We start from the raw sequence: 57,215 nt of genomic DNA on the forward strand, positions 1-57,215 counted from the left end.
CTGGGCGGCGAGCCTCTCCTATCAATATCGCAAGCGTGACGGCTATGTGAACGACATCACCCGCCCGTCAGACCGCGATCCCGGCGCGTCTGAGGCGCATGCCGCGCGCGTGGCGCTGCATGGCGAGGTGAGCGCCTTCACGCTCGATTACCGCTTCGATCTGGTCCGCCGGCGCGACATCGGCCCGCACAACCAGTTCGCCATCACGAGCGCCGCTTATGGCGCGTTCGTCGGCCAGTCGGCAGGTTTCGGCGGCGATCCGCTGCGCGTGTCGACGCGGCGGCTGGGCAGGGTCAACGCGCCCGACGTGCCGCGCGCCAAGAACAACAGCGACAATCATTCGCTGACGCTCGCTTATGACGTGAGCGACGGCATCGTGCTGAAATCGATCACCGGCCACCGCAGCTGGCGCAGCCAGGAGATCCAGCCGTTCGGATCGTCGGCGGGCGTGCGCGTGCCGCTCATCACCAACTTCCTCACCTTCCCGTTCGGCACGGCACTGACGACCATCGATCCCTATATTGGCGGCGGATCGAAGCGGCTGAAGCAGTTCACGCAGGAAGTGCAAGTGATTGGATCGAGCGAACGGTTCGACTATACGATCGGTGGTTATTACTTCAACGCGCGCTATGCCGAAGACAATCCGCAGACCTATCTGTTCGTCGGCGATTTCACGGGTGACGGGATCGTCGACGGGGCGGTCGCCGCCGCCGGGCGGCTGGCCTATCGCGGCCGCACCAAATCCTATGCGGCGTTCGGCCAGGCAAGCTATACGCCGCCGATCCTCGACGACAATCTCGAGATCACCGGTGGGCTTCGCTACACGCGCGATCGCAAGTCGGTGGCGACCGAGGTCTACAATAACGGCCTGCCGCCACCCGTCGTCAGCGATCAGGCCAAGTCGTTCAAGAACACATCCTTCAACGTCACGCTCAATTACAAGCTAGCGCGGGACATCTCCGCTTATGCGCGCGTCGGCACCGGCTACCGCGCCGGCGGATTCTCGCCGCGCGGGTTCGACGGGCCGGCTTATGATCCGGAAACCGCGACCGTGTACGAGATTGGCTTCAAGTCCGAGTTTCTCGACCGGCGGCTGCGACTGAACCTCGCCGCCTTCCAGACCGATTATGACGATCTCCAGATCACGCAGCCGGGCTTCAGCACCACCGCCGGCTTCGTCAGCAACACGATGAACGCGGGCAAGGCGACCTACAAGGGCTTCGAGGCCGAACTGACCGCCGCGCCGGTGCGCGGGCTGACCTTGATGGCGGATGCGAGCTATGTCGATCCCAAGTACAGGCAGTTCCTCTATCTCGGACAGGATCTGAAGGACAGCGCCAAGTTCGGCTATGTCGCCAAATGGTCCTTCCACACCGGCCTGCAATATGAGGCACCCGAAACCGGCTTCGGCCGCCCGACCTTCAACATGGACTATAGCTATAAGAGCGGGCGCGTGTTCGAGTCCGTCTCGTCCGATCCGGTCGGCCTCCCAAATGCGCGGGACGATCTTGCCAGCGACAAGCGCAACGACCTTTCCGCGCGGGCGGCGCTGAGCGACATCCCGCTCGGCAACAGCAGGCTGACACTCGCCGTGTTTGGCGACAATCTGCTCAACAGCCGCTACCGCGTCAGCACGATCGATTTCGGCGCGCTCGGCTTCGGCACCGCCATCTACGTGCGGCCGCGCGTGATTGGGGTCGAGGGGCGGGTCGAGTTCTAGGTGGCGGCGGTGCCGGACACCGAGCGTGACGCGGACGGCATCGTCCTCGTCACCGGCGGCGCGGGCTTCCTCGGCAGCCATGTCGTCCGCCGCCTCGTCGCGGATGGCCGCCGGGTCCGCGTCTTCGTACGGCCCACGACCAACGTCGAGGGGCTGGCCGGCCTGCCGGTCGAATGGGCCTATGGCGACGTGACGGACCGCGAGGCGGTGGCGGCCGCCGTCGCCGGCTGCACCAGCATCATCCACTGCGTCGTCAACACGCAGGCATGGCTGCGCGACCCGGCGCCGATGCGGCGGGTGAATGTGGATGGCCTCGCCACCGTGATGGACGCGGCGCTCACAGAGGGCGTGCGCCGCTTCGTCCTCACCAGCACCATCGCCACGATCGGCCGCAATTCGAGCGGCGTCTCGACCGAGCGGGACCGGTTCAACTTTCCCGAGAAGGCCGGCCCCTACATCCGCATCCGCGTAGAGGCGGAGCAGCTGTTCGATCGCTACGTTGCCGAGCGGGGCCTGCCCGGCATCGCGATGAACGTCGCCAACACCTATGGCCCGGGCGACTACGCGGCGACGCCGCACGGCCGCCTGCTGTGGGCGGCGGCATCGGGCAAGCTGCCCTTCGCGGTCGCGGCGGGCCTCGCCTGCGTCGGCGTCGAGGATGCGGCGGACGCAATGATCCTAGCCGAGCGCAAGGGCCGCATCGGTGAGCGCTACATCGTGTCCGATAGCTGGCTGACGCAGCACGATCTCTACCGCATCGCCGCGGATCAGGCGGGATCGACGCGCCGCATCCGGACGATGCCGCTCGCCCTGCTCTACGCGCTCGGCTTCGTCGCGGATTGCGTGTCGACGTTGCGGCGCCGCGGCAGCCAGCTCTCCGTCCAGTCCGCCCGACTGACGCACATCATCAACGACATGGACGCGACCAAGGCGCGAACCGAACTCGGCTGGTCGCCCCAGCCGGTCGAACGCTCGATCCGTGCGGCTGTGGATTTCTACCGCGAGCGTTACGCGCCCACCTAGGCCTCAGTGCGCGACGATCCCGGCGCGTCCGTGCAGCCGGGCATAGGCCTGCGGCGACACGCCCGCACGGCGCCGGAAGGCGACCGCGAAGTTGGACGCGCAGGAAAAGCCCAGCCGCCACGCGACTTCCTTGATCAGCAGATCCTCCCCCGCCAGCAGCGCGCAGGCGCGCTGGAAGCGAACATCCTCGATATAGCTGTGCAGCGTCTGGCCGGTGCTGCGCCGAAAGCTGCGATTGACGTGGCGCGAGCTGTAGCCGAGCAGCGCGCCGACATCCGCAAGCGACGGCGCGCGCGACGCCGCGTGGATATAGTCGGTCAGCATCGCCATCTGCGCGGGCGACAGCCCCGCTCCGACGCGCGCCGGCCGAACGGCGCCTTGGAGATGGCGGGCCAGCTCGACGATCAGCGCGTGACCGATCGCCTCGGCATAGGCAGCGGCGGCGAAGCCCGGCGCGGCCAGCTCGCGGCCGAGCGACTCCAGCAGCAGCCGGGCGGCGCGCCCTCGCACATCGGTGCAGGCGTCGAGCTCGCCGCGGGTCGCGAAATGGTCCCGCCCGCTGATCTGGCTGAGCAGAGCGGGCGTGAACTGGCAGCGCACCGCATCCACCCGGCCGCCGTCCCCGCGCACCTCCATCGGCACACCCGCCGGCATCGTGACGATGCGGCCGATCTGTCGGAAGGCGGAGCCCGCCCCCCGACTGCGGAAGCGCGCCATGGTCGGCGCGCGATCCCGCACATGGCGGAAATTGTAGAGCGCCAGCGTGTGCAGCGTCTCGGTGAAGACCTGCTCCACATAGGGTGGATGATCGAGGCTCTGGAGCTCGGCGACGAGGTCGACCGTCTCGATCCGCCTCCCGCTGGACGGAGTGGTGCTGCCCGGTGCCATGCTGCCCTCCCTCGATGGATTCCGATGCTTCGCCGAATTCCTGGACACCAATCTATGCCTTTGCCGCACCGCGTCCAGCCCGCGGCGAAGATGGCCGGATATCGAAATCGTGCCGCCGCAGCGGCCATGCTTCGCCTTTCGCTGCGGCGAGCACCATGGGAGCAACGCGCCTTACGGGCGGCGGAGGAGGGATGGTGCATGCGCACCGGCTATGTCGGTCTCGGCAATATCGGCGCACCCATGGCGCACCGGCTGGCCGATGCGACCGACTGCCTGGTGCATGACGTGTCGCCCGCCGCCGCTGCAGCCTTCTCCAGCAAGGCGCAGTGGTCAGCGAGCCCGGCCGAGATGGGCAAGGCCGCCACCTTCGTCGCCGTCTGCGTGCGGGACGACGGCGATGTGCGGCGCGTGGTCGACGGCGCGGACGGCCTGCTGCGGACGATGCGCTCGGGCCTGATCGTCATCCACAGCACCGTCGCGCCCGCCACGGTCGTCGATCTTGCCGGCCAAGCCGCGGCGTGCGGCGTCACCCTGCTCGACGCGGCCGTCACCGGCGGCCCGGACGGCGCAGCGCGGGGCGAGCTGCTGGTGATGGTCGGCGGCAGCGACGAGGCGGTGGCCGCCGCCACGCCGCCGCTCCGCATCTATTGCAGCCACATCGTCCATGCCGGCGCGCCGGGTGCGGGCATGGCGCTGAAGATCTGCAACAATCTGGTGACCTATATCGAGCTGGCGGCCGCGCTTGAGGCCTATCGGCTCGCCGACGCACTCGGCCTCGACCCTGAGAAGCTGACCGAGACGATGAGCGCCAACGGCAATCTCACGCCATCCATGGCCAAGTTCATCGACCATCGCCGGAGCGGCCCCGATCGGATCGGACGGGAGGCGTTCACCGCCTCGCAGCACGCGCTCGTCATGCTCGGCCACAAGGATCTCGCGCTCGCCGCGCAGGTCGCGGCGGACGGCGGCCCGGCGCTGACGACGACGGGCCATGTCGCGGCCGAGTTCGAACGCATCATCATGGAAGGCATCGGTCGATGAGCCTTTATCCCCCCTCGCTCCTCTATATCGGCGGCGCGCTGCGGGCCGCGGAGGGCGACCGGCGCTACGACAATGTCGCGCCGGCCACGCGCACCGTGGTCGGCCAGGCGGCGGATGCGAGCGCCGAGGACCTAGATGCCGCCATCGCCGCCGCACGCACCGCGTTCGACGATACGTCCTGGTCGACCGACGTGGCGCTCCGCGTCGCCTGGCTGGAGCAGCTCCAGGCCAAGCTGGCGGAGCTGGCCGACACGCATCGCGCGCGCATCGCGGCGGAAACGGGCGCGACGATCGGCGTCACGCGGGCGGTGGGGCTCGATACGCCGATCGCGATGATGCGCTGGACGATCGATCTCGCCCGCCGCTACGCCTATGAGCGCGACATCGGCGTCGATGCGACCATGGGCGTGCCCAGCCGGCGGCTGGTGGTGAAGGAAGCAGCCGGCGTCGTCGCCGCGATCACGCCTTGGAACATGCCGGTGCAGATCAACCTCGCCAAGCTGACCGCGGCGCTGGCGGCCGGCTGTACCGTCGTGCTGAAGCCGGCGCCCGAGACGCCCTGGTCCGCCATGCTGATCGGCGAGGCGGCGGCGGCGATCGGCCTCCCCGCCGGCGTGCTCAACGTCGTGACGAGTGGCGACAAGGCGGCGCTCGGCGAGCAGCTCGTCACCGATCCGCGCATCGACGTGATCTCGTTCACCGGCTCGACCGCGACGGGCAAGCGGATCATGGCCGCCGCCGCGACGACGCTGAAGCGCGTCTTCCTCGAACTGGGCGGCAAGTCGGCCAACATCGTGCTCGACGACGCGCCCTTCCCCGATGCGCTCTACAGTGCGCTCGCCGTCTGCTACCATGCCGGCCAGGGCTGCTCGCTGCCGACGCGCATCCTGCTGCCGCGCAGCCGTTACGACGAGGCGGTGGAAACGCTGCGCATGCTGTTCGAAACCATGGGCTATGGCGATCCCGATAGCGAGGAGCAGATCCTCGGCCCCGTCGCGTCCGAGGCGCACTATGAGCGCGTGCTCGGCTATATCCGCCTCGGGCAGGAGGAAGGCGCGCGGCTGGTCACGGGGGGCGCGGCGGAGAGCTTGGCCGGCTTCTACATCAAGCCGACGCTGTTCGCCGACGTGCGCAACGACATGCGGATCGCGCAGGAGGAGATATTCGGCCCCGTGCTGGTCGCCATACCGCATGACGGTGACGACGATGCGGTGCGCATCGCCAACGATTCGCTCTACGGCCTCGGCGGCGCGGTGCAGTCGGCCGATCCGGCGCGCGCGCTGGCGGTGGCGCGGCGCATCCGCACCGGCTCGCTCAACGTCAACGCCGCCAACATGTTCGGCGCGGACGCGCCCTTCGGCGGATACAAGCAGAGCGGCATCGGCCGCGAAATGGGCGTCGAGGGCTTCGAGGAATATCTTCAGACCAAGACCATCGCCATTCCGGCGGAGGCGGCATGAGCGCGGCGGGCAAGGTCATCGTCGTCACTGGCGCGGCACGCAACATGGGCTATCACACCGCCGCGGCGCTGGTGCGGCGGGGTGCGCGCGTCGCGATCATCGCGCGCGATGCCGATGCGGTGGCGGCGGCGTGCGCCTCGTTCGGCGAGGCGGCGGACGTGCTCGGCATCGCCGCCGAAGTCTCCACCCCGTCCGAGATTGAGCGCGTGCTGGCCGAGACTGCGGCGCATTTCGGCGGCATCGACGGCATCGTCAACAATGCCGGCGTCGCCTACCCCAACAGCATCGACAAGCTGGACGACGCACAGGTGCTGGAACAGGTGGGCATCAACTTCCTTGCCCCCATCTATGCCGCCCGCGCGGTGATCCCCTATCTGCGGGCGCGCGGTGGCGGGCGGATCGTCAACGTGTCTTCCGCCACCACGCGGGCACCGGGATCGTTCAGCCACCTGTCCATCTATGGCGCGACGAAGGCCGGCCTCGAATATTTCACCGAGGAGCTGCGCCACGAGGTGCAGCAGGACGATATCGCCGTCACCTGCTTCATCCCGGGCGACACCAGCACGGGCTTCGGCAAATCTTGGGCGCCGGAGGCGATTGCCGCGGCCTATGCCGACTGGCTGGATCGCGGGCCCTATTGGAACGGGATGATGCCGGTCGAGGTGGTGGGCGAGGAGATCGCGCACATGTTCGACCTGCCCGACAATGTCACGATTGAGGTGACGATGATCCGTCCGGTCGGCCGCAGCCCCAAGGCGCTGGAATAGCCCCGCGTAGCCACAGCCTTGCGGTGCGTCGCATTTTGGGGGCATGCTCCGCCGAACAGCCCGTCGCTGCGGCGTCCGGGCGTGGGATGACGGGCACAGCCCGCAATGCCGCAGGCAGGAGAGAGACGCTGTCGGACCTACAGTCGCGCACGCAGGCGGCCGCGACCGCGCATCCGCCCAAGGCCGGGCTCTGGCTGATCGCGCTGCTGCTCACCGGCGCTGTCTATTCGGGGCTGATCTTCGTCGTCGTCGGGCCGATCCTGCCGTCGCTGGCGCAGCATTTCGGCCAGGCGCGCGGCGGCGACGTGCTGGCGCAATGGGTCATGACCGCGCCCGCCATCGGCCTCGTCGTCGGGGGCCTGAGCGGCGGCTGGCTCCTCGCCCGTTTCGGTGCAGCGCGGCTGCTGCCGGCTCTGCTGCTCGTCTATGGCATTGCGGGCAGCGCGGGGGCGTTCCTCGAGAATGCGAGCGTGCTGCTCGCCAGCCGCTTCGTCATCGGTCTGTGCGCGGTGGTGCTGTCGCTCGGCACGACGGTGCTGATCGCGGAGCAGTTCGGCGATGCGGCGCGTGCGCGGATGCTCGGCTACAAGAATGCGATCGCTGCTGGCACGAGCATCGTCGGCATGCTGTTCGCCGGGCAGATCGCAGATGCTTATGGCTGGCGCGCCGCCTTCCTGCTCTACGGCGTGGCGCTGCTGTTCGTCGTGCCCGCTCTGCTGACGCTGCCGCGCCGGGTCGAGCCCGCCACGGATCAGCCGGGCGCCCGCCTGTTCGCGCCGCTGCCTGCAGGCCGGCTGATCTATCCCGGCACGATCCTGTTTGGCATCCTCGTCATGGCGCCGCTCACCCAATTGCCCTTCCTGCTGCGCGAGATCGGCGTTGAGGGCGCGGGCACGCTGTCGCGCATCCTGATGTTCACCTCGGTCGGCAGCACGGTGGGCGCGTTCGTTTACGGGCGGTTGTTCGCACTGGCGGGGCCCGTCGGCACCCTGGTCGCCAACATGGGCCTGTGGGCGATCGGCATGCTGACGCTGGGGACGACCGGCTCCGTTGCGCAGACCATCGTCGGGTGCCTGATCTGCGGGATCGCCGGGGGCATGTTCGTCGTCCACATGGCCAATCTGCTGGTCGGCCGCGTCGCGGCGGGGGACCGCGCCAATGCAATCGGGCTGCTCTATGTCGCGCTGTTCGCGGGCGATTTCCTGACGCCGCTGGTGCTGGTGCCGCTCGCCTCCGCGTTCGGGCGGCACACCACCTTCCTGCTGCTGGCGATCCCCTGCGTGCTGACCGCCGCGGCGGCGCTGACCCTGCTGCGCCGCGCCCGCTCGGCCTAGACGTTCGCCTTGGCGACATGGCGGGCGGCGCGGCGGCCGGAGAAGACGCAATCGGCATAGGATAGGCCGCTGACATAGGTCTGCGACGCGATGCCGACGGCGCACCGCCCCGCCGCGTAAAGGCCCTGGATCGGCTTGCCTTTTGGATCGAGCACCAGCCCCGTCTCCTCCTCGACCCGAAGCCCGCCGAAGCTGATGACGGGCAGCGGCAGGAAGCGGCTGTTGACCGATATGTCCATCGCGTAGAATGGCCCCTCGGCGATCGGCTGCATGTCCGCCGGCTCCTTGCCGAACGCGTCGGCCGCCTCGCCCCGCGCCGCGCGGTTATAGTCGTCCACCGTCTTCGCCAGCACCTTGGGGTCGAAGCCCATCTTCGCCGCCAGCGCGTCCAGCGTCGGCGCCTTCTTGTAGTTGAACATGAGGTTCAAGAGCGTCACGTCACGCTGAAACGGCACCAGGATCGGATCGCGCGACTGTTTGAACGCGGCCTTCCGCGCCGCCGCATCATAGACGATCCACGCGCGCCCGCCTTGCCGGTCGCCGATATGCTCGCCCAGCGTCGCGCCATAGACCGTCTCGTCGACGAAGCGCTCCCCCTTGGCGTTGACCACGATCGCATCCGCCCAGGCCTTGGGCGGGTTGATGAAGCGCCATGCGCTGATCTTGCTCATCAGCGCAGTCGATCCGCCCGCGGACAGGCCGAGATAGATGCCCGATCCCTGATCGCCGAGCGTGCCGTTCGGCATCCCCTCGCGGTAATCGGGCGCGTGCTCGGCCACCATCTTCGGGTTCATGATATAGCCGCCCGCGCTCAGCAGCACGCCTTCGCGCGCGCGGATCCAGCGTTCGGTGCGGCCATGCGCCTCGATCGCCATGGCCTTCCTGAGATAATGGTTGCCGATGCCGATGGTGACGGCAGCGAACGGCAGGGCCGGCGGCAGCATCGCCAGATAGGTATTGGCGCGGTTGATGTAGGTGCTGAACCTCCGGGCATCGTCCGACCCCGGCGGGATGGAGAGCACGCGCACCCCGATCACCCGCCCGCTCGCATCCATCGCCAGCTGCCGCGCCTCGGTATGGCGGTGGAAGCGCATGCCGAGCTTCAGCGCCGCATCGCGCAGCGGCTCATAAATGGCGAAGCCCAGGCCCCAGGCCTTCTTGCCGTTACGCACGAACGCGCGGTGGCCGCGCGCGGCGGGCTTGGCGCGGCGGGCATAGTCGCCGACCAAAGTATTGTCCGGATGGTAGAGGAAGTAATCGAGCGGCGGATAGGACGCCTTCTTGCGCCACGTCTTGGAATTGAACGGGCCGCCGTGCGACAGGATCCAGTCCACCGTCGGCACGCTTTCGGCGACGAAGCGGCGCAATGTCGCATCCGACACGACCTCGCCCGCCTCGATCTTGAGATATTTGTACATCTCCTCGGGCGTATCCTCCTCGCCCGCTTCCTTCTGCACCGCGGTGCCGCCGCCGGCGTAGAAGATGCCGCCATTGGCCGCGGTCGATCCGCCGCCCTCGTAGCGATCCACCGCGATCACGCTGACGCCGCGCTCAGCTGCCTCCAGCGCCGCGGAGACGCCCGCACCACCCAGCCCGATGACGACCAGGTCGGCTTCCTCGTCCCAGCCATGCGCGTCGGGATCGTCGAGGATCAGCGGATCGTCGATCTCCAGCCCGAGCGTTCGGGCCTTGGCCGCGACGCCCGCGCTCATACGCCGAACCCGCCCGAGACGGACAGTTGCTGCCCGGTGATGTAATTGGCGGCATTTGACGCAAGAAACACCGCGGCCGCGCCGATATCCTCGGGCTTGCCCCAGCGCGGCAGGCACAATTTGCCGTGCACGTCCCGCGTCCACGCTTCGTCGAACACGCCCTGCTTCTGCAATTCGAGGAACATGCCGGCCTCGATCACGCCGACCAGCACCGAATTGGCGCGGATGTTGTGCTTGCCCTCCTCCTTGGCGAGCCCACGGATCAGCGCCTCGTTCGCCGCCTTGGGCGCGACCGACAGGCCATCCATCGCCGGCCACCACCTGTCACCGGCGGAGCCGAGATGCACGAACGATCCGCCGCCCTGTTCGCGGAAATGGGGAATGGCCACCTTGGTGGCGGTGAACAGGCCGAACACCTCGATCTCCAGCGCGCGGCGCCACTGGGCCTGCGTCATCTCCGCGATCAGCACCTGATCGACCAGCGGGCCTGCCCCCCAGACGATCGTGTGGACGCGGCCATGCGCCGCCACCACCGCATCGAAGGCGGCACGCATGCTGTCCTCGTCGCGTGCGTCCAGCTGGTGCGCGGTGGCGCGCCCGCCCGCCGCCTCGATCTCGCGGCAGCGCGCCTCGGCAACGTCGCGCTTGCTGTGGTAGGCGATCGCCACGGCGCTGCCCGCACGCGCAAAGGCATCGCACACGCCCTGCCCGATCCCGCCGCTGCCGCCGAAGATCAGGGCCGCGCCTTGCGGAAACTGGTCTGCCATCATCTTCTCCGATTGTTTGCTATGCTTGGGCGGCCGGACGCTGGCCGCCGCAGAGGATGTCCGTCACCAGTTCGGTGTCCATGAATTCCTTCATCTCGGTGATCCGGCCATCGCGCAGGTGGAACAGGAAGTGGTAATGGTTGGCATAATGCGCGCCGGAGACGTGCGCGCCCGAGGATGTCGCCTCCACCGCCACGCGGTCCTTCTCCGCCACCAGCCCGAGGATCTCGAAGCTGATGCCCTCCGGAAACACGTCGTAGATGCGGTTCGCCGCGGCGGCGATGTCCGCCTTGGTGAAGCTGCCAGAGATGAGCGTGCCGCCCATCGTCGTCAGCACCATGTCGTCGGCGTAGAAGCCGAGCATCGTGTCCACGTCGCCCGCGCTCATCACCTCGAAGAAGCGCCGGACGATCGCCTTGTTGGTTGCGGCATCCGCCATCATCACCCGTCTCCCGCTCAGTCGAAATTGGCCATGCCGCCATCGAGCGGCAGCGTCGCGCCGCTGACGTAGCGGCTGTCGGCCGAGACGAGGAACAGCACCGCGCGCGCGATATCCTCCACCGGATCGCCGAAGCGGCGGAGCGGAATCTGGCGGATCAGGTCCTCCGCCTGCTCGGGCTGCGCAGCGCTCCACTCGTCGAAGGCGGGGCTGGTGGCGAGCGGGGCGATGGTGTTGACGCGGATATTATCGGCACCCCATTCGTCCGCCGCCGCGCGCGTCAGTGAACGGATCGCCTGCTTGACGCCCGCATAGGGGCCATAGCCCTGCATGTCCCAGCGCTTCGCCGCGGCGGTCGCGAAGTTGACGATGGCGCCGCCGCCGCGCGCCTTCAGATGCGGCTGCGCCGCCTTCATGTAGCGGAAGGTGGCGAGCGGCCCCGTGTCGAACATCTCGACGAACTGCGCGTCGCTCATCTCCAGCATGGGGATGTTGGTGTAGACGGACTGGGCATTGTTGATGAGGATATCGAGCCCGCCGAGTCGCTCGACGCACATCGCGACATTCGCCGCCACCTGCGCCGGATCGGCCACGTCCGTGCGCATCGCCTCCACCCGCGCGCCCGTCGTCCGCAGCGCATCGGCCACTGCGATCACCTTCGGCTCGGTGCGGCCCGACAGCATCAGCGCGGCGCCCTCGCTGGCGAACACCTCGGCGATCGCCCGTCCCAAGCCCTGCCCCGCGCCGGTGATCAGCGCGATCTTGCCGTCCAGCAATCCCATGCCGTCCCCCTTGCTCCCGCCGACGCTATCGGCTGCTGGCACCCCGCTCCACCCGCTTCCGCAGCCGCCTTGTGCAATCCGGCCATCGATGCTCGCCCGGCGCTCAGCCCATCGTCGCCTTCACCAACGTGCCGCGGCCGCTGATGTCGATGATCCGCCCGGTCGTGAAGGCGCCCGCGGCGAACAGATAGGCCTCCGCGCAATCCTCTGGCGTGGCCAGCCGGCCGAGCGGGGTCGCGCGCGCGAACGCCTCGATCGCCTCCGGCGTGAAGGCGTCGCGCGGGGTGGATTCGGTCAGCACCAAGCTCATCTCGATCGCGTTGATGCGCAGACGCTTGGCCATATATTCGACCGCCGCCACCTTGATCGCATGGTTGATCGCCGCCTTCGTCGAGGCATAGACGCCGAGCCCTGCGCTGTTGTTGGTGACGCTCGATGATGAGGTCATGATGATCGCGCCGTCGGGCTCCATCGCATTGCCCATATGCTTGATGAAATAAAGCCCGCCGACGAAGTTGGTCATCACCGCGGGCAGCGTCGACGCTGGATCGATCTGCGACAACGGTCCATAGGACCCTGCCGCCACGCAGTTGACCGCGACGTTCAGCCGGCCGAACCGCTCCACTGCCGCCGCCGCCAGCGCGCCGACCGTATCATGGTCGGTCGTGTCGCAGACGAAGGCCTCGCCGCTTATGTCCGCCGCCAGCGCCTCCAGCCCCGGCCGCCGGCGCGCCGCGACCATCACCCGCGCGCCCTCCGCCGCGAAGCGCCGCGCCACCGCCGCACCGATCCCGATCGGTGACGATGCGCCGAGCACCACCACGCTTTTGCCGGCAAACCCCGCCATCCGTGCATCCTCATCCTTGTCCGCGTCGGCTGTTAGCCGCCGATGCGCATGCCGCCTGCCCCAAGGCTTTCGCAATCGGACCGGCTTGCGCAAATCTAGCCACAAGCATGACGTCTGACGGTCAGGCGGCTGCCCATGCGATTTACCGGAAAGAGGCGGGCAAGTATCCGATTGGACAGGTAAAAGAAAACCGGGAGGATCTTCAGCCATGCACGCCTCGTTCGCCCGCGCGGGCAGCGCCATCCTCCTGCTCGCCCTGAGCAGCGTCTCCGCGCCCGCGCTGGCGCAGGCCGTGCAGCCCACAGCCGCGACGGAGGGCGCACCGGCAGACGGCTTGGCCGACATCGTCGTCACCGCGCGGCGGCGGGCCGAACAGGCGCAGGACGTGCCCGTCTCGGTCACGGCCCTCTCGGGAGACGCGCTCGAGCAGCGTAATGTTCGGACGATCGAGAGCCTGTCGGCGCTCGCCCCCAACCTCAACATCAATCAGTCGTCGGGCGCGATCTCGGGATCGGTGATCGCCATCCGAGGCATCAGCGACAATAATCCCACCGTCCTGACGAACGATCCGCCCGTCGGCCTTTATCTCGACGGCGTCTACCTCGGCCGCACAGCGGGCGGCATCTTCGACATCGTCGATCTCGAACGCGTCGAGGTGCTGCGCGGACCACAGGGTGCGCTGTTCGGCCGCAACACGACCGGCGGCGCGGTCAGCCTCGTCACCAGCCGGCCCAAGGACACGTTCGGCATCCAGCAGAAGGTCAGCTACGGCTCGTTCGACGAATGGACGTCGCGCACGCGCATAGATCTGGGGGAGCTGGGCGACAGCGGCATCGCGCTCCGCCTCGCTTACGCGCATCGCCAGCGCGACGGCTTCTTCGACAACCCCCTGGTGGAGGATCGCTACGATCCGGGCGCGCTGAACACGGATACGGTGTTCGCCTCGCTGCATGGCGACTGGTCGAATTTCCGGTGGGACGTGCGCGGCGACTATCAGAACCGCAAAGGCGTCGCCTCGCTGATGCAGGCTGTCGCCGCCGATGCGCTGCGCACGCGCTACTTCGGCGCCTCGCCCAATTTCGGCGGGCGCCCCTTCGTGCTCTCGACCGACCGGCTGAAGACGCTCGCGGTCGATTTCCGCGGGCGCGCCTCGGCGGAGATCTGGGGCGTCTCCAACACGTTCGAATATGATCTGAGCGACACGCTGACGCTCAAGTCCATCTCCGCCTACCGTGCGCTGCGCGTCCATGAATTTGGCGACCTGTCCGGCCAGACGGGCCTGCGCGGGCTGGTGCTCAATTCGGCGACGGGCGCGGTGTCGGTGCAGCCGGTCACGCCCTTCCAGTCACAGAATTTCAGCCGCCAGCGCCAGGTGTCGCAGGAATTGCAGCTGCTCGGCGATACGGATCGGCTGACCTATGTCGCGGGCCTCTATTACTTCCGTGAGCGGGTGGCGCAGCAGAATCCGCAGAACTTCACCTTCGTCATCCAGACCGCGACAGGGCTGGCGCTCGGCATCCCGCAGCAGCGGACCGTCGCTTATCGCGGCGTCGCCAAATCCTATGCCGCCTTCGCGCAGGCGAGCTACACGCCCGCCATCCTGGGCGACAAGCTCGAGCTCACGCTAGGCGGCCGTTACACCGAGGATCGCCGCTCGCTCGACCAGCAGGATACCGCCTTCGGCCTGCCCGTGCCCCCCAGCCGCCAGCTGGCGCGCAAGTGGACCAACTTCTCGGCGAACGGCTCCGTCCTCTACAAGTTCACCGAGGCGGTGAACGCCTATGCGCGCGTGTCGAGCGGCTACAAGTCCGGCGGCTTCAATCCGGCAGACCTGATCGGCAACGGCTATGATCCGGAAAAGGTCGTCGCCTATGAGGCGGGGCTGAAATCGGAATGGTTCGATCGCCGCCTGCGCGTCAACATCGCCGGCTTCTACAACGATTACAAGGATCGGCAGATCTCCGTCCTGACGACCTCGCCGACCGGCGGCGCCAGCAATTCGACGCAGAATGCCGGCCGCGCCAAGTTCAAGGGGATCGAGCTCGAAGTCACCGCCGCGCCGGTGCGCGGGCTCATCCTCGAAGGGTCGCTCGGCTATACCGATCCCAAGTACAAGGTCTATCAGTTCGTTCCCGCCGCGGGTGCCGCGCCGATCAACGTCGCGGATGAGGCACGCTTCCAATATCAGACCAAGATCACCACCCACGCCGCCATCCAGTATAGCTTCGTGGACAGCGGCTTCGGCGTGCCCAGCGTCCGCGTCGAATATAATCATACCGGTCAGCGTTACTTCCTGCCGCTCGATCGACTCGCGCCGTTCAACCGCATCATGCGCGATCCCGGCTTCGACGACGTGCAGGCGCAGATCAGCCTGTCGCGCATTCCGCTCGGCCGCACCACGGCGGAGCTGACCGTCTATGGGCGCAACCTGCTCGACGACGACAAGCACCGCACCGCCGCGATCGATTTTGGCGCGCTGGGCTTTGCCGAGGCGCAATATGTCATGCCGCGCTCCTGGGGAGTCAGCCTGATGATCGACTTCTAGGGCGGTCAGCTCATCGCCGCGGCGGTCAGGTCGGCGATGCGGTAGGCGCCGCCTTTCTTCAGCGCGCGGGCGTAGGCGGGCCGTGCCACCATATACGCGCGGTAGCGGGCGAGCGCGGGATAGTCGCCGAGCAGCCCGCGCTCCGCCGCCGCGTCGAGCAGGAAGGTCGCCTGGATGTCCGCGCCCGTCAGCGCATCGCCGACGACGAAGTCGCGGCCCGTCAGTTCCTGCTCCATGAAGCCGAAATGTAGCGCGATCTCGCTCTCGGCGCGCGGCTTCACCGGCGCGCCGCCATCGCCCAGCATGTCGATATAGATGCCCAATATGTAGGGCAGCATCACCGATCCCTCGATCAGATGCATCCACTGCAGGTAGCGCACCCAATCATCGCTGCCGACGGCTGGACGCAGCCGCCCGTCGCCATGCACCTCGATGACATATTCGATGATCGCCCCCGATTCCGCCACCACGCGGGTTCCGTCGGTGATCACCGGCGCCTTGCCCAGGCCATGCAGCCGGCGATAGTCGGGCGGGGCGAACAGCTGCTCGTGTCGGTCGTAATGGACGATCTCGTAGGGCAGCCCGAGCTCCTCCAGCAGCCACAGGATCCGGATCGAGCGCGAATTCTGGAGATGGTGGACGGTGATCATGGCGCGGCCTCCGCTGTGCCGCCCAGCGTCGCGGCTGGCGTCCGCACCGGCAAGGCGGCGCGGGCGCATCGATGGCCAGATCGCGAAACCGGCGCCGGACCGCCGCCTCCCCTCCCCGCGGCGGCGCCTGTATCGAGGGCTCCAGCGCAGCGATAAGGGGCCAAGCCAGCGATGTTCGGAGCAGCCGCCTTGCGCAGGGCCCGCCTGTGCCGCTGAGCCTCACCTTCCGCCCCGGCGCGATTCTCGTCTCCGGGGGCACCGGCCGCGTCGGTGAGGGTGTCGTCCGGCGGCTGGCGGAAGGCGGCGTGCCCGTGCTATTCACCTACCGCCACGATCGCGACCGCGCCGCGGCGATCGAGCGGGAGTTGTGCGACGCCGGCCACCGCGTGCGCGCGAAGATGCTCGATCTGTCCTCGCCCGCCTCGATCGACGCCGCGTTCGAGGCGGCGCGCAGCCTCGGCGGCGGCATCGCCGCGGTCGTTTCGGCAGGCGGCCCCGGCGTGCCCTTCGCCAAGCTCGCCGACGTGCCGGCCGTTACGCTCGAGGCATTCCTGCGCGCCGACGCGATGGGCATCTTCCGCCTCGTCTCCCGCGCCGTGACCGAGTTCCGCGCGGTGGGCGGCGGGCCGATCGTCGTCTGCACCACCATCGCAAACTTTCGCGTCGTCGACTTCGATGGCGCCTCGCCCTTCTCCAAAGGCGCGGTCGAGGCGCTGATCCGCCAGGTCGCAGCGGAGGAAGCGGGCGCGGGCATCACCTGCAACGGCGTCGCCGTATCGTGGGTCAACGATCTCGACGCCGATGCGCAGATCGCCGCCGTTGCGGACATGCCCGAGCCCGCCTTCGGCCACATCGTCGCGCTCATCCGCCAGATCGAGGCTCAGACACGGGCGAAGCGCCCAGCCCGGACCTCGGAGGCAGGCGACCTGTTCGCCTTCCTCGCCTCCGAACAGGCACGCTACGTGACGGGCGAGACGGTCCGCTTCGACGGCGGCTTCAGCCTGTGACACCCGGCAGCGAGGATAGGATCATGACGGACGACAGCAGACGCACCCGCGGCGAGGCGATGTTCGGGCAGGTCTATGGCGGCGTCGTGCCGCTGCCCGCCGCCGAAACGCGCGACGATTACGTCCACACCGTGATCGATCACCTGTTCGGCACGGTGTGGCCGCGCGACGGCCTGCCGGTGCGCGATCGTCGCCTCGTCATCCTCGGCGTCGCCATCGCGCAGGGCGAGGATGCCATCGTCGAGATCCAGCTGCGCGCCGCGCTCGCCAATGGCGAGCTGAGCCTTGCGGACATCGACGAGATCCTCGTCCTCATGCCTTATTATGTCGGCTATCCGCGCGCCGGCCACCTTCAGGCGATCGTCCGCCGCCTGCGCGACGAGGCTACCTGAGCGCCCGCTACTCCGCCGCCAGCGCCGCCGGCCCGGTCGTACGCAGGCGGGGGATCAGCTGCTCGCCGATCGCGCGGATCGTCGCCATCGACACGTCGTGCGGGATGGTGCCCATCTGGACGAGGAACAGGATCTCGTCCGCACCGGACTCGATCAGCCGCGTGACGTAGCGGATGGCATTCTCGATCGTGCCGTAGGCGTCCTGCTCGACATGGTAATTGCCCGTCTGCAGGTCCGAAATCTCGATCTTCTCGTCGCCGAGGAAGGTGATCAGCCGCTCCTTGTCCGCCTCCATCATCTTCATCTGCTCGTCGACCGACAGGTCGTCGATCACCGGCTTCGGCCCGGCGCGGTAGAAATGCTCGATCGCCTGGATGAAGAAGCGCTGCCCGCGCAGGCCGATCCGGCGTGCCCGCTCGGCATCGTCGAGGATCACCGCCGGGCAGAGCGCCGCGAGGTGGTTGGTCGGCCGGAAGCCCACCTGATCCTCGGGCCGCCGCCGCGCGAAAGCATCGCGGTAGAGCTTGTTCTTGCGGGCGATCTCGTCCGGCCCGGTGAAGCCCATCACCAGCGCACCCAGCCCCCGCTCGCCCGCGGTCAGCAGCGATTCCTCGCGCGAGCAGGCCATGTACATGGGCGGATGCGGCTGCTGGTAGGGCTTGGGCCAGATCGCGCGGCGCGGGATGTCGATCGCGCGGCCGTGATGCTCGATTTCCTCGTTCACGAACATGCGCGGGATGACGTACATCGCCTCGTCGACCAGCGGGCCGATCTCGCCCACGTCATAGCCGAACGTGCCCGCCTCTGTCTGCGTGCCGCCCTTGCCGATGCCGAAATGCAGCCGCCCGCTGGAGAGCAGGTCCAGCGTCGCGATCCGCTCCGCCACCTTCACCGGGTGGTTCATCTTGGGCGGCAGGCAGACGACGCCATGGCCGACATGGATGCGCTTCGTCGCGCCCGCCACATAGGCGAGGAACGTCTCGGGCGCTGACATGTGGGCATATTGCGTCAGCGCGGTATGCTCCACCGCCCAGATGCAGTCGAAGCCGAGATCGTCGGCCAGCCGGCACTGCTCCAGCATGTCCTGGAACATGCGATACTCGCTGTCGCGCGACGTATCGGTCAGCTGCCCTTCGTAGATGAGCGAGAATTTCATGAGGTCGGCTCCGCGCGAGGCCCGGCAGTGGCGGCGCGGATAAGATCGGGCGATCCTGCCAGTGGCAACGCCGCCCGGCAAAGGAAATGGCCAGATTTCACACACGGCCGGTTTGCCAAGCCATCGCAGCGCCGGCCACCCTGTGGCACGGCTATAGGCCGGGAAGCGCGGCACATGCGCGACGATGGAGGGGAGCCCCGTGGCAGGTATATTGGCAGGAAAGACCGCGTTCATCACCGGCGGCGGCGGCGGCATCGGCAGCGCCTCGGCCCGCCTGTTCGCGCGCGATGGTGCGGCGGTGATGCTGATGGGCCGCAAGCAGGAGACGCTGGGCGCGGCCCGCGCCGAGATCCTGTCCGAATTTCCGGACGCCCGGATCGAGACCTATAGCGGCGACGCGCTCAGCACGGAGGACGTGCAGGAAGGCCTCGCGCGCGCCGCGGCCATCCAGGGCGGGCTCGACATCCTCGTGCCGACGGTGGGCGGCGGCGGCTTCATGCCGATCCTGATGCATACGGCGGACACGTTCCGCGAGCAGCTCGACATGAACGTGATCAGCTGCTTCCTCGTCGTGCGCTACGGCGTGCCGCTGATGAAGTCGGGCGGCGCGGTGGTCTGCATCTCGTCCACCGCCGCCGTCATGCCCTTCCCCTGGCTGGGCGCCTATTGCGCGTCCAAGGGGGCGGTGGAGCAGTTCGTCCGCACCGCCGCGGACGAGCTGGCGCCCGCGGGCGTGCGCGTCAACGCGGTCCGCCCGGGCATGACCCGCACCAACGTGACCGGCGCGATGTTCGACAATGATGCGGTGATCGCCCCCTTCATCGAACAGATGCCACTCGGTCGCGCGGGCGTGCCGGACGATATCGCGCAGGGCGTGCGCTTCCTCGCCGGGCCGGAATCGGGCTGGATGACGGGGCAGAGCTTCGCCGTCGACGGCGGGCACGAACTGCGCCGCAATCCGGACATGACGGCGACGGCACGCGCCATGTTCGGCAACGACGTGATCGATGCGGTGCAGCGGGGCGAAGCGCCGCAGACGGGCGAGGTGCGCGCCCGCACCGGCGCCGAAGCGGGCGTCGCCTGATGGCCGCTGCGGGAACCCCTGCCATGCAGGATTTCGCCGGCAAGGTGGCGCTGGTGACGGGTGCGGGCAGCGGCATCGGCCGCGCCACCGCCGAGCTGTTCGCCACGCGCGGCGCGTCCGTCATCGTGTCCGACGTTGCCGAGGCGGGCGGGCGCGAGACGGTGTCGCTGATCGAGGCAGCGGGCGGCGCCGCGCGCTTCATCCGCTGCGACGTGGCGGACGAGGCGCAGGTCGCCGCGCTCATCGCCGAAGCAATTGAAGCCTATGGCCGCATCGACCATGCCGTCAACAATGCCGGCATCGATCCGGAGCTGACGCCCGAGCCCGACTGGTCGATCGAGAAGTTCGATCGCATCACCGGCATCAACCTGCGCGGCGTGTTCCTGTGCATGCGGGAAGAGATCGCGCACATGCAGGCACGCGGCGGCGGCGGCACCATCGTCAACACCGGCTCGTTCGCTTCCTATGCCGGCGTGCCGAACAAGCCGGCTTATTCGGCCAGCAAACATGCCGTGCTCGGCCTCACCCGCTCGGCCGGGCTCTTTTATGCGCGGCAGGGCATCCGCATCAACGCGGTCTGCCCCGGCGGGGTCAAGACGGCGATCATGGCGGACAATCTCGGCGGCTTTGACGGCGGCGAGCAGATGGTGGCGGACAATCACCCGATCGGTCGCGTCGCCGATGCGGCGGAGATTGCCGATGCGATCCTGTGGCTGTCGGGCGCAGCCACCTTCGTCGTCGGCCACGGCCTGCTGATCGACGGCGGCCTCGCCGCGGGCTGAGCCCGCTCAGCCGATCCCGAGCGCCGCCAGCAGCGGGAAGGCGGCGGCGGGATCGGTGCCGCCCTTGCCGCCCGCAATCGAGCCCGTTGCCGGCAGGCCGTCGTTCGCCCAGTCGATCACGCGCGTGCGGTGCACGAAGCGCCAGCCGTCGGCCGTGCGGCGATAACGGTCGAGATAACGCCCCGCCGCTATATAGTCGCGCGTGCCCTCGCCGACCGGGATGACGTGCGTATTGATCGAGTAGATCTCGCCCTCCGCCTCGTCGCTGTCGAGGGCGTAGAGGCGGTTGCCCATGAAGTGGTGCGTCACCATGCCCGCGGTGGAGGCGGCGATCATCGCGACGAACGCGTCCCGCCCGCCGCTGAACATCGCGCCGAACTCCAGCGTGGCATCGTCGGTGAACAGGGACGCCAGCAGCGCCGCATCGCCGCGATCCACCGCCCGCGCATAGAGATCGACCAGCCGCGACAGCGCCGCCTCATCCTCCAGCCCGCGCCCGCTCATGCCGCGCTCACCATCACGCCCCAGAAGGTGACGGGCTCGGTGCCGTGATTGTACCAGGCGTGGCTGGTGTTGCGCTGGACGACGATGTCGCCAGGCCCGACGGTCGTCCGCCCCTCGTCCAGCACCAGCTCCAGCTCGCCCGAGACGATCATGACATAATCGATCGTGCGCGTGCGGTGAAAGCCGTCCTTGTCCAGCCCGTGAAAGCCGCCGCCCGCAACCTCCTCGCGCATCTCCGCCCAGGGCGGCAGCGTGACGAAGGTCGCGCGGCTGCCGCCTGCCGGCGGCTCCAGATCGGGCGAGGAGGAGGGCAGCAGCTCGGCCAATTCTAGTCCGAGCGGCGCCTCCCCCCATGTCCGCCACTTCTCGCTCTCCGCCACCTCCTCGTCGTGGAGGATGTAGGAGCGGCCGGCCTGATCATTGGCGGTGACGACGCGGCGGGGCATGATCTCTCCGGATTTCGGCTTTTCTATTTGCAGCAACCTTTGCGGAGCGCCCGCTCCTGTCAACCGCTCCGCTCGCTTGACGCGAGGCGCGGGACAAGGAAGGTGCGGCGCATGGCGCCACCGCTCACCACGCACCAGGCCGGGCTGCGCGATACCGCGCTGACCACGGGCTATGGCCTGTGGGCGGGGCTGGAAGTGGCGGAGTGGGCGCCTGCGCGTGCTGTCGTCGCCTTTCGCCCGCGGCCTGAGATGCTGACGCCGTGGGGCACGCTGAACGGCGGCGTCGTGTCCAGCCTGGTCGAGGTGCCGTCCTTCCTCGCGCTGCTGCACACGGTGGAGGATGGCGAGCTGCCCGTCACCAACGACATCTTCGTCCAGCACCTCCGCCCGCTGCCGGGCGACGCGCGCTACATGCTGACGGGCACGCTTCTCCGCCGCAGCCGCACGATGGCATGGACCGACGTCGTCGTGGAGGTGGACGGCGCGGCGCTGACGCTCGCGCGCATCACCAAGACGATGCGCAAGGCTTAAGCGGCGGCGGGCATCCGCTTCAGCGCGCGCAGCGCCAGGCTCCAGTGCAGGATCGACCAGGCGAAGATCAAGGCCGCCACCGTCAGCGCCCAGCGCAGGCCCGTACCCGTATTGCCCGTGCTGCGTGTGAAGATGTCGCTCAGCAGCCCGATGACGATGGGGCCGAGCGCCACGCCCAGCACGTTGGCGGTAACGATATAAACTGCGCTCGCCGTCGCCCGCGCGGCGAGCGGCGCCAGGCTCTGCGTCAGCGCGATGGACGGCGCCGTCCACAGCGCCACCAGCACAAGCGGGGCGAACATCGTGATCAGCGTCGCCTGCCCGCTGGAGGCGTAGAAGGCGGCGATGAACAGCGGAATGCTGAGCGCGAGGCCACCGATCGGCGCCCACAGCATGGCGTGCAGCCCGCGCGCGCCGAACCGCGCCGCCTGCCACCCGCCGAGCGACGTGCCGATCAGCCCCGACAGGCCGGACAGCAGGCCGAGGCCCAGGCCCACCTCCGCCAGCGACATGCCGTGTACGCGGATCAGCAGCGACGGCACCCAGCTGAAGATGGCGGTGGAAGCGAAGCTCGCCGCCGCGCTGCCCAGCACGACATGGACGTAAGCCGGCCGCCGCCACAGTGCCTTCACCGCCACGCCGAACTTCATCGGCTCGACCTTGTCGACCACGGCCGTGCCCACCTCGGATTCGCCGCGCGCCGGCTCGCGCGCCAGCAGCGCGAAGGCGGCGGCGACGACGATGCCGGGCAGGCCAACGACCATCAGCGCGGTGCGCCAGTCGTAACGCTGCGCGACGAAGCCGCCCACGGCCATACCCGTCATGATGCCGATGGAGATGCCGAGCGAGAAGATGCCCATCGCCCAGGGCCGCTTGCGCACCGGATAGAGGTCCGACAGCAGCGAGTGGGCGGCGGGGGTAAAGCCCGCTTCCGCCATGCCCACGCCCATCCGCGCGACGATGAACTGGCCGAAGCTGCGCGTCAGCCCGCAGGCCGCGGTCAGGATACTCCACAGCGCGGTGATCGTCGCGATCAGGCGCACGCGGTGCAGCCCGCGATCCACCCAGCGCGCGATCGGGATGCTCATCGCGGTATAGAGCAGGCTGATCGACGCGCCCGTCAGCAGGCCCAGCTGCCAGTCGAGCAGCTTGTAATCGGCCTTGATCGGCTCCTGCAGGATGACGACGACCTGCCGGTCGAGATAGTTGAGCGCGTAGATCAGCGTCATCATCGCCAGCATCAGCGTGCGGCGCCAGCCGCCGCGATCGGCGGCAGGCGTCCTGCTTTCGACGACAGGTTCGCTCAGCGCACCGGCCTCCGGCGCCAGGCTGGCTTTCAGCATCATCCTCGCCTTATTCGTGTGGCACGGCGCCGAATGCCGGTCCTTCGAGGCGGCACCATCCGCCGCGGCGGCGCATGGTCAATCGCACCTCCGGAGCCTTCCGGATAGACGGAAGCCCGCACTCCGGCAGGCGGCAGCGGCGGCAAGGCGTGGAACGGAGGGCGGCAGGGGTCTGGGGAGAAAGGGCGACATGCGCATCCTCGTCATCGGCGCGACGGGCTATCTCGGCGGACACCTCGTCCGCATGCTGGCGGGCGGGGACTACGCCGTCACCGGCCTGTCGCGCAGCGGGACGGGCGATGCGCGCATCGTGGCGGCGGGCGGCACGGCGCTGCGCGGTGACCTCGTCGATCTCGCGCCCGTGCTTGCGGCGGCGGAGGCGCACGATGCCGTGATCTATACGGCCCAGCTGCTGCTCCAGCCGGAGCATGACGCGATCGCCGCGCTGATCGCCGCGCTGTCGGGCCGCAACAAGACGCTGATCTTCACCAGCGGCACCGGCCTCCTCTCCCAGCGCACAGACGGCGAATGGAGCGAGGACAGTTTCGGGGAGGACGAGCCGTTCGTGCCCTCCCGCTATATCGGCTTCCGCCTCGTCACCGAGACGCTGGTGCGCACCGCCGGGCATGGCGGGCAGCTGCGGGCGATGGTGGTGCGACCGTCGATGATCTGGGGCCATGGCGGCTGCGGCCATCTCGCCCGCTTCCACCGCGATGCGGACGAGCATGGCGATGTCGGCTATGTCGGCCGCGGGCTGAACCTGTATTCCAACGTGCATGTCGACGATCTCGCCACGCTCTACGCGCTGGCGTTGGAGCGCGGGCAGCCGGGTGCGCTCTACCATGCGGTGGCGGGGGAGGAGAATAACCGCACGCTGGCCGAAGCCGTCGCACGCGCGCGCGGCTTGCCTGCCCGCTCGCTCAGCATCGGCGAGGCGATCGAGCGGTGGGGCAAGTTCACCGCCTTGGTCGGCATGGCGACGTGCAGCCGCTCACGCGCGCCCCGCAGCCGGCGCGAGCTTGGCTGGCAGCCGACCCAGCCCGACATCCTGACGGATGTCGACCACCCGGCCTATCGCGCCACCTGAGCCCTGACGAAGCCCGCCATTGCCGCCACCGCATCTTCGGTCGCGGGGCTGTCGGGCGCGAGCAGCGGCCAGACGTGGCCCATGCCCGCTGCGACGTGCAGCGTCACCGCCCGGTCCGCCAGCGCGAGCTTCGCGGTAAAGGCCAGCGCCTCGCCCAGCAGCGTCTCGTGCCCGCCCGCGAGCAGCAGCATGGGCGGCAGCACCGCCGGATCGGCATGGATCGGCGAGGCGTGCGGATCGTCCGTCGACTGCCCCGCCAGGTAGAGCCCGGCACAGTCCAGCACGACCGCGCGGGAGATATAGGGATCGCGCGCCGCATGGCTGTCATAGGTCGCATCGCGCGCCGCCAGATCCAGCATCGGCGACAGCAGGATCGCCCCCGCCGCGGGCATGCCCGCCGCCTGCGCCACCTGCGCCACCGCCGCGGCGAGCCCCCCGCCCGCGGAATCCCCCGCGACGATCACCGGACCGTCCGCCACAAGCGTGCGATACACCGCCACCGCATCGTTCAGCCCGGCCGGGAACGGATGCTCGGGCGCGAGGCGGTAGAACGGCAGCACCACCTGCACCCCCGCCGCCGCCGCGATCCGCCTGGCGAGCGCGATATAGGCGACGGGCGATCCCATGCGGTAACCGCCGCCATGCAGCCACAGCAGTGTCGGCCCGTCGCCTATGACGAAGCAGCGCCGGCCGCCGATCACGCGCTCCTCCGGCGGATCGACGGGCATCGTCCCCGCCGCGCGCGCACGCCGCGCCAGCAGATCGTCGGAGGCGGGCACTCCCTCCCGCTCCGGCGGCAGCGCCCCGCCGGTCACAGCACGAACACGCCGCGCGCCAGCTTGCCCGCCTCAAGATCGTGGAAGGCCTCCTCATACTGGTCGAGCGAATAGCGCTTGGTCACCAGCTCATCGAGCTTCAGCGCGCCATTCTTGTAGAGCGCCAGATAGGCCGGCATGTCGCGGTGCGGCCGCGACGAGCCGTAGCGTGCGCCGATCACCGCGCGATCGACGAAGCCTAATTGGCCGATCGGCACCTCCAGCGTCGCGCCCGCGCGCGGCGTGCCGACGATGACGCAGGTGCCACCCCAGCCCAGCGTGTTCATCGCGCTGCCGAGCGCCGCGACGCTGCCCGAACATTCGAACGCCCAGTCGACCCCGGCCGCAGACGGGTTGAGAGCATCGGGCAACAACGCCTTGATCTTGGCCGCAACGTCGCCATCCGACGCGTCGACGAAATCGGTCGCGCCGAATTCGCGGGCCATGCCCTCGCGCGCTGGCAGCAGATCGACCGCGACGATCCGCGCCGCACCTGCCAGCTTCAACCCCTGGATCACGTTCAGGCCGATGCCGCCGATGCCGAACACCGCCGCCGTCTGCCCGGCGGACACGTCCGCGCGGTTGATGACGGAGCCGACGCCGGTCAGCACGCCGCAGCCGATCAGGCAGGCGAGATCGAGCGGGATGGCGGGATCGATCTTCACCGCCTGCTGCTGCTTCACCACCGTCTTCTCGACGAAGGTGGAGGTGGCGGCGAAGTTGGAGACGGGCGCGCCGTCCAGCATGAACGGCTCGGTCCGGTTGCCCAGCGTCTTGCGGCAATGCGTCGGCCGCCCGCTCTCGCAATGCGCGCACTGGCCGCAATAAGCGAGCGTGTGGAGCGCGACGTGATCGCCGGGGGCAAGCTCCGTCACGCCCTCGCCCACCGCCTCGATCACGCCTGCGCCCTCATGCCCCAGCACCGCGGGAGCGGACCAAGGGATGGTGCCGTTCACGACGGACAGGTCGCTGTGGCAGATGCCGCTGGCGGCGATGCGCACCAGCACCTCGCCCGGCCCCGGATCGCGCACGCTGAGCGCGTCGGTAAAGGCCATCTTGCCCGGGCCTTCGTAGATCAATCCTCGCATCATGCTCTCCGCTGGCGGCCGCGCGCTTATGACAGGCTCAGATCGTCCCACTCCACCACCGTGCACATGCGGTGGAAATCGGGGCTCAGCCACGGCGCATTGACCTGCAGGCGGCCATGCGCGGCGTTGACGTAGTAATTCTTGTCCACCCCGCCCTCGCGCGTCAGCTGGAGCAGGTTGGCGGCTTGCTGGTCGAGCGCGCGATTGTAGCGCTCGAACGCGTCCTGCTTCACCTCGATGCGGCTCTTGCCCTCCTCCAGCATCCGCATCACCGCCTGCGCGGCATAGGAGGCCCAGACCATGTACCAGGCGGGCAGGCCGGTGCCGCCCGACAAGGGCTGCGAATTGGGGCCATAGATCATGAACATGTTGGGGAAACCCGGCACCATCTCGCCGAGATAGGCGCGCGGCCCGTCGCCTTCGTCCCACGTCGCATGCAGATCGCGTCCGCCCGCGCCGGTATAGCGGGCGGGGGCGAGATACTTCACCACGTCGAAGCCGATGGCGGCGACGATCACGTCGATCTCGCGCTCCGTGCCATCCTCGGTGACGACGCCCGTCTCCGTCACGCGCACGATCTTGTCGGTGACGAGCTCGACATTGTCGCGGGTGAGCGCGCGATACCAGCCATTGTCGACCACCGGGCGGCGCGAGAAGGGCGCATAATCGGGCACCAATTTGTCGATCAGGTCCTGCCGCCCGCCGGTTTCCTTGTGGATATAGCCGGTCAGCATGTCGCGCAGCGCGTCATTGGCCTGGTTCACATGGCCGCCCTTGGCCTGCCATTCGGGGTCGGGCACCTGAAGGTCGTGGATGTCGAACAGGGCGGCGGTCGCCATGTAGCGCCACCAATTCTGGTAGGCCGGGAAGTTCTCGATCAGCCAGGCAAGCTCTGGCTCCACCGGCGCGCCATATTTCTCGCGCGGGCTGATCCACTGCGGCGTGCGCTGGAAGACGGAGACGTGCGCCGCCTCGCGCGCCAAGGCCCCCAGGATCTGCACGCCGGTCGATCCGTTGCCGATCACCGCCACCCGCTTGCCCGCGAGATCGAGATCCGCCGGCCACTTGGACGGGTGGACGATCCGCCCGCGGAAAGTCTCCACCCCCTCGAACGCCGGCTCGCGCGCATTGGCGAACACGCCCGATGCGGTGATGACGATGTTCGCCTCGAGCATCTTCGGCCCGTCCGGCGTCGCCATCTCCAGCACCCAGAGGTTGCGCGCCTCGTCGAAGGTCGCGCTCTGAAGGTCGTGCGAGAAGAGCGTGTTGTCGTGCACGCCATATTTGCGGCTGACGTGCGCGAGGTAGTTCCGCACCTCCTCGCCGCGGCCGAAATGCTCCTTCCAGCGATAACCCTTCTCGAAGCTGAACTCGTAGGTGACGGAGGGCGTGTCGACGCGCACGTCGGGATAGCGGTTGATCGTCCACGTGCCGCCCACCTCGGGCTGCCGCTCGATCACCGTATAAGGCAGGCCGAGGATCTCGCACTGCACGCCCGCGGCAATGCCGGAAAAGCCGCTGCCGATGATGGCGATGCGGAAACCCTCGGGCACGGGCGGCTTCTCGCCCTGCCAGTCGACGGCGAAGGGGAAGCGGCGGAAGCCCGGCAGGTCGCGCCGCGCGGCAAACTCCATGTCGCTCATCTCCTTGCCCGTCGCCAGCGTCATCAGCGCGCGCAGATCGTCCTCGGCGGGCTCGGCCACCTGCTCGGTCGAGGCATGACGCTCCAGCCATGCGGCGGCGCGGTCGATCAGCAGCGCGCGCTGCGCCTCGTCCAGCCTGGCGGCGGGCGGCAGCGCCGCGATCTCCGGATCGCGCGTGTGCTGATAGAGCGCGAGGCGCACCGCATTGAGGTCCGCCAGCTCCATCGCGCGGCGGATGAACGCCGGCTCCACGCCCGCCTCGATCGTCATCGCCTCCATGCCGCCCCGCGCCTCCTTGTTGCACCGCATCGTCGCCATGGCGGGCAAGCGCGGCCACCGGAACCCGTGCGGGCGCCTGTTCCGAAAGGGCGGAAAGCGCCCCGCCCGCTTTGACCGATGCGCCCCCGGGCGGGCAGCGGCGAGGGCGATAGGGCCGACGCACCGGCCGTGGGGAGGACAGCGTGGAAAGCAACGAAGCGCGTTACAGCACACCGAACCTGCCGCGCGAGGCGCGCGCGATCCGCCTCGGCACCCTGCTGTTCACCATGGTGGAGCCGCGGCCGGGGCACGAACTGGCCTATAATCGCTGGTACGAGCGCGACCATTTCTACAGCGGCTGCATGATCGGCACCTATACGCTGGCGGGCAACCGCTTCGTCGCGACGCGCGAATGCAAGGCCAAGCGTTTCGGCACGGTCGAGCGCGATCTCGCCAAGGGCTCGTTCCTCGCGCTCTACTGGATCCTCGACGGGCATCATGCCGAATGGGATGCGTGGGGCGTGAAGCAGGTCAATGCGCTGCATGCCGAAGGCCGCATGTTCAAGGAGCGCGACCATATCCACACCGGCATGTACGCCTATGAGGCCGAATATAATGCGCCGGGCAGCACCATGCCGATCGAGCTGGCGCTGGACCGGCCTTACGGCGGTGTCGCCGCCTTCATCATCGCGCCGGCAGACGGCAAGAGCCGCGCCGACATTGCGGCATGGCTGGAGGGCGTCGACTCGCCCGGCGACGTCGCCCTGCTCGCATCCCCCGTGCCGCTCGACCCCACCCGCCCCGCCGACGTGCCCGCGAGCGAGGGCAATCACGTCGTCCTCGTCGCCTTCTCGGTCGAGGATCCGTGCGCGGTGTGGGACGAGCGCTTCGCCCCCTTCGGCCTCGCGATCGAGGCTGCGGGCGTCGGCCGGATCGAGTTTGCCTCGCCGTTCAAGTCGGTCGTGTTCGGCACCGACACCTATGTGGACCAGCTGTGACCGCGCCGCTGCTGGACGGCCGCGCCATCCTGATCAGCGGCGTCGGCCCGGGGCTCGGCCGCAAGCTGGCGCTGCAATGCGCTGCGCAAGGCGCGCGGCTGGCGCTGGCCGCCCGCTCCGCCGCCTTCCTCGATGAGGTAGCGGCGGAGGTGCGGGAGAGCGGCGGCGAGGCGGTGACGATCCCGACCGACGTGTCCGATCCCGCCGCCTGCCGCGCGCTGGTGACCAAGGGGGCGGAGGCGCTGGGCGGGCTCGACGCAGTGGTGAACAGTGCCTTCCGCTTCACCGCCGACCGGTTCGAGGAGGCCGATCTCGACGGCTGGCGACAGGCGATGGCGGTCGCCTGCTTCGGCGGGCTGGAGATCGCGCAGGCGGCGCTGCCGCACCTCAAGGCGTCGCGCGGCTGCATCGTCAATGTCAGCACCGTCGGCACGCGGCTCGGCTCGGACGGGTCGGGCGGCTACAATATCGCCAAGGCCGCGCTCAACATGGCGACGCGCCAGCTGGCGGTGGAGCTCGGGGGCCACGGCATCCGCGTCAACGGCGCGCTGATGGGCTGGATGGCGGGCGAGCCGCTGCGCCAGAGCTTCGCCTCACGCGCCGCCGCGCGCGGCGTTTCCCCGGAGAAACTCGAGGCCGATCTGGCGCAGGCCATTCCGCTCCGCCGCATCCCGACCGACGACGAATGCGCCGGCGCGGTGATCTTCCTCCTGTCCGATCTTGCCGCCGCCGTGACGGGCGCGCTGCTGGACGTGAATGGCGGTCAGTATATGGCGAACTGATCGGGGAGGAGGCGCGATGCGGTGGAAGCGGCGGCCGGAGGGATCGAACTGGGGCGATTTCGGCCCGGACGACCAGATCGGGCGGATGAACCTGCTGACGCCCAAGCGCCGCCTCGCCGCGGTGCGTGAGGTGACGGAGGGGCTCGCCTTCACGCTCAGCCTGCCGCTCGACCATACGGGCGCGGACAATCCGATGCGCAAGCCCCCGCGCCTGTTCGCCGAGGTGGTCGAGGGCGATCCCGCCTACAACCAGACGCTGCGCATCGGGGATGCCGCGACGTGCGACGTGATGTGCGACGATGCCGTCACGCTCTACACGCAATATTCGACGCAGTGGGATTCGCTCGCCCATTGGGGCCAGCAGTTCGATGCGGACGGCGACGGCGTGGCCGAGAAGGTCTATTATAACGGCTACCGCGCGGGCGAGCATCTGGTGGCGCCGGCGGGTGCCCACGGCCCCGCCGCGCACGCGCTGGGGATCGAGCGGCTGGCGAGCGCGGGGGTGCAGGGCCGCGGCGTGCTGGTCAACCTCAAGGCGATATACGGCACGGAGCGGCGCTGGATCGGCCATGACGAACTGATGCGCGCCATCGACGCGCAGCGGATCGAGGTGCGGCCGGGCGATTTCCTGCTGCTCCACACCGGCTATGCCGAGGCGATCCTCGCCCAGGGGCCGGTGCCCGACATGGCGGTGCTGGACCGCACCGGCGCGGTGCTGGACGGGCGCGATCCCCGGCTGCTCGACTGGATCGACGCGAGCGGCATCGTCGCCATCTGCGCCGATACGGTGGCCGTAGAGGGCTATGACTGGGCCAACCCGCCGCGCGACGGCAGCACGATGCTGCCGATCCACGAACTCTGCCTGTTCAAGCTCGGCATCCATCTTGGCGAGCTGTGGGACCTGCACGACCTGGCCGACTGGCTGCTCGCGCACGATCGCCACGCCTGCCTGCTCACCGCGCCGCCGCTCCGCCTGCCGGGTGCGGTGGGATCGCCGGTGACGCCGATCGCGACGGTTTGAGGGAGGAGCGCGTGTCGGGTCAGTATGACGGCAAGGTCGCGTTCGTCACGGGCGCCGCGACGGGCATCGGCCGCGAAACCGCGCTCGCCTTCGCCGAGGCCGGCGCGCGCGTCGCGGTGGTCGACTGGAACGCCGTGGCGGGCGAGGAGACGTGCCACGCCGTTGCCGCGCGGGGCGGCGAGGCGCTGTTCCTCCGCTGCGACGTGGCGCAGACCGATCAGGTCGCGGACGCGGTGGCGAAAACGGTGGAGCGCTTCGGCCGGATCGACTGCGCGTTCAACAATGCCGGCGTTGCGGCCCGCGGCGTGCCCGTGCACGAGATGAGTGAGGCGGACTGGGACCGCACGGTCGGCATCAACCTGAAGGGCGTGTGGGCCTGCCTGAAATATCAGTGCGGGCAGATGCTGGCGCAAGGCGGCGGCGCGATTGTCAACACCTCATCCATCATGGGCGTGGCGAGCGGGCCGGGCCTCGCCGCCTATTCGGGCTCGAAATCGGGCGTGATCGGGCTGACCAAGGCCGTCGCGCTCGATTATGCGCGCTTAGGCATCCGGGTGAATGCGGTCTGCCCCGGCGGCATCGGGGAGACGGGTATCACTTCGGCGGCGGAGAACCTTGCCGACATGGCCGCGCTCGCGCAGGCGACGCCGATGGGCAAGCTCGGCGAACCGCGCGACATTGCCGAGGCGGTGCTGTGGCTCTGCTCGCCCGCGGCCAAGTTCGTGACCGGGCAGGCGCTGGTGATCGACGGCGGCTTCACCGTGTGGTGAGAAGGCTCATCCCGCCGGCTCGATCCTGATCGCGGCGATCCGGCCATCCCTGATGCGGTAGCGGCCGACGAGGTCGAGCGTGATCGTCTGCCCCTTGGCGAGGCGCTGCCCCATGAAGTCGGGAATGTCCTCCCGGGCGGTGAGGCGATCGGTGATGCGCACGGTGGCGCCGTCCGCGTCCGCCGCGATCTCCACCGGCTCCATGCGGTCGACGAACAGGCCGATCATATAGGCGTAGGTGGCCAGATAAGCGTCCCGGCCGCGCTGCTCGCCTGCGGCCGAGGTCAGCACCACGTGGTCGTCAAGCAGGGCCCCCAGATGCGCCGGATCCTCGGCATTGTAGGCGGCGTAATAGGCGCGCATCGTCTCTTCCGACATAATGCTCTCCCTCGATCAGCCGGCGGACAGGAATTCGGCATAGGCCGGGTGGTGCGCCAGCAGGCCGCCGTCAACCGACACGATCTGTCCGGTGATGAACGCCGCCGCGGGTGAGACGAGGAACAGCACCGTGGCCGCGACGTCCTCCGGCAGCCCGAGCCGCGGGGTGAGGTGGTTGCGGCGGTAGATGTCGATTTGCTGAGGGCTCACGTTGGCGGTGAGCGCGGGCGTTTCCATCACCCCCGGCGCGATCGCGTTGCAGCGTATGCCCTGCTTGCCGTGCAGCGTCGCGACATAGAGCGTCAGCGCGTTGAGCCCGCCCTTCGACGCGCCATAGGCCGGGCGCGACAGATCGCCGACCAGCCCCGAGGCCGACGAGGTGTTGACGATCGCGCCGCCGCCGCGCGCCAGCATGTGCGGGATGGCATGCTTGCACCCCAGCATCGGCCCGCGCAAATTGACCGCAAACGCCTCGTCCCAGACGGCCACGTCCATCGACACGATGTCGCGGTCGCGCGCCATCAGCGTGGGCGACGAGGCGGCGGCATTGTTGTGCAGGATGTCCAGCCCGCCGAAGCGTGCGACCGTCGCCGCGACCATCGCCTGCACATCCTCCTCGCGCGCCACGTCGCAGGCGATGCCGAGCGCCGCCCCGCCCGCCGCCTCGATCTCCCCGGCCACGCCGCCTGCACGCGCGCCATCGAGATCGGCGACGGTCACCGCCGCGCCCGCCCGCGCCAGCAGCAGCGCCGTGGCGCGGCCGATGCCCGATCCCGCGCCCGTGACGATGGCGACCTTGCCCTCAAGCACCTTGTCCACGTTTAACCCTCCTTTTTCCGGAGCGGCGCAATTGGTGCGCACCGGTCGATCGAAACGGCGAAATCAGGCATCACCCCGTCCGAAGCCGCGCAAGCGACGCGGATGATGGAGAGGCGGATGGAGCACGACATCCTGGTCATCGGCACGGGCGCGCCCGAAACGCGCGGCATCGCCGACGCGCTGGAGGCGCGGATGGTGACGCTGGAGCCGGGCGGCGCGGCCGGCTGGCGGGCTGCGCTGGATCCCGAACCGCCCGCGGCGACGGTGATCGTCGCGCTGTTCCACCCGCTCCACCCGCCCGAGCCCGCCGTCGTGCTCGATCCCGCGACATGGGCGGCGCGGAGCGACGGTCCGCTGCTCGACTGGATGGTGGCGCTGGGCGGCGCCGCGGCGCTGTGCGCGGACGGTGGCGCGATCCTCGCGGTGGTGGACGAGGTGCCCGCGCTCGACGCGGCAGGCATGGCGCCTGAGGCGGGCGTGGCCGAGGGCGTCGCCGCCTTGGTCCGCTCGCTCGCTCTATCCGAGGGGAAGCGCGGCGTGCGGGCGAACACCGTCTCGACGCCCTTCCGGCTGATGCGCAAGCCGCCTGTGCTGCCCCCACCACCGCTCGCCGGCTTTCCGGGCACGTTCGAGGGGGACGTGCTGGAGAGCATCCGTCTGCTTCTCTCGCCGCACGCGGCACATTTCAGCGGGCATGTATTTCCGGCGGATCGGGGGCGGTCATGGTGAGCGGCACGGACAGTCACGTCGTCCTCGTGACGGGAGCGAGCGGCGGCGTCGGCCGCGGCATCGCCATCGCCTGCGGCCAGGCCGGCTGGACGGTGTGGATCGCCGCCCGGCGCGCCGCCGAGGGCGAGGCGGTGGCGGACGAGGTGACGGCGGCGGGCGGCGCGGGCCGCTTCGTCGCGTGCGATGCGGGGGACGACGCCTCGGTGCAGGCCGCCATCGCCGCGGTGATCGCGCGCGACGGGCAGCTGGACGGCGCGGTCCACAATGCGACGAGCGGCCTCTCCGCGACGAAGCACGGGCCGCTTGCCAGCTACGGCGTGGCGGACATGGAGGATCAGATTGCCGTCGGCGTCCGCGGCGCCTGGCTGCTCGCCCGCCACGCCTTTCCGCACCTGAAGGCGACGGGAGGCGCCCTGCTGGTGCTGACCTCCGAGGCGGGGTTCGAGGGCAAGGCGGGCCTGCCCGTCTATGCCGGGGTGAAGGCGGCGCAGCGCGGCTTCCTGCGTGCGCTGGCGCGCGAGTGGGGGCCCGAGGGCGTGCGCGTCAACGGCCTCGCCCCGCTCGCCACGACACCCGCGCTGGTGACCGCCTTTGCGCACGATCCGGAGATGGAGAAGCGCGTGATGGGCCGCAATCCGCTCGGCCGGCTGGGCGATCCGGTGCGCGATATCGGCGGCGCCGCGCGCTTCCTGCTGTCGCGCGAGAGCGCCTATGTCACTGGCCACACGTTGATGGCGGATGGCGGCGCCTGCCCGGTGACCTGAGGGCCGGCTCACCGCACGACGAGGTCGAGCGTTTCCGGCCCATATTCGAGGTGATGCGCGACGCAGCGCCACTCAAAGCCGGGCGCGAGGGCGAGGCCGCCGGGCGGGAAGCGCGCGATCAGTTCCTCCAGCACGACGCGGCCGATCATGCGCGTCAGGTGATTGCCCGTGCACAGATGCGCGCCGAAGCCGAAGGAGAGGTGCGCATCGCCATTGCTCCGGTCCAGCCGGAAGCTGCCGGGATCGTCGAACACGTCCGGATCGCGGTTCGCCGCGTGGATGCCCAGCATCAGATGCTCGCCCTTGTGCACCGGGCAGCCGCCGATCGCGCCATCCTCGCGCGCGGTGCGGAACAGGAAGGCGACCGGCGGCTCGAAGCGCAGCGACTCCTCGACCGCGGCGGGGATCAGCGCGGGATCGTCGCGCAAGCTCTGCTGGAAGGCCTCGTCCGCGACGAAGCGGTAGGCGAGGTTGCCGAGCATGTAGCTGGCCGACAGCGAGCCCGACAGGATGTTCACCATCAGCGTGCGGACATGATGCGCGCCGATCCGCCAGCCATCCTCGTCCCGCGCATGGACCATCGTGGCGAGCAGGTCGTCCGCCCCGCCCGGCCCCGCCACCTCGCGCTCGGCGATCAGCGCATCGAGCATCGCGGCGAATTCGGGAAAGGCGCCGGCAATGCCGTCGCCCCGTTCGGTGCGGCCGTGCGACGGCCATGTGCTGTGCAGCAGCTCGTTGCACCATGCCATCGCCTGATCGTGCAGTTCGTCCGGCACGCCCATGGCGTGGGCAGAGACGGAGCCCGGCAGCGGGATGGCGAGCGCGGTCATCAGGTCGCCCCCGCCCGCTTGGGCGAACCGCTCCAGCCGGCGGCGCACATTGGCGCGCGTCCACGGCTCGGCGGCGCCGCCCGCCTTCAGCGTGAAGCCGCGCATCAGGATGCGGCGGATGCGCGGGTGGAGCGGCGCGTCCAGCTCGCCAAGGAAGCTCTCCTCCACCGGCACGGTGACGCCCGGCGCGCGCATGTCGCCGACCGAGGAGTAGCGGGCGATGTCGCGAAAGGCGTCGCGCGTGTCGCGCCAGCGCGTCGTCAGCACGAGGTTCTCGGCGGGGCGGCAGACGGGGCGCGCAGCGCGGATGCGGTCCATCAGCGCGAAATCCTTGGCTTTCGCCGGATCCTGCGGGCTGAAGGCGAAGTCGGTATCGACCGGCGGCACCGTCATGCCTGCAACCTCCGGATCGGGGCGGCGGCGAGGCCGCGGGTCGGCACCAGCTGGTTGCGCACCACCCCCGCCTCGTCGACCTCGTAATCGGGCATGACGTCCAGCAAGGCGGTGAGCGCCACGCGCGTCTCCAGCCGGGCGACGGCGGCGCCGAGGCAGGTGTGGATGCCCTGGCCGAAGCTCCAGTGCGTCTTGACGCGCGGGCGATCGAGATCGAGCCGTTCGGGATGGTCGAACACCGTCTCGTCATGGTTGGCCGCGCCGTAGAGAATCAGCACCTGATCACCCGCCGGGATGGTGACGCCGTGCAGCGTGACATCGCATGTGGTGGTGCGCGCCAGCCCTTGCACGGGCGAGACGAAGCGCATCAGCTCCTCCAGCGCCGCAGGCCAGCGCGACGGATCGGCGACCAGCTTGCGCCGCTCCACCGGCCAGCGGCCGAGCGCGAGCGCGGCATTGGCGATCATGTTCATGGTCGTATTCTGCGACGCATCGTGGAGCAGCGAGCAGAAGCCGGCAATCTCCGCATCGCTCAGCTCCACGCCCGCTTTGTCGTGATGGAGGATCTCGGAGATCAGATCGGCCCCGCGGTGGCGGCGGCGCTCGGCCACCAGCTGCTTCCAGTAAGCGTCCATCTCGCCATAGGCGGCGAGGGCTGCGGGGCTGGTGAAATCGTTGCCGGCCAGCGTATCCATGTTCCAGCGCAGGAAGCGCGCGCGGTCCGCCACGGGCAGGTCCATCAGCGAGCACATGGTGAGCGTCGGGATCAGCTGGGCGAAATCGGTCGCGACGTCGAGGCGGCCGTCCTGCACCCGCTCGTCCAGGATGTCGCGGGCGGCGCGGGCGACGGCGGGCTCCAGATCGGCGATGCGGCGGGGGGTGAGGATGCGCGAGAGGATCGCGCGCAGCTCGTCGTGGCGCGGCGGGTCCATGTTGAAGATGTTGGGCGGAATGAGGCTGATGTCGGTATCTATCAGCGTGCCCTTGGCAGAGGAGAAGCGCCGCCAGTCCTTCAGTGCCATGTCGACGTCGGCGGCGCGGCTGAGCATCCAGTAATGCGGCCACAGGCGCCCCTGCGGCGTGGCATGGCGATAGACGGGATGATCGCGCCTGAGCACGCGGTAGGCGGCGAAGGGATCCTCATACCAGCGGGGATCGAACGGGTCGAAGTCGAACGCATCCGCGTCCGCCATATCCTGCGCCAGCGCCGTCTCGGCCATCGCGGTGCCTCTCCTGCCCGGCGGCGCTGCTACGCCTGCCTCAAGCCCCAAGTCATAGGCAGGGCATGCCGCCTGCCGAACCCTGAAGCGTTCCGGCAGTTCGGAAAAAGCGCGATTTCCGCGCGGCGGGTCAGTAGCCGCGGAAGTGCGGCGGGCGCTTCTCCATGAAGGCGCGCGCGGCCTCCTTGCCGTCGTGCGACAGGCTGAGACCCGCATTGGCCGCCGCCTCGCTCGCCATCGCCTCCTCGAACGCGCAGGTCTCCGCGGCGTTGAGGTTGCGCTTCATCGCGGCATAGGCCGCGGTCGGCCCCTGCGCGAGGCGGCCTGCCAGCGCGGCGACCTCGGCGTCGAGCGCCTCGTCCGCCACCAGTTGCGTGACGAGGCCGATCGCGAGCGCACGCTCCGCATCGATCTTGTCGTCGAGCAGGAACAAAGCGCGTGCCTGCGCCGGGCCGACCAGTTGGGTGAGCAGATAGCTGCCGCCCGGATCGCCGCAGCGGCCGGCGCTGGCGAAGGCGAGCTTGAAGCGCGCGCTGAGGGAGGCGACGCGCAGGTCGCACGCGGCGGCCAGCACCATGCCGCTGCCGGCGCACGGGCCGCGGATGGCGGCGATGGTGGGCTTGGGCATCCGCTTCAGCAGCATCGGCACCTGCGCGTGCAGCATCATCTGCGCTGCCGCCTCGTCCGCACGCCATTCGCGATCCGGATCGCCGCTGCCCGACAGGTCATAGCCCGCGCAGAAGCCGCGCCCCGCGCCCGCCAGCACGACGCAGCGCACCGCCCCGTCCGTCGATGCCGCCTGCAATGCGGCGAGCAGCGCCTCCAGCATCTCCTCGGTCAGCGCGTTCAGCCGATCCGGCCGGTCGAGCGTGATCGTCGCGACGCCATCCGCGACTTCGCGGCGGACGCTCATGACCGCCCCTTGATCGCGGACATGCCAGCGACCACCCACTGCCCCGTCTGCGCATAAGCGGAGGCGTGGCCGAGCTGGTGGATGTCGAAGCAGCTCTGCAGCGCCGCCTGCTGGCCCATGATGTCCATCGTCTGATTGACCGCGCGCTTGGCCATGGCGAGCGCATGGGGGTGCATCTGCGCGATCTCGCCCGCCAGCTTGCGCGCCTCCGCCTCAAGCTCGGCCAGCGGCACGACGCGGTTGACCATGCCGCGCCGCTCCGCCTCGTGCGCGTCGATCGGGCGGGCGGTGAACAGCAGCTCCTTGGCCTTGCGCGGGCCCAGTTCCCACGTGTGGCCGTGATATTCGACACCGCCAATGCCCATCATCACAACGGGATCGGAGAAGCGGGCATTGTCCGCCGCGATGATCAGGTCGCACGGCCAGGCGAGCAGCAGCCCGCCTGCGATGCACGCGCCCTGCACCGCGGCGATGGACGGCTTCGGAATGTCGCGCCAGCGCCTGGAGAAGCCGAGATAGAATTTCGCCTCCCACTCATGGATGCCGAGCAGGCCGCGCTCCGGGATGGTCTGTTCGATGCGCTGGAATGCGCCGGTGGCGATCGCCTCGGGGCTGACATCGTGGCCGGCGGAGAAATGCGGGCCCTCCGCGCGCAGCAGGATGACGCGGACCTCCTCGTCCTCGGCCGCGCGTTCCCATGCGGCGTTCAGCTCCTCGAGGAATTGCTGGTTCTGCGCGTTGCGCGCCTCCGGCCGGTTCAGCGTGATCGTCGCGACGCGGTTCTCCACCGCATAGAGGATATAGTCTGCCACTCGCTCTCTCCCTGGTCTCCGGCCTGCGCCGCGGCAGGCCCCACCGCCACGCGCCACCGCCGGCCTTCCGCATGGTCGGAAAGCGCAGGCGGCCAAATTGACAAGCCGCGGCGCCCCGCCCGAAGCCCGCGCCCATGAACCTGGATCTCACCGACGAACAGCGCCTGATGGCGGACACGGCGGAACGCTTCTTCCGCCAGGCGGATACGCTGGCGGAGGCGCGCCGGGTCGGCGGCGGCGTGTCCGGCACGCTGTGGCAGGCGGCGGCCGAGGCCGGTTTCCTGACGATGCGCGTCGGCGAGGCGGAGGGGGGCCTCGGCACCGGGCTGATGGAGGCGGTGCTGGTGTGCGAGGCGGCGGGCCGCGCGGCCGCGCCCATCCCGCTGGCGGACGGCATCGCCGCGGCCCGGCTGCTCGGGGCGCTGGGCGGCGAGGCGGCGGCGGCGCGGCTGGCGGCGCTGGCGCAGCAGCCGCTCGCCTTTGCCGAGCCGCAGGTGGACCGGCTGATGCTGGCGGGCGAGGCGGTGATGCTGCGCGCCACAGACGGTAGCGAGGTGACGCTGGCGGAGGAGGCGCGCGCTTCGTTCGAGGCGGCGCAGGCGGAGCGCACCCTGCTGCGCGCGGCCTGGCTGGTCGGCGCGGCGACGCAGGCGATCGAGCTTGCCGCGGCCTACGCCACCGAGCGCAAGCAGTTCGACCGGCCGATCGGCTCCTTCCAGGGCGTCGCGCTGCCGCTCGCCGATGCGATCACCGACATCGAGGCCGGGCGCCTGCTGGTGTGGCGCGCCGTCTGGGCGATCGCCGCGGGGCGGGACGATGCCGCCTCGACCGTCGCCATGGCGGATTGGTGGCTGGCGACGGCGGCGCGCACCGCGGTGCGCCGGTCGCTCCGCACCTTCGGCGGCTACGGCCTGTCGATCGAATATGACATCCACCTCTATTTCCTCGCGATCAACCGGGTCGCCCTCACCGACGGCGATCCGGAGGGACGGCTGGCGCTGGTCGGGGACCGGCTGTGGGGCGGCGCCACCACTGCGCTGCCGGAAGCGGGCGAGCCGGGCATCGATCTCGGCTTCGGCGCCAAGGCGGAGGCCTATGCGGCGGAGGTGCGCGCCTTCTTCGCCCGCGCGATGACGCCCGAGCTGAAGGCCAAGGCGCATCACGGCACCGACGGCCACGATCCCGCCTTCCACAAGGAGCTTGCCGCCGCCGGCTTCGCCTATCCCGACTGGCCGGCGCAGTGGGGCGGCGAGGGCCGCAGCGCGATGGAGATCACCGCGCTCGGACGCGTGTTCGAGGAGAATCGCTGGACCCGCGTGCCGATCGGCTGCACCAACATGGGCGCGCGGATGGTAATGAAGTTCGGCTCGCCCGAGCTGCAGGACGAGGTGCTGCCGCGGCTGGCCTGCGGCGACGCGCTCTCCTGCCTCGGCTTCACCGAGCCGGAATCGGGATCGGACATGTATGGCGCGCGCACCCGCGCGGTGCGCGACGGCGACGACTGGATCATCACCGGCCAGAAGATGTTCACGACGGGCGCGCACCTGTCCAGCTACGTCCTGCTGATCGCGCGCACCGATGCGGACAAGCCCAAGCACAAGGGGCTGACCATCTTCTTCGTGCCGATGGATCTGCCCGGCGTCTCCATCCAGCCCGTCCACACGCTGCAGGACGAGCGGACCAACATCACCTTCTACGACGAAGTGCGCATCCCCGACCGCTACCGCCTGGGCGAAGTGGACGGCGGCCTCAAGGTCATGGCCGCCGCGATGGAGATCGAGCATGGCGGCGAAGGCTATCACATCCACCATCACAGCCTGATGGAAGCGGCGCTCGACTGGGCGTTCGCGCCGGAGGGCAATGCCCGCCCGATTGACAACCGCGCGGTGCGCGCGCGGCTGGCGAAGGTGGCGACGCATCTGTCGCTGGCGGACCTGCTCTGCCGCCGCGCAACCAAGGCGGGCGAGGCGGGCACGCTGACCCGCGCGGGCGGGCCGATGGCCAAGCTGTTCGCCACCGAAAGCTACATGGCGGATGCCGCCGATCTGGTCGCGCTGACCGCCCCCGCCTCGCTCACCCATGCGACGGCGGCACTGGCGGAGATCGAGGAATTCCACCGCCAGTCGATCGGGCAGACCATCTATGGCGGCACCAGCGAGGTGCACCGCACGATCATCGCGCAGCACGCGCTGGGCCTGCCGCGCTCCACCTGACGGAGGGGCGTTCCACGTAGCCGGAAGCGACCCGGCCGGCGTTGACCCTCCGCGGCCCGCCCCCAAGAACGGCGGCAACCAACGCGAAGAGACACATCATGGACACCGCCCTGCCCTTCCCCGTCTACGACGCGGACAACCATTTCTACGAGCCCGAGGACGCGCTGTTCCGCCACCTGCCGAAGAAGTGGCACAAGGATTTCCGCTTCGTCGAGGTGGACGGCCGCAAGCGGCTGGCGATCAACGGGCAGATTTCGGACTATATCCCCAATCCCACGTTCGAGCGGGTCGCCGGCCCCGGCACGCACGTCAATTACTACAAGGGCAACAACCCCGAGGGGTTGAGCATGCGGCAGATGACGGGCAAGCCCGTCGCGCCGCCCCGCTCGTGGCGCTATGGCGATGAGCGGATCGCGGTGCTGGACGAGCATCAGGTCCACGCCGCGCTCGTCTTCCCGACGCTCTTCTCGGTCATCGAGAAGTGGCTGTCCTACAATCACGACTTCCTCAACGACACGCTGCACGCGCTCAACCAGTGGACCGCGGAGGAATGGGGCTTTGCCCGCGAGGGGCGGCTGTTCGCCGTGCCCGTCGTGTCGCTCGCCGACATCGACCGCGCGGTCGCCGAGACGGACTGGCTGATCAAGGAAGGCGCGCGCACCATCTGCATCCGTCCCTCCCCCGTGCCCGGCTATCGCGGCGGGCGCTCGATGGGGCTGAAGGATTTCGATCCTTTCTGGGCGCGCATTCAGGAAGCGGGGATCTTCGTCTCGATCCACGCCTCCAACTCGGACTATGACAATCTGATCACGATGTGGACGGGCGGCGCGGAATGGCTGCCGTTCGAATCCGATCCGTTCATCAACTGCCTGCGCATCATCGAGCGGGCGATCTCCGACACGATCGCCGCGATCATCTGCGGCGGCGTGTTCGACCGGTTTCCGCAGCTCCGCATCGTCAGCGTCGAGAATGGCGCCAAGTGGGTCATCCCGCTGATCGAGACGCTGCAGCACGTCTACGGCCAGATGCCGCACAAGTTCGCGCGCGATCCGGTGGAGGCATTCCACCGCAACGTCTTCGTGGCGCCCTTCGTCGAGGATTCGTTCGAGGAGCTGGCGCGCCACATGCAGGTTAACCGCATCCTGTTCGGCAGCGATTATCCGCATCCCGAAGGCACCGAGCGCCCGCTCGACTTCCTCAAGGAAATGACCTCTTTCGACATGGCGGCGAAGGAGCGCATCATGTCGGCGAACCTCAAGGGTCTGCTGGAAGGCGTGCGGGATTGAGCATGGACGTGATCGACCGCGTCGCGGAGACGCTGCGGACCAAGGCGGACGGGCCGGCCATCGAATATGCCGGTGCGTGGACCAGCTGGGGCGAGGTGGCGGCCTATGGCGACCAGGTCGGCGCGCTGCTCGATGCGGCGGGCTGCGCGCCCGACGCGCGGATCGGCGTGATCATCCGCAACCGCGCGGCGCATGCCGCGGCGGTGATCGGTCTGCTGGCGCATCGCCGCGCGGTCAGCTTCCTTTATCCCTTCCTGCCCGAGGCCGAGCTGGCGAAGCAGATCGAGGCGCTGGGCGCCGCGGCGATCGTCGCCGACATGGCCGACTGGCCGAAGCTGCGCGCCGCGGTCGAGGCGAATGGCGGCGCCGGCATCGCGCTCGGCGCCGACGTACGCACGCCGCCCCAGTTCGTGGAGGGGCTGGAGCGGACCCGCCGTGCGCCGGTGGGTGAGGATCATGGCGGCGTCGAGGTGCTCTCCAGCGGCACCACCGGCCCGCCCAAGCGCATCGCCATGCCGCTCGCCATCCTGGAGCGCGCGGTGCTGAGCGCGCCGGGGGGAGAGGCGGGATCGGTGCCGCCGGTGCAGATCAACGTCTGGCCGCTGGGCGGCGTCGGCGGCATGTGCCTGCTCACCGCCGCGGCGGCGACGGGCACGCCGCTCGTCCTGTTCGACCGCTTTTCGGTGGAGGAACTGGTGGAGGCGATCCGCCGTCACCGCCCGCCCACGATCGGCCTGCCGCCGACCGCGATCAGCATGATCCTCGATGCGAACGTGCCGCCCGAGGACATGGCGAGCATCAAGAGCGTGTCGGGCGGCTCCGCCTATCTCGACCCGGACGTGCAGGAGCGGTTCGAGCAGCGCTACGGCGCGACCATCCTGTGGGGCATGGGCGCGACCGAATTCTGCGGCACCATCGTCCGCTGGACGCCCGAGATGCGCGAGCGAGCGGGCAGCGCCAAGCGCGGCAGCACGGGCAAGGCGATGCCGGGCGTCGAGCTGCGCACGGTCGATCCGGACACGGGCGAGATCCAGCCGCCGGGGAAGGACGGGCTGCTGGAGGTACATTGCCCCGCGGTCCGGCCCGATTGGGTGCGCACCACCGATCTCGTCATGATCGACGATGATGGCTTCGTCTTCCACCGCGGCCGCGCGGACGGCGCGATCGTGCGCGGCGGCTTCAAGGTGCTGCCCGAGCGCGTCGTCGATGCGCTGCGGGCGCACCCGGCGGTGGCGGATGCCTCCGTCATCGGCATCGACGATGCCCGGCTCGGCGCGGTGCCCGTCGCGGCGGTGGAGCTGGTGCCGGGTCCGCCGCAGACCGACGAGGCCGCGCTGATGGACTATCTGCGCGAGCGGCTGCCCGCGATGCAGGTGCCGACGGAGCTGCGCATCGTCGATGCGCTGCCGCGCACCCCCTCGCTGAAGGTGAGTCTCACCGACGTGCGCAAGCTGTTCGAGCGCGTGGCGGCCTGATCGGCGCCGCTGCTCCTCCCCTGAAAGGACGAAGAATGACGGCATCCCTGTTCGGCCTGGACGGCAAGAAGGCGCTGATCGTCGGCGGTGGCCGCGGCATGGGTGAATCGAGCGCGCTGCTGCTGGCGCAGGCGGGCTGCGATGTCGCGGTGCTCGACAATGACGCGGGCCGCGCGGGCCATGTCGCCGATGCGGTGCGCGGCTGCGGGCGGCAGGGCTTCCCCATCGTCGCCGACATCCTCGACGAAGCGTCCGTCCGCCGCGCGGTGGACGAGGCGGAGGCGGCGCTCGGCGGGATCGACGTGCTGGTGACAATCGTCGGCCAGGCGTTGTTCAAGCCGCTGCTCGACGTGACGCTGGAGGAGTGGGATTTCGACCAGTCGCGCAACCTGCGCTATTTCTTCGTCACCGCGCGCGCGGTGGCGGCGGCGATGATCGCGCGGGGTCAGGGCGGTGCGCTCGTCTGCGTCGGCTCGGTCGATGGTGCGATCGGGGCGCCGGGCCATGCCGCCTACGGTGCGGCCAAGGCGGGGCTGATGCACCTCGTCAAGTCGATGGCGGGGGAATGGGGCCGCAGCGGCATCCGCGTCAATGCGGTGGCGCCCGGCAGCATCACCACGCCGCGCCTGCCCGAGACGGACCAGTCGCGCGCACTGATGGAGGCGAGCGTGCTGCCGATCGGCCGTGCCGGCACGACGGACGAGGTGGCGGGCGCGGTGCTGTTCCTCGCGTCCAAACTGGCGGGCTATGTCACGGGCCATACCGTGTTCGTCGATGGCGGCTGGATGGCGGCCAATCTGTTCGATCCGCGCGTGATGGCGGTGAAGAAGAGCAACGAATAGGGGCGCTCAGGCGGAGAGGAAGCGCATCACTTCGCCCACGAACGCGTCGAAGCGGTCGTGGTGGGGCCAGTGGCCTGCGCCCGCCATCTCCAGGTGCCGCGCGGCGGGCAGCGCCGCGCGCAGGCGGCCGGGCACGTCGGACGGCCAGCTTTCCTGCCCGTGGACCAGCAGCACGGGGCAGGTGATGGCGCGCCACAGCGCCTCCACCGCCGCCTCCGGCATGTCGGGATAGGGCCAGACGCGCAGCAGATTGTCGAACTTCCAGCTCCAGCGCCCATCCTCGCTGCGCACCGCGCCGTGCCGGGTGAGGTGCTGCGCCCGTTCGGGTGAGAGACGCGGATTTTCCGCGATCATGCGCGCCGCCGCCTCCGCCAGATCGTCATAGAGCCTGGGCGCGCGCGCGGCGGCATCCCGCTTCTGCTCGATCCACAGGCGCATCCGCACGTCGGCGGGCGTCGCATCGGTCGGCGCATCGACGCGGGGCGGCGCGCCCACCGCCTCCACCGCCACCAGCCGCGACACCTTGTCCGGATAGAGCCCTGCGAAGCGCAGCGCGATATGCGCGCCAAGCGAGTGGCCGACCATCGCCAGCGGCCTGTCCCCCAATTGGCGGACGAGCTGCGCCAGATCGTAGAGATAGGTGGCGAAATCGTAGCGGCCCTCGGGCGACCAGGCGCTGTCGCCATGGCCGCGCAGATCGAGCGCGACGACATGCCAGTCGGCCCGCAGCGCCTCGGCGGTCCAGTCCCAGCTGCGTGCATGGTCGCGGCTGCCATGGACGAGCAGCAATGTCGGCGCGGCCGCGTTGCCCCAGTCGACATAGCTCAGCCGCTGCCGCTGCGAGACGAAGCCAAACGAGGCGGGGCCGGGGCGCTCGTCCATCACCTCGGCCTGCCGCCGCTCAGTACCGCACCGTCGCGGTGACGCCGAACCGGCGATCCGGCCCCCACGCGATGGTGGAAAAGCCGAGCGCACCGAAATCGACGCCGCTGACGCGCTGCTTCTCGTCCAGCAGATTGTCGCCGAACACCTGCAAGGTCAGCTTCAGATCATCGCCGATCGCTATCTCCGACAACGTGGCGCGCGCGCCCAGCGTGTGCCAGGCGTTGCGGCGGATCAGCTCGTTGAACGGATTCACCCGGTCGAGCGGGAACAGGTAGGTTCCGCTCTGATAGGCATAGTCGACCCGCAGGTTAAGCTTTGCCTCGCCGAACTCCGCCGCATCCCAGCCGGCGCCGGCATTCCACGTCGTCTTGGGGACGTGCGCCAGATGCACCTCGTCCGCCACGTCGATGATCTGGTTGTTGGCCGGATTGACGAACAGATATTCCTTGTACTTCGGATGCACATAGCCGACCGCGCCGTTCAGCGTGAAGCGGTCGGTCAGCTGCGCCGTCGCCTCCAGCTCGAAGCCGCTGAAGGTCGCGCGGCCCGCATTCACCGTCTGCGTGCGGCCGCCATTGGTACCGCCGACGAATTGCGAGATCTGCAGATCCTTGTAGTCGGTGCGATAGACCGACGCGTTGAAGCGCAGCCGGCGATCGAACAGGTCCGCCTTGAAGCCCGCTTCATAGGCGACCGCCGTCTCCGGATCGTAGCTGTTGGGCACGCCCGCCCCGCCCGCATCGAAGCCGCCCGCACGATAGGCGCTGGAGATACGCGTATAGAGCAGCAGTTGCGGCGAGACGCGGTAATTGGCCGAGCCCAGCCAGTTGACGTCGCTCCAGTCGTTGCGGCCGACACCCGGCGTCTGCGCGACACCGTTGGAGAAATTGGCCTGCGCCAGCGACTTCTTGTCCTTGGTGTAGCGCAAGCCCCCGGTCAGCTCGAGCCCCGGCACGAAGCTCGGCTCGTAGGAGACCTGGCCGAAGGCCGCGTAGGATTTCGCCTTCTGCGTGTAATCGCGCACCGTCACCACGTTGCTGCCGCGCAGCACGCCGCCTGCCAGCGGTACCACCGCGGTCAGCCGTTGGATGGTGAAGCTGTCATAGCTCTGGTCGAAATAGAACAGGCCGAGGACATAGTTGAAGTCCGACACGGAGCCGGTCAGCTGGAATTCCTGCGTGAACTGGCGGTCGCGCGCCAGCACCTCGTCCGGATAGTCGAACAGATAGACGCGCGCGACGGTGCCGTTGAGCAGCCGGCCGAGCAGCGCGCCCTGCGCCGCATTGTTGACCGCCTGATCCTCGGAGAAGCGGCGATAGCCGGTGATCGACTTCAGCGACACCGCATCGCTCAGATCGTAGGACATGGTCAGCGCGCCGCCCCAGATCTCGCCCCGCCCGCGCGGCTGATCGGCGATGGCGACGTTCTTCAGGAACTTGTCCGTAACGACGAGCGGCGCGCCGCCGAGGCTTGCCGATTGCGAGAAATAGGCCAGCTGGTTCGGGTTCATCCCCGCCAGCTGCTGATAGATGGGCGCGTTGTGCGTGTTGGTGTAATCACCCTTCAGGTCGATGGTGAAGCCGGGCGCGGCATCGACATGGACGGCGGCGAACACCGAATCGGCGTTGCGCGCACCCGGATCGGCGCTGTTCGTCTTGATGCTGTTCTTGATGTAGCCGTCGCGCTGCTCGTGCGAATAGGCGAATTTGGCCGAAATGCCGCTCGTGCCGAGGACGCCGGTATCCAGCGTGGTGCGCGTGCGCAGCTGGTTGAACGTGCCGTAGGTCAGCTTCTCCTCGATCCCGAACGTCTCGTTCGGCTTCTTGGTGAAGATGTTGACCGCGCCGCCCACCGTATTGCGGCCGAACAGGGTGCCCTGCGGCCCGCGCAGCACCTCGATCCGCTCCAGCTCGACCAGGTCGAACGACAGCGCATTGGGGCGCGAGACGAGCACGCCGTCGACATAGGTGGCGACGGGATAATCGGACACGCCCGTCGCATCCGATCCGCCGACGCCGCGGATGTTGAACACGACGCCGCTGGTGGTCGGCCCCGCGGCGGGCGTGATGAAGACGGCGGGGGCGAGGCCGTTCAGCCGGTCGACGCTGGTGATGTCGCGCTGCTCGATCGTCGCGGCGGAAATGCCGGTGACGGACAGCGGCACGTTCTGCAGGCTTTCCGCCCGGCGCCGTGCGGTGACGACGATGTCGGCGATCCCGCTCTGCGTCGCGGCGTCGCTGTTGGGCGCGGCGTCGGCGGCGGGGGCGGCCATCGCCTCGGCCCCGGTCGGTGCCGGATCGGCCGTCTGCGCCAGCCCCGGCGACGCAAGTGCGAGCAGACTTGCCGAAACCAGCAACGACGCATTGTGCAGCACCATGAATCTCCCTCGGCGCGGGGCCGTTCCTGCGGCGCCGCTGGGCCGCACGCTTAGTAAAACCGGCCGCTTTGCGTCGGCCTGACGGCGGGGTTCCGCATATCCGGAACCGGCCGCGCAGCACGCCGCGTGCCGCCACCGTCCGGGGCATCGACAGCGCCCAAGAGGAGACCGCCAATGGCGACCGGACCAGCCCTGCGCACCGCGCTGATCGTGAACGAATGCCAGCGCGGCGTGATCGAACGCGGCGTGGGCGCCTTTGCCGGGCTGATCGACGAGGTGGAGGCGCGCGGGATCGTGCCGCGCATCGCCGCGCTCGCCGCCGCCTTCCGCGCTGCCGGCCAGCCGGTGGTGCACGCGCCCGTCGCCCACCGGGCCGACTTCGCCGACGTGCAGGCCAATACTCTGCTGGGCGCGATGGCGCGCAAGCATCGCCGCATGGTGGCCGGCAGCACGGAGGCGGCGTTCGTGTCCGCGCTTGAGCCGGCAGCGGAGGATATCGTCGTCGGGCGCTCCTCCGGGCTGATCGCGTTCAACGGCACTTCGCTCGATGCGGTGCTGCGGCGCATGGGCGTCGGCCGCGTCGTGCTGGCGGGTGTCTCCACCAACGTCGCGATCACGGGCTGCGCGATGGCGGCGGCGGATCTCGGCTATCACGTGCTGGTGGCGGAGGATTGCATCGCCGCATCCGACCCGGTGACGCACGCCACCATCGTCCGCGAGCAGCTGCGCATGATCGCCCGCATCGTCAGCGCGGACGAGGCGGCGGCAGCCCTCGTCGGCGGCGGCCAGGGCGATTGATCCGGCCACGATCCGCGCGCTTTCCGGATTGGCGGAAAACGGCGCGGAACAACGGCGAGTCGGCCGTTTGCGGGTCGCTTGCCGCCCGCTTTGCGCAGCGATAAGGTACGGCCAAATCGGCAAGCGACCGGTCGGGTGGGAAGAGGATCGGACCGAAATGGCAACCAGAACGGTTCCACAAGCGGACAATGCGCCCCGTTCCGGCGGGCGCAACGGCGTGAAATCATGCCTCCGCGCGCTGGACGTGATCGAATATTTTACCGGCCATGCGGTGCCCGCGCGCACCATCGACATCAGCGAGGCGCTAGGCATCCCGAACAGCAGCGCGGACGAGATCCTGCGCACGCTCGCCGCCTCCGGCTATCTTAGCTATAATCGCGTGACCAAGCGCTACGCCCCCTCCTACCGCCTCGTCGCGACCGTCCGCGGGATCGAGCATGGCTTTTTCGGCGGCGATTGCATCCACGATCTGCTGACCGACCTGCGCGTGGAAACCGGCGCCACCGTCTATCTGACGCTGCAGAACGATTGCTGGGTGCAGAGCGTGGCGGAGATCCGCGGATCGTGGCTCGCGCCGCGGGCGGAGCCGGATTACCCGACCGAGGTGATCCGCTACGATCATGATCGCTGGCGCCCGGGCACCAATTTCGCCGCCGCGATGCTGGCGCAGAAGTCCAACGTCGAGATCATGGAGCTGGCCACCCGCGCGCAGCAGATGGGCCTCGGGCCGAAGGGGCCGGCGCTGATGAAGAGCCTGGTCGATCATGTCGCGCGGACGCGGGCGCAGGGTTTCGCCATGTGCCGCCGCGGCGATTATGCGCCGGTCGACAGCATGGCGGTGCCGCTGCATATCCCGCACGCCGTCACGCCCTATGCGGTGGGTGTCGTCGGCGACACCTTGTTCACCGGCGACGGTGACGTGAAGCGAATGGCCTCCGCCATGCGCGGCGTCATCGCGCGCCACAGCGAGGCGCTGCACCGCATGCCCGCACGCAGCGCCGCCGGGATCCACTGATCCACCACGCTCCGGCGATGCAGGGGCTTTAGCGCGCGCCACTTGTTCTTGTGCCGAAGCTGCGCTCGAAGCGGCTAGCATCGACGCACAAGGCGCAGGAGAGTGGCGTGATCGACCAGAATGCGGAGCGGATCACGCGCAGCCACGTCGCGCTGATCGCGCTGCTGACCATCGTCGTCATGTTCGAGGGGTTCGACATCAGCGCGACCAGCGTCGTGCTGCCTTATCTCGGCAAGGAGTTCGGCGCGGAGCCGCCCGAACTCGGCCGCGCGCTCAGCCTGATCGCACTCGGCTCGATTGTGGCCTGGGCGACGGTGCGGCTGGGCGATCGCTTCGGCCGGCGCCCGATCCTGCTGTTCAGCGCCGCCGCCTTCTCGATCGGATCGCTGGCGACGGTGCTGGTGCAGGATGTCGCGGGCTATGTCGCGGTGCAGCTCGTCACGCGCATCTTCCTCGTGACCCAGATCGCCACCGCCTACGTGATCGTCAGCGAGACGCTGCCGCCGGCCGCGCGCGGGCGCGCCAACGGCCTGCTCGGCGCATTCGGCAGCTTCGGCGCGGCGCTGCCCTATTTGCTGCTCGCACCCGCGCTGGAGACGCCGCTCGGCTGGCGCATGCTGTTCGTCATCGGCGCGGTGCCGCTTCTCACCCTGCCCTTCCTGTGGGCGTGGCTGCGCGAGACGCCCGTGTGGCTGGCGGCGCGTGCCTCGGGCGCTCCGCGCCTGTCCGCGCTGGAGGAGCTGCGCCAGCTGACCGCGCCGGGCCTTCGCCGCAACGCGCTGACCATGACCCTTCTATGGCTGATCGTGAACTTCGCCAGCTCCGTCTCCGCCCTCTTCTTCACGCTCTACGTCGTGAAAGAGCGGGGCTGGGCGGCGACCGACTTCGCGCTGATCGCACCGATCGGGCTGATGGGCGCGTTCGTCGGCTATGCCGGCGCCGGCTGGCTGATGGACCGGATCGGCCGCCGCTGGACGCTGACGCTCTACATGGGCGCTTTGGGCGCGCTGACGATGCTCTGCTACACCGCGACCGGCTGGTGGACGGTGGCGGGCGCCTTCCTCGGCATCCAGGCGGTGATCGGCGTGTGGGTCGTCGCCTACACGCTCAATTCGGAGCTGTTCCCGACCCACCTGCGCGCCGCCGCCAATGGCTGGTGCCACAATCTGCTGGCGCGCTGGGGCGTGGTGATCGCCCCCTTCGTGCTCGGCGCGCTGACCGCGCGAATGGGCGCGATCGGCCCCGCGGCGACTGCGCTGGGGGCGGTGGCGTGGGCGGCGATCCCTGTCGCCTGGCTGCTGCTGCCCGAAACGCGCGGGCGGCGGCTGGACGAGCCTGCCGCCGCCTGAGCGAAGCCCATACCTTGCTGCCGTTCGTGCTGAGCTTGTCGAAGCATCGCCCTTTCTCCGCTCCGAAGAAGAACGGCCCTTCGACAGGCTCAGGGCGAACGGGTTAGCTCAATTCGCGCTCGCCGCGCTCCGCCCCGCCTGCCGGCCGAAGAAGGTGCAGTCGGCCAGACTCATGCCCGAACTGTAACCATGGCCCGAGCGCGGCAGGCCCGACGTCGCCCGCCCCGCGGCGAACAGGCCGGGCACCGGCTCGCCCCCGCGATCCAGCACATGGCCGGTCGGCAGCGTGGACAGGCCACCGAGCGTGAAGAAGGAGAAATAACTCTCGCGGAAATTGAGCTCCAGCGCGGCGAACGGCCCCTCGGTCAGGGGTTTGAGCCACTGCGGATGCTTGCGGAACACCGGATCGTGCCCCTCCGCGGCATAGCGGTTGAAGGTGTGGACGGTGGCGGCCAGCGTCGCCTCGGGCAGGCCGAGCTCGCGCTCCACCTCCTCCCACGTGTCGCCGACGGCGGCGATCGAGATGCGGGCAAGCTCGATCGGCTGGCTGAAGATCGAATTGTCGACCAGCAGCCACACCTTGTCGCCCGGCTGGTCCACCATCGTCCGGCTGACGCGGCCGTGATAGCAATCCTCGTTGATGAAGCGGTTGCCCGCCTCGTTGACGAAGATGCCCTTCACGAAATCGGGCGGCATGATCCATGGGCAGGTGGTGAAGAATTCGTCCATGTGGATCGCATCGCCGCCGGCACCGATGCCCATTAGGATGCCCGAGCCATTGTCATTCTCGCCGATCGGGTCGGACAGCTTCATCGTGCCGGGCGCATAGCGGCGGAGCATATCCTCGTTCATCGCGAAGCCGCCTGTCGCGAGCACGACGCCGCGATGCGCGCGGACATGGACCGGCCGGTTGTCGATCCTGACGACCAAGCCGACGACGCGCTCGCCCTCGACGATCAGGCTCTGCGCCTTGGCATCGACGCGCACGTCCACCCCTGCGTCGCGCACGCGCGCCTCGAGGATGTCGACCAGCTTGCGCCCGCCGCCCCAGCCTTCCCACTGGATGACGTGGCCGCGCGGCGCGGGCTTGGCATTCGCCGAATAGGGCCATGCCTCCTCGCTGCCCGACCAGATCAAGGTGTCGTCGGTGGCCGGCTCGATGATCTTGCCGGGGACGAACGTGCCCTTGTAGGGGACACCCTGTGCCTTCAGCCATTCGAAGTGGGCGAGGCTGTTCTCGGCATACATGTCGCACTTGGCGGCATCCGCATCGGGGCCGCCCGCCATCTTCAGATAGGTGGCCAGCGCCTCGACGCTGTCGTCGAAGCCCGCCGCTTTCTGCACGTCGGTGCCGCCGCCGATATAGATTTCGCCGCCCGACAGGGCCGAGGCGCCGCCGCTGCCCGATCCGGCCTCGAACAGGGTGACGCGGGCGCCCGCGCGCGCCGCCTCAAGCGCCGCGCACGCGCCGGACGCGCCAAAGCCGACCACCGCCACGTCGCACTCGATATCCCATGCCGGCACGTTCTCGGCCAGCAATGGCCGGTGCAGGGTTCCACGCGCCACTCGATCCTCCCGCTCATGCGCCTCCGGGCGCTTCTCACGGGTTGTCATGCCGAACGACCACGAGTTGCGCAACAGCGCGCCTATGCAGGTGCGCATTCTGTCGGCGGCGTTACGATCAGTCGAGCTCGAACAGGCTGACCGGCCCCTCCACCACGCCGACCTGCGCGACATAGCGGCCCCATGCCGCGATCAACTCGGCGAGCAGCGCCGGCTCGTCCGCCGCCCGGTCCTGCGTCTCGCCCGGATCGGCCGCGAGATCGTAGAGCTGCCAGGCGGCAGTGCCTTCGGGGGTGCGCAGCCACACCGCCTTCCACCGGTCCCGCCGGATGGCGCGGCGGCCGAACAGCTCCCAGCCCGTCTCCGCATCCGCCGGGTGGATCGCGGCCGCAGCGTCCCCCAGGTGGCGCCTCAGCGAGCGGCCGCGCATCGGCTCCACCGCGCGGCCGGCCCATGCGGGCGGGTGCGCGACGCCGGCGAGATCGAGGATCGTCGCCGCGACATCCATCGCAGTCGAGAAAGCGTGGCTGATGCCGGTGCGCACGCCCGGCCCGCTGACGAAGAAGGGCACGCGGATGCCGCCCTCGGTCGGGAAGGATTTGTGCAGCCGCGACGGTGCGGTTGCCGCCTGCGCCCAACGCGGGCCATACCAGATGCAGCTGCTGGCATTGCCGAGATTGTCGACGCTGTTGTCGAAATTCTCGGCGATCTGCCGCTCGATCAGCGCGCCGACGATCGGCATCGCCTCCACCATCGCCCCCTCCGCGCCATTGTCGGAGAGGAACAGGATGATCGTGTCGCTGAGCCCGCCATCCTCGCGCAGCTGATCGATGACGCGGCCGACATTCCAGTCCATCCGGTCGACCATGCCGGCGTAGACCTCCATCGCGCGGGCCGACCAGGCGCGGTCCTCGTGCGACAGATCGTGCCACGCCTCGCCGCCGACGAACGGGTGGACGGGCACGTCCGCGGGCACCAGCCCTTCGGCGCGCAGCCGCGCCAGCCGCTCCTCGCGCAGCGCCTCGGGCCCGGCATCGTAGCGGCCGCGATAGGGCAGGATGCTCTCTCGCGGCGCCTGCAGGGGCCAGTGCGGTGCGCTGAAGGGCAGATAGGCGAAGAAGGGCCGGTCGCGCGGCCGCTCCTTCAGATAGCCGACCAGCCGTTCGGCGAAGTAATCGGACGAGTAGAAATCGTCCGGCAGCCGCCCGACGCGCGCGCCATCCTCCTCATAGACGGTCTGCACCGCGGAAAAGGCGTCCGCCCCCTCGCCGGCAAAGTGGCTCGATCCCGCGGGCAGCAGCGCGAAGGAGCGTTCGAACCCGCGCGCGGCGGGCACGCTCTCCGCCGTGTCGCCGAGATGCCATTTGCCCGACAAGAGCGTGTGCCAGCCGGCATCGCGCAGGAGCTCGGTCACCGTCACGACGCGGTCATTGAGGTGTCCTTCATAGCCCGGCGCGCCGGCAAAGCCCGGTGCCGCCACCTCCAGCATCGTGCCGATGCCTGCCAGATGCGGGTCGGTGCCCGTCATCAGCATCGCCCGCGTCGGCGAGCAGGCGGGGGCGGAGTGGAAGTCGGTGAAACGCAGCCCGCCGCGCGCCAACGCGTCGAGCCGCGGCGTGGCAATCTCGCCCCCGAAGGCACCGAGATCGGAGAAGCCGAGATCGTCCGCGACGATCAGCAGGATATTGGGTCGCGTCATGCTCAGATCGTCCAGCGCAGCGTCAGGCCATAGGTGCGCGGATCGCCCAGGATCGCGCTCGACTGGCCCGTGTTGAAGGCCGAGGCGTTGATGATGCTGTAATAATCCTCGTCGAACAGGTTGCGCGCGAAGATGGACAGATCCCACCCTGCGGCAGCATCGCGCAGGCCGATGCGCGCATTGACGACGTCATAGCTCGGCGCCAGCGAGTCCGCCGCCAGGTTGAAGCTGGTGAAGAAGCTGGAGCGATGCTGCCAGTCGGCATTCAGATAGGCCTGCCGCTCCGCCCCCACGTCTGCGGCATATTCGCCGCCGCCGCTGAACGACCATTTCGACACGCCCGGCAGGCGCCGTCCGGAAAGGTCGCAGACGGTGCGCAGGCCGAGATATTCAACCGGGCACGGTGCACCCGTGAAGCTGCGATAGGTCGCGTCCGTATAAGCGGCCGATCCGAACAGGCTGAGGCCGCGGAGCGGCCGCACGCTCGCGTCCAGCTCCACGCCGCGCGACCGGACGGTGCCGACATTGGCGATATAGGCGGTCTGCGCCACCGCCAGATCGATCTGCTGGCTCTGATAATTGCGCACGCGCTGGTCGAACGCGGCGAGGTTGAGCGTCAGGCGCCGGTCGAACAGCTGCGTCTTCAGGCCGGCCTCGATGCTGCGCACCTTTTCCGGATCGATCACCTTGGGCGCGGCGGTGGCGTTGAGGTTGAGCCCGCCCGATTTGAAGCCGCGCGCATAGGTGGCGTAGGCGAGAATGGCCGCCGTCGGCGTCCACGACAGGGTCGCGCGGCCGGACAGGTTGTTCTCCGTCGTCTCGGGCTCGAACGCCGGGATGTTGGGGGCGAAGCTGTTGCGGATCGCCTGCGCGCCGAGCGCGATCTGTGCGGCCGTCAGCGCCGGCCCGCGCTGCACCTGCGCGAAGGCGCCGTCCTTCTTTTCGCGCGTGTAGCGCAGGCCCCCGGTCAGGTCGATCGTGGGCGTGGCGTGCCACGTCGCCTCGCCGAACGCGGCATAGCTGCGCGTCCGCGCGGTGGCGCTGCCGTCGGCGAACAGGCCGTTCAGCGCCGCCTGGCCGGCGGCCGAGGGCGTCGTGCCGCCCGGCGTCGCGGGTCCGAGGATCCACAGCGCGGCATCGCGGCCGTAGATGGTGAAGAAGCGGTCGTCGATGCGCTGATGGAAGTAATAAAGCCCTGCCACATAATCGACCGTGTTGCGGCCATTGGAGGCGATGCGCAGTTCCTCACTGAACTGCTTCTGATCCTCGTCGACGCCCGCATTCTCAAAGATGTCGAGGCCGATGATGTCGCCGTCAGTGTTCGGGCGATACTTCGTCTTGCGCCAGCCGGTGACGGAGGTGATCGTCGCCGGGCCGAGATCCCAGTCGGCGATGCCCGTCGCGCCATAGGTCTTCATCGCGACATCGAACCGCCGGTTCGTCTCCAGCCGCCGCGCGAAGGGATCGACCGGCAGCGGCGCATAACCGAAGCGCGCGACGCGCTGGACGAAGTTGTTCGGCAGCGGCGTGCCGTCGATCCGCGTGGTGCGGATCGTCGTCGTCGGGCCGGAGCAACATTCCTGATCGAGATCGCTGTAATCGGCGATCAGGCGCAGCTTGAACGCCTCGCTCGGGCGGAACAGCAATTGGGCGCGCGCGCCCTTGCTGTGCAGATCGTGGACGCGCCGGCCGCTCGGCTCCACCGTCTGGAAGCCCCGCTCGCGCACCGTGTCGCTCACCGTCACGCGGAGCGCCACCGTGTCGCTGAGCGGCGTCGTGCCCGTCGCACGCGCCTGGACCGAGCGGTAATTGCCGACGCTCACCTCGCCGCGCAGCGACGGCTCAAAGGCAGGCTCGGCCGTCGTGATGTTGATCGCACCCGCGGTGGTATTCTTGCCGAACAAAGTGCCCTGCGGCCCGCGCAGCACCTCGACCCGTTCTAGGTCATAGAGGTCGAACGCGGTCTGCGCCGGGCGGCTGAGCAGCACCTGATCGACATAGACGCCCACGCCATATTCGAGGCCGAGGCTGGCAAAAGCGGGCGTGGCGCCGAGGCCGCGAATGTTGATGTTGGTCTGGCGCGGATTGGTCGCGGTCAGCTGCAGGCTGGGGGCGAGCTGCGCCACCTGCGTCAGCCCGATCGCGCCGGGGGTGAGCACCTGCGCGGAGGAGAGCGCGGTCAGCGCGATCGGCACGCTCTGCGCGGTCTCGGCGCGGCGGCGCGCGGTGACGACGATGTCCTGCGGGTCGGCAGCCTCTGCCGCGGCGGCCGGCGTCTCCTGCGCGCTCACCGGTGCGGCGAGCGCGGCGAGCGCCAGGATCGGGCCGGATGCGCGTGCCTTCATCATCTTCCCCCTTGTCTACTATGATGGTGGGGTTTTAAGCAGATGCTCCGCAGCGTCGATAGTAGATGTGGTTGGAAGCCCCCAAGCAAAGCCGCACGATGCGTCCGTAAACATGCTCGTCCCGCGCGATTACGCGCGTTCCGCAGGGTTATTGCCCGACGGGCAGGCCGAAGCCGCGCAGCGTACGCGCAACGATATCGCGCGCCACCTCGGCCACGCAGTGTTTCTGCTCGGGCCCGCCGCAGGCCGATCGCATCCACGACCAGCCCATCGCCGCCTCCAGCAGCGCGAAGGCCATCGCCTCCGGATCGTCGCACACCGGCCCGTCGATCGCGGCCTCGGCGATGCCGCGCCGCACCACCTCGACATGGCGCAGCACCGCGCGATCGAAGTAGATCTGCGCCAGTTCCGGGAATTGCGCCCGCGCGACCAGCATCATCGTGTTGAAGCCGGCGACGTCGGGATCGGCCATGCTCTCGATCGCGGCGCGGACGTGATGCTCCAGCCGCCCCGTCAGGCCCTGCGGCAGCTCCGCATCCCGCCGCGCCGCACGCGCGGACCAGACGCGCACGCGATCCTCCACCACCGCGGCGAACAGGTCGGCCTTGGACGGATAGCGCGCATAGAGCGTGCCCTTGGAGACGGCCGCTTGCGCCGCGATCGCCTCCATCGCCGTCGCGCCATAGCCATGTTCGAGGAACATGGCGTGCGCCGTTTCCACCACCTGCCGGTCGATCGCCTCGGCGCGCTCGCGCGTCGGCCGCCCGCGGCGACCGCGTATCACCGGCTCTGCGGCGGCGCTGGCGAGAAGCTGGCTTGGCACCGTTT

Annotated in this window: 52 protein-coding genes (1 of these 52 cut by a window edge); 26 read left to right on the forward strand and 26 right to left on the reverse strand. The window is 69.3% G+C overall.

The window, feature by feature from the left end:
- Both BM360_RS08205 and BM360_RS08210 read left to right on the forward strand, forming a co-directional pair.
- Positions 1-1,720: the 3' portion of a TonB-dependent receptor gene (locus BM360_RS08205; protein WP_093313204.1), read on the forward strand. 626 nt of this gene lie to the left of the window's left edge; the window shows 1,720 of its 2,346 coding nt (coding positions 627-2,346); its start codon lies off the left edge, out of view; its stop codon occupies positions 1,718-1,720.
- Between the two features lie 9 nt (positions 1,721-1,729).
- A complete protein-coding gene (locus BM360_RS08210) occupies positions 1,730-2,743 on the forward strand; it encodes an NAD-dependent epimerase/dehydratase family protein (protein ID WP_207544545.1) in 1,014 nt (337 codons plus the stop codon).
- Between the two features lie 3 nt (positions 2,744-2,746).
- On the opposite strand, the gene BM360_RS08215 is transcribed toward BM360_RS08210, so the two are convergent.
- Positions 2,747-3,631 carry a helix-turn-helix transcriptional regulator gene (locus BM360_RS08215; RefSeq protein ID WP_093313206.1) on the reverse strand — a complete coding sequence of 295 codons (885 nt, stop codon included), beginning with the start codon at positions 3,629-3,631 and terminating at the stop codon, positions 2,747-2,749.
- A 198-nt stretch (positions 3,632-3,829) separates the two neighbouring features.
- Between BM360_RS08215 and BM360_RS19545 the strand changes: the two genes are divergently transcribed.
- From BM360_RS19545 to BM360_RS08235, 4 genes are all read left to right on the forward strand, one after another.
- The gene (locus tag BM360_RS19545; protein WP_165611243.1) at positions 3,830-4,672 is read left to right on the forward strand and encodes an NAD(P)-dependent oxidoreductase; all 843 of its coding nucleotides are present in this window, start codon (positions 3,830-3,832) and stop codon (positions 4,670-4,672) included.
- A complete protein-coding gene (locus BM360_RS08225) occupies positions 4,669-6,132 on the forward strand; it encodes an aldehyde dehydrogenase family protein (protein ID WP_093313210.1) in 1,464 nt (487 codons plus the stop codon). The genes BM360_RS19545 and BM360_RS08225 overlap by 4 nt, the downstream gene beginning before the upstream one ends.
- Positions 6,129-6,899 (forward strand): SDR family oxidoreductase, encoded by a 771-nt coding sequence (locus BM360_RS08230; protein WP_093313212.1) that lies wholly within the window; start codon positions 6,129-6,131, stop codon positions 6,897-6,899. The genes BM360_RS08225 and BM360_RS08230 overlap by 4 nt, the downstream gene beginning before the upstream one ends.
- Before the next feature lie 86 nt (positions 6,900-6,985).
- Complete coding sequence (locus BM360_RS08235) at positions 6,986-8,233, forward strand: MFS transporter (RefSeq protein ID WP_093313214.1); 1,248 nt, start codon at positions 6,986-6,988, stop codon at positions 8,231-8,233.
- Here BM360_RS08235 and BM360_RS08240 read toward each other — a convergent pair.
- From BM360_RS08240 to BM360_RS19550, 5 genes are all read right to left on the reverse strand, one after another.
- Entirely contained in the window at positions 8,230-9,945 is a 1,716-nt protein-coding gene (locus tag BM360_RS08240) for an FAD-binding protein (RefSeq protein WP_093313216.1), read from the reverse strand. The two genes, BM360_RS08235 and BM360_RS08240, sit on opposite strands and share 4 nt — an antisense overlap.
- Positions 9,942-10,712 carry an SDR family NAD(P)-dependent oxidoreductase gene (locus BM360_RS08245; protein WP_207544546.1) on the reverse strand — a complete coding sequence of 257 codons (771 nt, stop codon included), beginning with the start codon at positions 10,710-10,712 and terminating at the stop codon, positions 9,942-9,944. The genes BM360_RS08240 and BM360_RS08245 overlap by 4 nt, the downstream gene beginning before the upstream one ends.
- A 19-nt stretch (positions 10,713-10,731) precedes the next feature.
- Positions 10,732-11,154 (reverse strand): nuclear transport factor 2 family protein, encoded by a 423-nt coding sequence (locus BM360_RS08250; protein ID WP_093313220.1) that lies wholly within the window; start codon positions 11,152-11,154, stop codon positions 10,732-10,734.
- Between the two features lie 14 nt (positions 11,155-11,168).
- Positions 11,169-11,933 carry an SDR family NAD(P)-dependent oxidoreductase gene (locus BM360_RS08255; protein WP_093313222.1) on the reverse strand — a complete coding sequence of 255 codons (765 nt, stop codon included), beginning with the start codon at positions 11,931-11,933 and terminating at the stop codon, positions 11,169-11,171.
- A 103-nt stretch (positions 11,934-12,036) separates the two neighbouring features.
- A complete protein-coding gene (locus BM360_RS19550; protein WP_165611244.1) occupies positions 12,037-12,780 on the reverse strand; it encodes an SDR family NAD(P)-dependent oxidoreductase in 744 nt (247 codons plus the stop codon).
- Positions 12,781-12,988: 208 nt separating this feature from the next.
- On the opposite strand from BM360_RS19550, the gene BM360_RS08265 reads away from it, so the two are divergent.
- On the forward strand, positions 12,989-15,325 hold the full coding sequence (locus tag BM360_RS08265; protein WP_093313224.1) for a TonB-dependent receptor: 2,337 nt from the start codon (positions 12,989-12,991) through the stop codon (positions 15,323-15,325).
- Between the two features lie 5 nt (positions 15,326-15,330).
- Here BM360_RS08265 and BM360_RS08270 read toward each other — a convergent pair whose 3' ends face one another.
- Complete coding sequence (locus BM360_RS08270) at positions 15,331-15,975, reverse strand: glutathione S-transferase family protein (RefSeq protein ID WP_093313914.1); 645 nt, start codon at positions 15,973-15,975, stop codon at positions 15,331-15,333.
- Between the two features lie 206 nt (positions 15,976-16,181).
- Here BM360_RS08270 and BM360_RS08275 point away from each other — a divergent pair, with 206 nt between their 5' ends.
- Entirely contained in the window at positions 16,182-16,982 is an 801-nt protein-coding gene (locus tag BM360_RS08275; protein ID WP_165611245.1) for an SDR family NAD(P)-dependent oxidoreductase, read from the forward strand.
- A gap of 23 nt (positions 16,983-17,005) precedes the next feature.
- Entirely contained in the window at positions 17,006-17,374 is a 369-nt protein-coding gene (locus BM360_RS08280; RefSeq protein ID WP_093313228.1) for a carboxymuconolactone decarboxylase family protein, read from the forward strand.
- Positions 17,375-17,381: 7 nt separating this feature from the next.
- On the opposite strand, the gene BM360_RS08285 is transcribed toward BM360_RS08280, so the two are convergent.
- Complete coding sequence (locus tag BM360_RS08285; protein WP_093313231.1) at positions 17,382-18,530, reverse strand: LLM class flavin-dependent oxidoreductase; 1,149 nt, start codon at positions 18,528-18,530, stop codon at positions 17,382-17,384.
- A 199-nt stretch (positions 18,531-18,729) separates the two neighbouring features.
- On the opposite strand from BM360_RS08285, the gene BM360_RS08290 reads away from it, so the two are divergent.
- Complete coding sequence (locus BM360_RS08290; RefSeq protein ID WP_242653363.1) at positions 18,730-19,614, forward strand: SDR family NAD(P)-dependent oxidoreductase; 885 nt, start codon at positions 18,730-18,732, stop codon at positions 19,612-19,614.
- Entirely contained in the window at positions 19,614-20,396 is a 783-nt protein-coding gene (locus BM360_RS08295) for an SDR family oxidoreductase (RefSeq protein ID WP_242653364.1), read from the forward strand. Before BM360_RS08290 ends, BM360_RS08295 begins: the two co-directional genes overlap by 1 nt.
- Positions 20,397-20,402: 6 nt before the next feature.
- Here BM360_RS08295 and BM360_RS08300 read toward each other — a convergent pair whose 3' ends face one another.
- Both BM360_RS08300 and BM360_RS08305 read right to left on the reverse strand, forming a co-directional pair.
- Positions 20,403-20,900: a nuclear transport factor 2 family protein gene (locus BM360_RS08300; protein WP_093313236.1), complete on the reverse strand. Its 498-nt coding sequence runs from the start codon at positions 20,898-20,900 to the stop codon at positions 20,403-20,405.
- Positions 20,897-21,346, reverse strand: coding sequence for a cupin domain-containing protein (locus tag BM360_RS08305; RefSeq protein WP_093313238.1), 450 nt, complete (start codon positions 21,344-21,346; stop codon positions 20,897-20,899). Before BM360_RS08305 ends, BM360_RS08300 begins: the two co-directional genes overlap by 4 nt.
- Positions 21,347-21,457: 111 nt before the next feature.
- Here BM360_RS08305 and BM360_RS08310 point away from each other — a divergent pair, with 111 nt between their 5' ends.
- Complete coding sequence (locus tag BM360_RS08310; protein WP_093313240.1) at positions 21,458-21,877, forward strand: PaaI family thioesterase; 420 nt, start codon at positions 21,458-21,460, stop codon at positions 21,875-21,877.
- Here the strand turns inward: BM360_RS08310 and BM360_RS08315 are convergent.
- Positions 21,874-23,220, reverse strand: a complete 1,347-nt coding sequence (locus BM360_RS08315) for a spinster family MFS transporter (protein ID WP_165611246.1) — start codon at positions 23,218-23,220, stop codon at positions 21,874-21,876. The genes BM360_RS08310 and BM360_RS08315 overlap by 4 nt on opposite strands.
- A gap of 190 nt (positions 23,221-23,410) precedes the next feature.
- On the opposite strand from BM360_RS08315, the gene BM360_RS08320 reads away from it, so the two are divergent.
- Positions 23,411-24,307 carry an NAD-dependent epimerase/dehydratase family protein gene (locus BM360_RS08320; RefSeq protein ID WP_165611247.1) on the forward strand — a complete coding sequence of 299 codons (897 nt, stop codon included), beginning with the start codon at positions 23,411-23,413 and terminating at the stop codon, positions 24,305-24,307.
- Here the strand turns inward: BM360_RS08320 and BM360_RS08325 are convergent.
- From BM360_RS08325 to BM360_RS08335, 3 genes are read right to left on the reverse strand one after another with little or no spacing between them, the layout of a single operon-like run.
- Positions 24,292-25,122, reverse strand: coding sequence for an alpha/beta hydrolase fold domain-containing protein (locus BM360_RS08325; RefSeq protein WP_093313244.1), 831 nt, complete (start codon positions 25,120-25,122; stop codon positions 24,292-24,294). The genes BM360_RS08320 and BM360_RS08325 overlap by 16 nt on opposite strands.
- A complete protein-coding gene (locus BM360_RS08330) occupies positions 25,119-26,201 on the reverse strand; it encodes a Zn-dependent alcohol dehydrogenase (protein ID WP_207544547.1) in 1,083 nt (360 codons plus the stop codon). Before BM360_RS08330 ends, BM360_RS08325 begins: the two co-directional genes overlap by 4 nt.
- 35 nt (positions 26,202-26,236) lie before the next feature.
- Positions 26,237-28,171, reverse strand: a complete 1,935-nt coding sequence (locus BM360_RS08335; RefSeq protein ID WP_093313246.1) for a flavin-containing monooxygenase — start codon at positions 28,169-28,171, stop codon at positions 26,237-26,239.
- Positions 28,172-28,314: 143 nt separating this feature from the next.
- Here BM360_RS08335 and BM360_RS19555 point away from each other — a divergent pair, with 143 nt between their 5' ends.
- From BM360_RS19555 to BM360_RS08350, 4 genes are read left to right on the forward strand one after another with little or no spacing between them, the layout of a single operon-like run.
- Positions 28,315-29,109: a hypothetical protein gene (locus BM360_RS19555; RefSeq protein WP_165611249.1), complete on the forward strand. Its 795-nt coding sequence runs from the start codon at positions 28,315-28,317 to the stop codon at positions 29,107-29,109.
- Positions 29,106-29,891 (forward strand): SDR family oxidoreductase, encoded by a 786-nt coding sequence (locus BM360_RS08340; protein WP_165611250.1) that lies wholly within the window; start codon positions 29,106-29,108, stop codon positions 29,889-29,891. Before BM360_RS19555 ends, BM360_RS08340 begins: the two co-directional genes overlap by 4 nt.
- 16 nt (positions 29,892-29,907) lie before the next feature.
- Positions 29,908-30,912, forward strand: coding sequence for a cyclase family protein (locus BM360_RS08345; protein WP_093313250.1), 1,005 nt, complete (start codon positions 29,908-29,910; stop codon positions 30,910-30,912).
- Between the two features lie 11 nt (positions 30,913-30,923).
- A complete protein-coding gene (locus tag BM360_RS08350; protein ID WP_093313252.1) occupies positions 30,924-31,682 on the forward strand; it encodes a glucose 1-dehydrogenase in 759 nt (252 codons plus the stop codon).
- Positions 31,683-31,688: 6 nt separating this feature from the next.
- Here the strand turns inward: BM360_RS08350 and BM360_RS08355 are convergent, their stop codons facing one another.
- Both BM360_RS08355 and BM360_RS08360 read right to left on the reverse strand, forming a co-directional pair.
- The gene (locus tag BM360_RS08355) at positions 31,689-32,060 is read right to left on the reverse strand and encodes a nuclear transport factor 2 family protein (RefSeq protein WP_093313254.1); all 372 of its coding nucleotides are present in this window, start codon (positions 32,058-32,060) and stop codon (positions 31,689-31,691) included.
- 15 nt (positions 32,061-32,075) lie between these two features.
- Positions 32,076-32,879: an SDR family NAD(P)-dependent oxidoreductase gene (locus BM360_RS08360; protein ID WP_093313256.1), complete on the reverse strand. Its 804-nt coding sequence runs from the start codon at positions 32,877-32,879 to the stop codon at positions 32,076-32,078.
- A gap of 117 nt (positions 32,880-32,996) precedes the next feature.
- On the opposite strand from BM360_RS08360, the gene BM360_RS08365 reads away from it, so the two are divergent.
- Positions 32,997-33,608: a Rossmann-fold NAD(P)-binding domain-containing protein gene (locus BM360_RS08365; protein ID WP_093313258.1), complete on the forward strand. Its 612-nt coding sequence runs from the start codon at positions 32,997-32,999 to the stop codon at positions 33,606-33,608.
- Positions 33,602-34,372, forward strand: a complete 771-nt coding sequence (locus BM360_RS08370) for an SDR family NAD(P)-dependent oxidoreductase (protein ID WP_093313260.1) — start codon at positions 33,602-33,604, stop codon at positions 34,370-34,372. Before BM360_RS08365 ends, BM360_RS08370 begins: the two co-directional genes overlap by 7 nt.
- A gap of 8 nt (positions 34,373-34,380) precedes the next feature.
- On the opposite strand, the gene BM360_RS08375 is transcribed toward BM360_RS08370, so the two are convergent.
- From BM360_RS08375 to BM360_RS08390, 4 genes are all read right to left on the reverse strand, one after another.
- Positions 34,381-35,595, reverse strand: coding sequence for a cytochrome P450 (locus tag BM360_RS08375; protein ID WP_093313262.1), 1,215 nt, complete (start codon positions 35,593-35,595; stop codon positions 34,381-34,383).
- Entirely contained in the window at positions 35,592-36,815 is a 1,224-nt protein-coding gene (locus BM360_RS08380) for a cytochrome P450 (protein WP_165611251.1), read from the reverse strand. The genes BM360_RS08375 and BM360_RS08380 overlap by 4 nt, the downstream gene beginning before the upstream one ends.
- Before the next feature lie 130 nt (positions 36,816-36,945).
- Positions 36,946-37,728, reverse strand: coding sequence for an enoyl-CoA hydratase-related protein (locus BM360_RS08385; protein WP_093313266.1), 783 nt, complete (start codon positions 37,726-37,728; stop codon positions 36,946-36,948).
- Complete coding sequence (locus BM360_RS08390; RefSeq protein WP_093313268.1) at positions 37,725-38,540, reverse strand: enoyl-CoA hydratase; 816 nt, start codon at positions 38,538-38,540, stop codon at positions 37,725-37,727. Before BM360_RS08390 ends, BM360_RS08385 begins: the two co-directional genes overlap by 4 nt.
- 134 nt (positions 38,541-38,674) lie before the next feature.
- On the opposite strand from BM360_RS08390, the gene BM360_RS08395 reads away from it, so the two are divergent.
- The 4 genes from BM360_RS08395 to BM360_RS08410 all read left to right on the forward strand — a co-directional run bounded on the left by BM360_RS08395 (position 38,675) and on the right by BM360_RS08410 (position 44,356).
- Positions 38,675-40,753, forward strand: a complete 2,079-nt coding sequence (locus BM360_RS08395) for an acyl-CoA dehydrogenase family protein (RefSeq protein ID WP_093313270.1) — start codon at positions 38,675-38,677, stop codon at positions 40,751-40,753.
- A gap of 98 nt (positions 40,754-40,851) precedes the next feature.
- Complete coding sequence (locus BM360_RS08400; RefSeq protein ID WP_093313272.1) at positions 40,852-42,039, forward strand: amidohydrolase family protein; 1,188 nt, start codon at positions 40,852-40,854, stop codon at positions 42,037-42,039.
- 2 nt (positions 42,040-42,041) lie between these two features.
- Complete coding sequence (locus tag BM360_RS08405) at positions 42,042-43,514, forward strand: class I adenylate-forming enzyme family protein (protein WP_093313274.1); 1,473 nt, start codon at positions 42,042-42,044, stop codon at positions 43,512-43,514.
- A 35-nt stretch (positions 43,515-43,549) separates the two neighbouring features.
- Complete coding sequence (locus BM360_RS08410; RefSeq protein WP_093313276.1) at positions 43,550-44,356, forward strand: SDR family NAD(P)-dependent oxidoreductase; 807 nt, start codon at positions 43,550-43,552, stop codon at positions 44,354-44,356.
- A 6-nt stretch (positions 44,357-44,362) separates the two neighbouring features.
- Here BM360_RS08410 and BM360_RS08415 read toward each other — a convergent pair whose 3' ends face one another.
- A complete protein-coding gene (locus BM360_RS08415) occupies positions 44,363-45,238 on the reverse strand; it encodes an alpha/beta fold hydrolase (protein ID WP_093313278.1) in 876 nt (291 codons plus the stop codon).
- A 19-nt stretch (positions 45,239-45,257) separates the two neighbouring features.
- Positions 45,258-47,618, reverse strand: a complete 2,361-nt coding sequence (locus BM360_RS08420) for a TonB-dependent receptor (RefSeq protein ID WP_093313280.1) — start codon at positions 47,616-47,618, stop codon at positions 45,258-45,260.
- Between the two features lie 174 nt (positions 47,619-47,792).
- Between BM360_RS08420 and BM360_RS08425 the strand changes: the two genes are divergently transcribed.
- The 3 genes from BM360_RS08425 (at position 47,793) to BM360_RS08435 (ending at position 50,780) form a co-directional block, all read left to right on the forward strand.
- Complete coding sequence (locus BM360_RS08425; protein WP_093313282.1) at positions 47,793-48,416, forward strand: cysteine hydrolase family protein; 624 nt, start codon at positions 47,793-47,795, stop codon at positions 48,414-48,416.
- A 217-nt stretch (positions 48,417-48,633) separates the two neighbouring features.
- On the forward strand, positions 48,634-49,431 hold the full coding sequence (locus BM360_RS08430; protein WP_165611252.1) for a helix-turn-helix domain-containing protein: 798 nt from the start codon (positions 48,634-48,636) through the stop codon (positions 49,429-49,431).
- A 107-nt stretch (positions 49,432-49,538) separates the two neighbouring features.
- On the forward strand, positions 49,539-50,780 hold the full coding sequence (locus BM360_RS08435; protein WP_242653365.1) for an MFS transporter: 1,242 nt from the start codon (positions 49,539-49,541) through the stop codon (positions 50,778-50,780).
- A gap of 108 nt (positions 50,781-50,888) precedes the next feature.
- On the opposite strand, the gene BM360_RS08440 is transcribed toward BM360_RS08435, so the two are convergent.
- The 4 genes from BM360_RS08440 to BM360_RS08455 form a co-directional block, all read right to left on the reverse strand.
- Positions 50,889-52,394, reverse strand: coding sequence for an FAD-dependent oxidoreductase (locus BM360_RS08440; RefSeq protein WP_242653366.1), 1,506 nt, complete (start codon positions 52,392-52,394; stop codon positions 50,889-50,891).
- A gap of 67 nt (positions 52,395-52,461) precedes the next feature.
- Positions 52,462-54,042, reverse strand: coding sequence for an arylsulfatase (locus BM360_RS08445; protein ID WP_093313286.1), 1,581 nt, complete (start codon positions 54,040-54,042; stop codon positions 52,462-52,464).
- 2 nt (positions 54,043-54,044) lie between these two features.
- A complete protein-coding gene (locus BM360_RS08450; protein ID WP_093313288.1) occupies positions 54,045-56,390 on the reverse strand; it encodes a TonB-dependent receptor in 2,346 nt (781 codons plus the stop codon).
- Positions 56,391-56,535: 145 nt separating this feature from the next.
- Entirely contained in the window at positions 56,536-57,210 is a 675-nt protein-coding gene (locus BM360_RS08455; RefSeq protein WP_165611253.1) for a TetR/AcrR family transcriptional regulator, read from the reverse strand.
- Positions 57,211-57,215 lie beyond the last annotated feature (5 nt).

Origin of the sequence: Sphingomonas jatrophae (genome assembly GCF_900113315.1) — a bacterium.
GTDB classification, from domain to species: Bacteria; Pseudomonadota; Alphaproteobacteria; order Sphingomonadales; family Sphingomonadaceae; genus Sphingomonas_P; species Sphingomonas_P jatrophae.

Coding starts and splice junctions, on each gene's coding strand:
- BM360_RS08215 (WP_093313206.1), bottom strand. CDS start 3,631: ATGGCACCGGGCAGCACCACTCCGTCCAGCGGGAGGCGGATCGAGACG.
- BM360_RS19545 (WP_165611243.1), top strand. CDS start 3,830: ATGCGCACCGGCTATGTCGGTCTCGGCAATATCGGCGCACCCATGGCG.
- BM360_RS08225 (WP_093313210.1), top strand. CDS start 4,669: ATGAGCCTTTATCCCCCCTCGCTCCTCTATATCGGCGGCGCGCTGCGG.
- BM360_RS08230 (WP_093313212.1), top strand. CDS start 6,129: ATGAGCGCGGCGGGCAAGGTCATCGTCGTCACTGGCGCGGCACGCAAC.
- BM360_RS08235 (WP_093313214.1), top strand. CDS start 6,986: ATGACGGGCACAGCCCGCAATGCCGCAGGCAGGAGAGAGACGCTGTCG.
- BM360_RS08240 (WP_093313216.1), bottom strand. CDS start 9,945: ATGAGCGCGGGCGTCGCGGCCAAGGCCCGAACGCTCGGGCTGGAGATC.
- BM360_RS08245 (WP_207544546.1), bottom strand. CDS start 10,712: ATGGCAGACCAGTTTCCGCAAGGCGCGGCCCTGATCTTCGGCGGCAGC.
- BM360_RS08250 (WP_093313220.1), bottom strand. CDS start 11,154: ATGATGGCGGATGCCGCAACCAACAAGGCGATCGTCCGGCGCTTCTTC.
- BM360_RS08255 (WP_093313222.1), bottom strand. CDS start 11,933: ATGGGATTGCTGGACGGCAAGATCGCGCTGATCACCGGCGCGGGGCAG.
- BM360_RS19550 (WP_165611244.1), bottom strand. CDS start 12,780: ATGGCGGGGTTTGCCGGCAAAAGCGTGGTGGTGCTCGGCGCATCGTCA.
- BM360_RS08265 (WP_093313224.1), top strand. CDS start 12,989: ATGCACGCCTCGTTCGCCCGCGCGGGCAGCGCCATCCTCCTGCTCGCC.
- BM360_RS08270 (WP_093313914.1), bottom strand. CDS start 15,975: ATGATCACCGTCCACCATCTCCAGAATTCGCGCTCGATCCGGATCCTG.
- BM360_RS08280 (WP_093313228.1), top strand. CDS start 17,006: ATGACGGACGACAGCAGACGCACCCGCGGCGAGGCGATGTTCGGGCAG.
- BM360_RS08285 (WP_093313231.1), bottom strand. CDS start 18,530: ATGAAATTCTCGCTCATCTACGAAGGGCAGCTGACCGATACGTCGCGC.
- BM360_RS08295 (WP_242653364.1), top strand. CDS start 19,614: ATGGCCGCTGCGGGAACCCCTGCCATGCAGGATTTCGCCGGCAAGGTG.
- BM360_RS08300 (WP_093313236.1), bottom strand. CDS start 20,900: ATGAGCGGGCGCGGGCTGGAGGATGAGGCGGCGCTGTCGCGGCTGGTC.
- BM360_RS08305 (WP_093313238.1), bottom strand. CDS start 21,346: ATGCCCCGCCGCGTCGTCACCGCCAATGATCAGGCCGGCCGCTCCTAC.
- BM360_RS08310 (WP_093313240.1), top strand. CDS start 21,458: ATGGCGCCACCGCTCACCACGCACCAGGCCGGGCTGCGCGATACCGCG.
- BM360_RS08315 (WP_165611246.1), bottom strand. CDS start 23,220: ATGCTGAAAGCCAGCCTGGCGCCGGAGGCCGGTGCGCTGAGCGAACCT.
- BM360_RS08320 (WP_165611247.1), top strand. CDS start 23,411: ATGCGCATCCTCGTCATCGGCGCGACGGGCTATCTCGGCGGACACCTC.
- BM360_RS08335 (WP_093313246.1), bottom strand. CDS start 28,171: ATGGCGACGATGCGGTGCAACAAGGAGGCGCGGGGCGGCATGGAGGCG.
- BM360_RS08345 (WP_093313250.1), top strand. CDS start 29,908: ATGCGGTGGAAGCGGCGGCCGGAGGGATCGAACTGGGGCGATTTCGGC.
- BM360_RS08355 (WP_093313254.1), bottom strand. CDS start 32,060: ATGTCGGAAGAGACGATGCGCGCCTATTACGCCGCCTACAATGCCGAG.
- BM360_RS08365 (WP_093313258.1), top strand. CDS start 32,997: ATGGAGCACGACATCCTGGTCATCGGCACGGGCGCGCCCGAAACGCGC.
- BM360_RS08370 (WP_093313260.1), top strand. CDS start 33,602: ATGGTGAGCGGCACGGACAGTCACGTCGTCCTCGTGACGGGAGCGAGC.
- BM360_RS08375 (WP_093313262.1), bottom strand. CDS start 35,595: ATGACGGTGCCGCCGGTCGATACCGACTTCGCCTTCAGCCCGCAGGAT.
- BM360_RS08380 (WP_165611251.1), bottom strand. CDS start 36,815: ATGGCCGAGACGGCGCTGGCGCAGGATATGGCGGACGCGGATGCGTTC.
- BM360_RS08385 (WP_093313266.1), bottom strand. CDS start 37,728: ATGAGCGTCCGCCGCGAAGTCGCGGATGGCGTCGCGACGATCACGCTC.
- BM360_RS08395 (WP_093313270.1), top strand. CDS start 38,675: ATGAACCTGGATCTCACCGACGAACAGCGCCTGATGGCGGACACGGCG.
- BM360_RS08400 (WP_093313272.1), top strand. CDS start 40,852: ATGGACACCGCCCTGCCCTTCCCCGTCTACGACGCGGACAACCATTTC.
- BM360_RS08405 (WP_093313274.1), top strand. CDS start 42,042: ATGGACGTGATCGACCGCGTCGCGGAGACGCTGCGGACCAAGGCGGAC.
- BM360_RS08410 (WP_093313276.1), top strand. CDS start 43,550: ATGACGGCATCCCTGTTCGGCCTGGACGGCAAGAAGGCGCTGATCGTC.
- BM360_RS08415 (WP_093313278.1), bottom strand. CDS start 45,238: ATGGACGAGCGCCCCGGCCCCGCCTCGTTTGGCTTCGTCTCGCAGCGG.
- BM360_RS08420 (WP_093313280.1), bottom strand. CDS start 47,618: ATGGTGCTGCACAATGCGTCGTTGCTGGTTTCGGCAAGTCTGCTCGCA.
- BM360_RS08425 (WP_093313282.1), top strand. CDS start 47,793: ATGGCGACCGGACCAGCCCTGCGCACCGCGCTGATCGTGAACGAATGC.
- BM360_RS08440 (WP_242653366.1), bottom strand. CDS start 52,394: ATGACAACCCGTGAGAAGCGCCCGGAGGCGCATGAGCGGGAGGATCGA.
- BM360_RS08445 (WP_093313286.1), bottom strand. CDS start 54,042: ATGACGCGACCCAATATCCTGCTGATCGTCGCGGACGATCTCGGCTTC.
- BM360_RS08450 (WP_093313288.1), bottom strand. CDS start 56,390: ATGATGAAGGCACGCGCATCCGGCCCGATCCTGGCGCTCGCCGCGCTC.